Source organism: Paraburkholderia phenoliruptrix (assembly GCF_902859825.1).
Taxonomy (GTDB): Bacteria; Pseudomonadota; Gammaproteobacteria; order Burkholderiales; family Burkholderiaceae; genus Paraburkholderia; species Paraburkholderia phenoliruptrix.
In genome coordinates this window covers 1-51292 of sequence record NZ_CADIKB010000041.1, presented here as the reverse complement: position 1 = coordinate 51292, position 51292 = coordinate 1, and the positions used below count along the sequence as shown (strand labels likewise).

At 60.2% G+C, this 51292-nt stretch carries 49 protein-coding genes; 27 read left to right on the top strand and 22 right to left on the bottom strand.

All coding sequences use genetic code 11. From position 1 onward, the window contains the following. Nucleotides 1-88: 88 nt before the first annotated feature. From HV711_RS27665 to HV711_RS33620, 9 genes are all read right to left on the bottom strand, one after another. The gene (locus tag HV711_RS27665) at nucleotides 89-1426 is read right to left on the bottom strand and encodes a hypothetical protein (protein WP_175145387.1); all 1338 of its coding nucleotides are present in this window, start codon (nucleotides 1424-1426) and stop codon (nucleotides 89-91) included. Then, a complete protein-coding gene (locus HV711_RS33845) occupies nucleotides 1423-1554 on the bottom strand; it encodes a hypothetical protein (RefSeq protein WP_302479492.1) in 132 nt (43 codons plus the stop codon). Before HV711_RS33845 ends, HV711_RS27665 begins: the two co-directional genes overlap by 4 nt. A gap of 152 nt (nucleotides 1555-1706) precedes the next feature. Next, nucleotides 1707-2174 carry a TetR family transcriptional regulator gene (locus HV711_RS27660; protein WP_175145385.1) on the bottom strand — a complete coding sequence of 156 codons (468 nt, stop codon included), beginning with the start codon at nucleotides 2172-2174 and terminating at the stop codon, nucleotides 1707-1709. Beyond that, nucleotides 2128-3918 (bottom strand): tyrosine-type recombinase/integrase, encoded by a 1791-nt coding sequence (locus tag HV711_RS27655; RefSeq protein WP_175145383.1) that lies wholly within the window; start codon nucleotides 3916-3918, stop codon nucleotides 2128-2130. The genes HV711_RS27660 and HV711_RS27655 overlap by 47 nt, the downstream gene beginning before the upstream one ends. Nucleotides 3919-3964: 46 nt before the next feature. Further along, nucleotides 3965-5605 (bottom strand): hypothetical protein, encoded by a 1641-nt coding sequence (locus tag HV711_RS27650; protein WP_051224313.1) that lies wholly within the window; start codon nucleotides 5603-5605, stop codon nucleotides 3965-3967. Next, entirely contained in the window at nucleotides 5602-6762 is a 1161-nt protein-coding gene (locus HV711_RS27645) for a tyrosine-type recombinase/integrase (protein WP_035481689.1), read from the bottom strand. The genes HV711_RS27650 and HV711_RS27645 overlap by 4 nt, the downstream gene beginning before the upstream one ends. Nucleotides 6763-7168: 406 nt before the next feature. Continuing rightward, entirely contained in the window at nucleotides 7169-8032 is an 864-nt protein-coding gene (locus HV711_RS27640) for an AAA family ATPase (protein WP_082201478.1), read from the bottom strand. 4 nt (nucleotides 8033-8036) lie between these two features. Then, nucleotides 8037-10010 (bottom strand): integrase core domain-containing protein, encoded by a 1974-nt coding sequence (locus HV711_RS27635; RefSeq protein ID WP_254604911.1) that lies wholly within the window; start codon nucleotides 10008-10010, stop codon nucleotides 8037-8039. Nucleotides 10011-10015: 5 nt separating this feature from the next. Continuing rightward, complete coding sequence (locus tag HV711_RS33620; RefSeq protein ID WP_035481685.1) at nucleotides 10016-10660, bottom strand: hypothetical protein; 645 nt, start codon at nucleotides 10658-10660, stop codon at nucleotides 10016-10018. A 619-nt stretch (nucleotides 10661-11279) separates the two neighbouring features. Between HV711_RS33620 and HV711_RS27630 the strand changes: the two genes are divergently transcribed. The 3 genes from HV711_RS27630 to HV711_RS27620 are packed head-to-tail and all read left to right on the top strand — an operon-like array spanning nucleotide 11280 to nucleotide 13569. Then, nucleotides 11280-11831 carry a hypothetical protein gene (locus HV711_RS27630; RefSeq protein ID WP_051224310.1) on the top strand — a complete coding sequence of 184 codons (552 nt, stop codon included), beginning with the start codon at nucleotides 11280-11282 and terminating at the stop codon, nucleotides 11829-11831. After that, a complete protein-coding gene (locus HV711_RS27625; RefSeq protein ID WP_035481683.1) occupies nucleotides 11828-12334 on the top strand; it encodes a hypothetical protein in 507 nt (168 codons plus the stop codon). Before HV711_RS27630 ends, HV711_RS27625 begins: the two co-directional genes overlap by 4 nt. Next, nucleotides 12331-13569: a tyrosine-type recombinase/integrase gene (locus HV711_RS27620; RefSeq protein WP_035481681.1), complete on the top strand. Its 1239-nt coding sequence runs from the start codon at nucleotides 12331-12333 to the stop codon at nucleotides 13567-13569. Before HV711_RS27625 ends, HV711_RS27620 begins: the two co-directional genes overlap by 4 nt. Before the next feature lie 723 nt (nucleotides 13570-14292). Here the strand turns inward: HV711_RS27620 and HV711_RS27615 are convergent. Beyond that, complete coding sequence (locus HV711_RS27615; RefSeq protein ID WP_035481678.1) at nucleotides 14293-15267, bottom strand: ParB/RepB/Spo0J family partition protein; 975 nt, start codon at nucleotides 15265-15267, stop codon at nucleotides 14293-14295. Next, entirely contained in the window at nucleotides 15264-16481 is a 1218-nt protein-coding gene (locus HV711_RS27610; protein ID WP_035481676.1) for an AAA family ATPase, read from the bottom strand. Before HV711_RS27610 ends, HV711_RS27615 begins: the two co-directional genes overlap by 4 nt. 1259 nt (nucleotides 16482-17740) lie before the next feature. Between HV711_RS27610 and HV711_RS27605 the strand changes: the two genes are divergently transcribed. The 12 genes from HV711_RS27605 to HV711_RS27550 all read left to right on the top strand — a co-directional run bounded on the left by HV711_RS27605 (nucleotide 17741) and on the right by HV711_RS27550 (nucleotide 31196). Next, a complete protein-coding gene (locus HV711_RS27605) occupies nucleotides 17741-19237 on the top strand; it encodes a replication initiation protein (protein ID WP_035481674.1) in 1497 nt (498 codons plus the stop codon). 454 nt (nucleotides 19238-19691) lie between these two features. Continuing rightward, nucleotides 19692-19973, top strand: coding sequence for a CppA family protein (locus tag HV711_RS27600; protein WP_035481672.1), 282 nt, complete (start codon nucleotides 19692-19694; stop codon nucleotides 19971-19973). Nucleotides 19974-20892: 919 nt separating this feature from the next. Beyond that, nucleotides 20893-22035, top strand: coding sequence for a TcpQ domain-containing protein (locus tag HV711_RS27595; protein ID WP_082201477.1), 1143 nt, complete (start codon nucleotides 20893-20895; stop codon nucleotides 22033-22035). Next, the gene (locus HV711_RS27590; protein WP_035481668.1) at nucleotides 22032-23762 is read left to right on the top strand and encodes a hypothetical protein; all 1731 of its coding nucleotides are present in this window, start codon (nucleotides 22032-22034) and stop codon (nucleotides 23760-23762) included. The genes HV711_RS27595 and HV711_RS27590 overlap by 4 nt, the downstream gene beginning before the upstream one ends. Nucleotides 23763-23770: 8 nt before the next feature. Beyond that, a complete protein-coding gene (locus HV711_RS27585; RefSeq protein WP_175145380.1) occupies nucleotides 23771-24277 on the top strand; it encodes a hypothetical protein in 507 nt (168 codons plus the stop codon). Between the two features lies 1 nt (nucleotide 24278). Further along, nucleotides 24279-25589 carry a type 4b pilus protein PilO2 gene (pilO2, locus tag HV711_RS27580; protein ID WP_035481665.1) on the top strand — a complete coding sequence of 437 codons (1311 nt, stop codon included), beginning with the start codon at nucleotides 24279-24281 and terminating at the stop codon, nucleotides 25587-25589. Beyond that, nucleotides 25576-27399 carry an ATPase, T2SS/T4P/T4SS family gene (locus HV711_RS27575; protein WP_051224302.1) on the top strand — a complete coding sequence of 608 codons (1824 nt, stop codon included), beginning with the start codon at nucleotides 25576-25578 and terminating at the stop codon, nucleotides 27397-27399. The genes pilO2 and HV711_RS27575 overlap by 14 nt, the downstream gene beginning before the upstream one ends. Next, nucleotides 27396-28448, top strand: a complete 1053-nt coding sequence (locus tag HV711_RS27570) for a type II secretion system F family protein (RefSeq protein ID WP_175145378.1) — start codon at nucleotides 27396-27398, stop codon at nucleotides 28446-28448. The genes HV711_RS27575 and HV711_RS27570 overlap by 4 nt, the downstream gene beginning before the upstream one ends. A 37-nt stretch (nucleotides 28449-28485) precedes the next feature. After that, on the top strand, nucleotides 28486-28986 hold the full coding sequence (locus tag HV711_RS27565; RefSeq protein ID WP_035481663.1) for a type 4 pilus major pilin: 501 nt from the start codon (nucleotides 28486-28488) through the stop codon (nucleotides 28984-28986). 30 nt (nucleotides 28987-29016) lie between these two features. After that, nucleotides 29017-29493 (top strand): hypothetical protein, encoded by a 477-nt coding sequence (locus tag HV711_RS27560; protein WP_035481661.1) that lies wholly within the window; start codon nucleotides 29017-29019, stop codon nucleotides 29491-29493. Nucleotides 29494-29504: 11 nt separating this feature from the next. Next, nucleotides 29505-30797 (top strand): shufflon system plasmid conjugative transfer pilus tip adhesin PilV, encoded by a 1293-nt coding sequence (gene pilV, locus HV711_RS27555; protein WP_035481658.1) that lies wholly within the window; start codon nucleotides 29505-29507, stop codon nucleotides 30795-30797. A gap of 18 nt (nucleotides 30798-30815) precedes the next feature. Then, nucleotides 30816-31196, top strand: coding sequence for a hypothetical protein (locus HV711_RS27550; RefSeq protein ID WP_035481655.1), 381 nt, complete (start codon nucleotides 30816-30818; stop codon nucleotides 31194-31196). Nucleotides 31197-32385: 1189 nt separating this feature from the next. Here HV711_RS27550 and HV711_RS27545 read toward each other — a convergent pair. The 5 genes from HV711_RS27545 to HV711_RS27525 all read right to left on the bottom strand — a co-directional run bounded on the left by HV711_RS27545 (nucleotide 32386) and on the right by HV711_RS27525 (nucleotide 36781). Continuing rightward, nucleotides 32386-33483, bottom strand: a complete 1098-nt coding sequence (locus tag HV711_RS27545; RefSeq protein WP_063826559.1) for a CAP domain-containing protein — start codon at nucleotides 33481-33483, stop codon at nucleotides 32386-32388. Nucleotides 33484-33695: 212 nt separating this feature from the next. Beyond that, a complete protein-coding gene (locus tag HV711_RS27540; RefSeq protein ID WP_035481652.1) occupies nucleotides 33696-34916 on the bottom strand; it encodes a TcpQ domain-containing protein in 1221 nt (406 codons plus the stop codon). 148 nt (nucleotides 34917-35064) lie between these two features. Continuing rightward, nucleotides 35065-35637: a DUF6817 domain-containing protein gene (locus tag HV711_RS27535; protein WP_051224291.1), complete on the bottom strand. Its 573-nt coding sequence runs from the start codon at nucleotides 35635-35637 to the stop codon at nucleotides 35065-35067. Next, entirely contained in the window at nucleotides 35634-36212 is a 579-nt protein-coding gene (locus HV711_RS27530) for a 2OG-Fe(II) oxygenase (RefSeq protein ID WP_035481650.1), read from the bottom strand. The genes HV711_RS27535 and HV711_RS27530 overlap by 4 nt, the downstream gene beginning before the upstream one ends. After that, complete coding sequence (locus tag HV711_RS27525; RefSeq protein ID WP_035481648.1) at nucleotides 36209-36781, bottom strand: hypothetical protein; 573 nt, start codon at nucleotides 36779-36781, stop codon at nucleotides 36209-36211. The genes HV711_RS27530 and HV711_RS27525 overlap by 4 nt, the downstream gene beginning before the upstream one ends. Before the next feature lie 165 nt (nucleotides 36782-36946). Between HV711_RS27525 and HV711_RS27520 the strand changes: the two genes are divergently transcribed. The 6 genes from HV711_RS27520 (at nucleotide 36947) to HV711_RS27495 (ending at nucleotide 42149) form a co-directional block, all read left to right on the top strand. Continuing rightward, nucleotides 36947-37639 (top strand): hypothetical protein, encoded by a 693-nt coding sequence (locus HV711_RS27520; protein WP_035481646.1) that lies wholly within the window; start codon nucleotides 36947-36949, stop codon nucleotides 37637-37639. 118 nt (nucleotides 37640-37757) lie between these two features. Continuing rightward, on the top strand, nucleotides 37758-38219 hold the full coding sequence (locus tag HV711_RS27515) for a hypothetical protein (protein ID WP_035481644.1): 462 nt from the start codon (nucleotides 37758-37760) through the stop codon (nucleotides 38217-38219). A gap of 165 nt (nucleotides 38220-38384) precedes the next feature. After that, on the top strand, nucleotides 38385-39335 hold the full coding sequence (locus HV711_RS27510; protein WP_035481642.1) for a hypothetical protein: 951 nt from the start codon (nucleotides 38385-38387) through the stop codon (nucleotides 39333-39335). Between the two features lie 203 nt (nucleotides 39336-39538). Further along, nucleotides 39539-40345 carry a hypothetical protein gene (locus HV711_RS27505; RefSeq protein ID WP_035481640.1) on the top strand — a complete coding sequence of 269 codons (807 nt, stop codon included), beginning with the start codon at nucleotides 39539-39541 and terminating at the stop codon, nucleotides 40343-40345. A 200-nt stretch (nucleotides 40346-40545) separates the two neighbouring features. Further along, the gene (locus tag HV711_RS27500; RefSeq protein ID WP_035481638.1) at nucleotides 40546-40896 is read left to right on the top strand and encodes a hypothetical protein; all 351 of its coding nucleotides are present in this window, start codon (nucleotides 40546-40548) and stop codon (nucleotides 40894-40896) included. Between the two features lie 479 nt (nucleotides 40897-41375). After that, a complete protein-coding gene (locus tag HV711_RS27495) occupies nucleotides 41376-42149 on the top strand; it encodes a hypothetical protein (RefSeq protein ID WP_051224288.1) in 774 nt (257 codons plus the stop codon). 458 nt (nucleotides 42150-42607) lie between these two features. Here HV711_RS27495 and HV711_RS27490 read toward each other — a convergent pair whose 3' ends face one another. The 5 genes from HV711_RS27490 to HV711_RS27470 all read right to left on the bottom strand — a co-directional run bounded on the left by HV711_RS27490 (nucleotide 42608) and on the right by HV711_RS27470 (nucleotide 46819). Beyond that, nucleotides 42608-44356: a VWA domain-containing protein gene (locus tag HV711_RS27490; protein WP_082201475.1), complete on the bottom strand. Its 1749-nt coding sequence runs from the start codon at nucleotides 44354-44356 to the stop codon at nucleotides 42608-42610. A gap of 80 nt (nucleotides 44357-44436) precedes the next feature. After that, a complete protein-coding gene (locus tag HV711_RS27485; protein WP_035481632.1) occupies nucleotides 44437-44691 on the bottom strand; it encodes a hypothetical protein in 255 nt (84 codons plus the stop codon). 82 nt (nucleotides 44692-44773) lie between these two features. Continuing rightward, nucleotides 44774-45205: a hypothetical protein gene (locus HV711_RS27480; protein ID WP_175145376.1), complete on the bottom strand. Its 432-nt coding sequence runs from the start codon at nucleotides 45203-45205 to the stop codon at nucleotides 44774-44776. Between the two features lie 272 nt (nucleotides 45206-45477). Then, nucleotides 45478-45987, bottom strand: a complete 510-nt coding sequence (locus HV711_RS27475) for a hypothetical protein (protein WP_035481629.1) — start codon at nucleotides 45985-45987, stop codon at nucleotides 45478-45480. Between the two features lie 154 nt (nucleotides 45988-46141). After that, on the bottom strand, nucleotides 46142-46819 hold the full coding sequence (locus tag HV711_RS27470) for a class I SAM-dependent methyltransferase (protein ID WP_175145374.1): 678 nt from the start codon (nucleotides 46817-46819) through the stop codon (nucleotides 46142-46144). A 560-nt stretch (nucleotides 46820-47379) separates the two neighbouring features. Here HV711_RS27470 and HV711_RS27465 point away from each other — a divergent pair. The 6 genes from HV711_RS27465 to HV711_RS27440 all read left to right on the top strand — a co-directional run bounded on the left by HV711_RS27465 (nucleotide 47380) and on the right by HV711_RS27440 (nucleotide 50775). Next, a complete protein-coding gene (locus HV711_RS27465; RefSeq protein ID WP_175145372.1) occupies nucleotides 47380-48156 on the top strand; it encodes a hypothetical protein in 777 nt (258 codons plus the stop codon). 60 nt (nucleotides 48157-48216) lie between these two features. Next, entirely contained in the window at nucleotides 48217-48462 is a 246-nt protein-coding gene (locus tag HV711_RS27460) for a hypothetical protein (protein ID WP_035481624.1), read from the top strand. 14 nt (nucleotides 48463-48476) lie between these two features. Then, nucleotides 48477-48875: a hypothetical protein gene (locus HV711_RS27455; RefSeq protein WP_035481622.1), complete on the top strand. Its 399-nt coding sequence runs from the start codon at nucleotides 48477-48479 to the stop codon at nucleotides 48873-48875. Nucleotides 48876-48915: 40 nt separating this feature from the next. Then, complete coding sequence (locus HV711_RS27450) at nucleotides 48916-49485, top strand: hypothetical protein (RefSeq protein ID WP_035481620.1); 570 nt, start codon at nucleotides 48916-48918, stop codon at nucleotides 49483-49485. A 212-nt stretch (nucleotides 49486-49697) separates the two neighbouring features. Next, on the top strand, nucleotides 49698-50471 hold the full coding sequence (locus HV711_RS27445; protein ID WP_175145370.1) for a site-specific integrase: 774 nt from the start codon (nucleotides 49698-49700) through the stop codon (nucleotides 50469-50471). Between the two features lie 70 nt (nucleotides 50472-50541). Next, the gene (locus HV711_RS27440) at nucleotides 50542-50775 is read left to right on the top strand and encodes a helix-turn-helix domain-containing protein (RefSeq protein WP_035481616.1); all 234 of its coding nucleotides are present in this window, start codon (nucleotides 50542-50544) and stop codon (nucleotides 50773-50775) included. A 4-nt stretch (nucleotides 50776-50779) separates the two neighbouring features. On the opposite strand, the gene HV711_RS27435 is transcribed toward HV711_RS27440, so the two are convergent. Then, on the bottom strand, nucleotides 50780-51292 hold a 513-nt coding region (locus HV711_RS27435; RefSeq protein ID WP_217468971.1), incomplete at its 5' end, for a hypothetical protein.

The following is a 51292-nucleotide window of genomic DNA, read 5'->3' as shown; positions in this document are numbered from 1 at the left end:
CGCCGCCCTGAAGCGTTCGCCCTCGAAATCCAACATTGACCATGATCGCAAGGTCGCATAATCTATGCCGCACCCGCCGTCCCAACCTTCAACTGTCTGTGGGACATTGCCCTGGAAACGGCATCCATAAAGGTCCCGATCGCGCGCCTCCTCCGCTGGCCGCCTCAAGGTAGCAGGAAAAACTGTCGAGGCAAGCCAGTGCAAAAACGCGCAGGGTTGTCCAGCGCTCCACCGACGGGGTCCATCCGGGCAAGCCGACTGGTGCGAAGAGCGAAAGCCAGACAAGAACACCAAGCAGCCCATGTTCGCATCGGCCGAAAAGATGCGCCGGTACGCCGACACCCTCCCATTTTGTCCGCCATCGCAGTACCGCTTGAGCAACCGGACAGAACGGTGTCGTTGTACATGCATCGAGCCGCCAGGTGAAATAGCGGCCAGCGGTATAGACACACCTTCGGTGCCTTTGCACGACATGTCGTATGAGATGTCGTCGAATCGACTTATAGCACGCGATGGCGTCAGGCAGCAGGTCATCGGAAGTGGATACCGCCGGCGAACGGGGTAAATCGCCGACGCACTTACGGCGATGGTCAACATCTGCTTTTAGCGAATCGCGAGCAAAGGCCACCGGATGGACCAGGACGTCCGAAACGCCTTCAGTTTGCCCCTGCACGACATGCGCGCAGAAGCCGCCGACCCCATCCGCGCCGCTGCCCCTTGGCGGCGCCGACGCCAGCCAGGCCTCGCAAACGTCCGACTGGCCTAAGTTAGCCAGTAGTTGCCGAAGATTCGATGAGCGGCGGCCGAACCAATCCCGAGCAAGACCGTGCGCGACCTTGCACCGGTACACAAGCGATAACCTGGTCGCCGGATCTTCTGCCGCGCCGGGCGAGCGAACCCAGTTGTGCCCGCAAGTCGGACAACATAGGGGCAGCCGGAAATTGCACGCCTGCAGCCGATAGGTCATCAAGGCCTCGCCGCATTGGATACAACGGTCACGCAGTGGACTGCCGTGGACTGGGCATGTCTTGCACCCGTCAGACTGGAAGACGGCGAGATGAATGCCGCGCGCCGCACACTGCATGCACCACATCACTTGTTGCGGTCTGACACCCCGCGAGACATCGCTAACCGGCAAAAACGCAGCCGCGACGTCGCAAAGCGGAATGCACATCAGATCGGACATCCGGAGGAGATCGAACTGTCGCATGTCGCGCAGGTCGATGCCGTGCTTCACAGGCCAGCGATCCGGTTTTCGTAAGAAAAGTTCCGCCAATGCTGTACACGACAACGCGTTCAATTGCTGGAATCTGGCGAGCAGCATAAACGCGGACTGCCCTGGCAGATTCCAGTCGTCGCGCCAGCACCAGGCACCGGTTTGCCAGGTGTAAGCGCCGGGGAGCAGAATTCCGAAGCGACTTTTCATGGTGCAGCAGCTACGTCGTCAACGAAGATGATGCGCAAATCTTCCAGCGCCGCGACGTAGTTGGATTCGGCTACCGCCTGCGCCCACGATGCAGGGCTGAGCGCAAAATCCGATGCATCGTGGTTCATGTTGTCGTTTAGGGCGATCTCGACAGTACGCGCCACATACTCCATCGGAACAGAAACGTACTAACAGTTAGTTGAGCGTAAGTGCGTGAATTTACTGGATAAGTTTCGGCTAACAATTTTTGCGCACCTTTCAACCCTGCTCACGACAATATTTACTCGTTCTTCCGCCCGAACGGCGCGGTCAACACCTTGCCCTCGACAATCCCTTGGAGTACCTGGACTTCCGCTCTGAGCGCTTCGTTAATCGATGCGAGGTCAACAATCTCCTTATTTTGATCGGCGATCACCTGGTAGAGCCGGGCGGTCGCCGCCCGTTGTAACTGCAATTCCCGATGCTTGTCGTCGCGCTGTGCTCGTGTGGATTTATTGACCAGAGCGCGGACCTGTTCGGCGAAGTCGGGATAGGTGTTATGGATCAGGGCTGGGGTCACTTTGGCTTCGTTGGCGACGGCCGCAATCGACACTTTCTTGCAGGCGCGTTGTAGACGGCTCAGCGCCAGTTGCAACTCGGTCAGCGTTCGCGCGCGATCACGCTGGCGGGGCGGTTTGACCGCTTCGGGCGTGGCTGCGGTGCTAGGCGTTTGCTTCGCTACCACTTGGATCTTCCCCTGGTAGTTCAACGCCCAAGTCCTTGAGCACGCGAGCCGCTTCTTCTAGATCGCGCCTCGCGCGCTTAACGTCGCCAGGACCGAGTTTCTTGGTCTCTTCGAGAAGTTCCCTTTGGTGCCGATAGGTCTCCTGCCAGAAGGGCTTGAAATGGTCATCAATGACACCGTGGTGGCAGGTTCCGCAACGCCCCTTCTCGTAGATGCCGGATCCGCCACAGCCCGCGTCCTGGGCCAAGCACCACGCATGACTCGTGCTGCGAATGGTGATACGGTCGGATGTTTCCTCGATCATCGCCTTCCGATCTGGAAAGTCTTGCGCACGCAAGGCCATGATTTTCTTGCCAGCCCCCCCGGCCAACAATTCCTCGCCCTCCAACCATCCGGTGATGGTCTGGATTTTGTGCTGCCGCGTTTCCTCCAGAATTTCGTCATATAGGGCGGCGTCCTGGCGCGGGTTGGCCGCATATAGCTGAGTCATGTTGATCGACGAGTGCTTGAACTGTTCCTTGAGGAACAGCAGGCCGCCCAGCCGATGCCGCGCGAAGGTGTAGGCATATAGCCGCCGCATCTGGTGCGGCGCCAGAGCCCAGTCCACCCCGGCGTCCTCGGCAAACTTCCGAAGCACACCGCCCCAACCCGTGGCGGACACAGGCACGATGCCGCATTGGCTCTTCCCAAGAAACAGCTTGCTGAGATTGGCGCGGGCGACGGCGATCTGTTGCAGATGCTGGTGCGTCCTTTCCCCTCGATTCGTTTCCCACTCCCGCAACCGCTCGGCCAGCCTCACGCGATGCGGTTCGGACCAACGTTCGAGCACACGCAGAATATCGTGGCCCATGCTTGGCATTAGAAATTCGACGACACCTTTCTTGGTCTTGTGTTCGAACGACTTGACCCAATGAAAGGTATAGTTGTTCGTGATCTCGGTACGACCGGCACCAACTTCGATGCCAGATAGTTCAGAACTTCGCATACCGGTCAGCACCCCGAGAAGGTAAAAGCAGGCATTGCGGATCGCGGTGACCTCCGCATCTTGCCACGCAGAGCGCCTGCCCACGTCACGCTGGTCCAAAATACCGTCGGCGTTCTTCAGAATGTTTTCTGCATGAATGAAGAGGGCTTGTGCCACCGCCGCCGGAATCAAGGGCGTCTTGCTGTCCTTTTCGCCATCCTTCCTTGCCTGCCCGACGCGTCCTGCCATCTCGCCAGCGGACGAATTGGGCCATGGATGGAAACCCAATTCCTCGGGATGTTGGTCGCGGAATGTGTAGAGCCTTTCCAGGGCGCCGAATTTATTGGCTAGAGCACCCCTCACGTTGTCGCTGTTCTTCTGGTCTTGAACGTAGTTGGTAATGTGGATCGGACGAACGTCAGCCAACGAGGTGACACCCACTGTTTCCAGATATCGGAAGAAGATGGCGAGATGACCCTGGAAATGTTTCAACCTCGCCACGCCGGGCGGAGTACTGCCCTCCGTTCCCACCCGCCAGTATCGAAACACGATCGCTTTGCTCGCCTCGCGGAACGGTTCGGGGATGCGTGACCAGTTCACGCGTTTGTTGCTTTCGTGAGCATTCGGTGTAGTCACGAAGGGCCACATTTCCCACACCAAATCGCCGTAGCGGGAAAGCACTCGCTCTTGGCCGCCGTCGCTGACGGCCGAGATGACCACATCGCGGCGGGTCAACTCGTCGAGCCCGGCAACACTTAGGGGCTGCTCAACCAACAGCCCGTAGGCTTTGGTCAGTGCCTGCACGGCAACGCGCTCGAGGTGCGTTTTGGGAACCGCTAGCTTGCTGGCTTTAGCCACGCTCGAGCCCCATCAAGGTTGGCTCGATCGCATACGATTTCCAGAAGATATGTGGGTTGACGCGGGCGCGCTCTTTGGCGGTTTGCACCAGCGCCGAATCAAACTTGTCCGTAGTGAAGGCGTCAATCAGGCGCATCGTGTGATGAAACTGCATGCGCCAGTCGCCGCTTCGGGCGTGATCTTTCTCCCGGTCGAGAAACCAGTAGAAACTGAATAGTCGATGCAGGTCGTCCGGCGCACCGACGATGGCATAGCTGCGACAGGAGAAACAGGCAAAGAAGTCGTCGCAGGGTGTGCCGTCCCGCGGCGCTTTGTCGCCGTAATACGGGTCTTTGCACCCACCCACGCGTGTCGTGGTGATCAGTGCGATGGGGATTACCTTGCCGTTTCCATCGCTCTGCTCGGCGTTGCGGTAGATGTCCGGCAGCGCCTCCCCGACGAAGGTTGCATCCTCGCGCATCGAGTTTGTGCAGGCGAGGTAATGATTGTCCGCAACCTGTGGTGTGTGGCCCATCAACGCTGCGGTGGCGATGATGTCGCCGCCACTGAGTTGCCACAGGCGGTTTTCCATCGTCTTGCGTAGACGCGATGCATTGATCTCTAGGCGCGCGCCATCGTCCGCCTTGAGTTGATGTCGATCGATCAAGGATTGAATGCCGCGACCAAGCGTACAACTGCTCATCCGGGTGAGCAGGCGCGATTTGTCGCTATTCCCTTCACGGACAAACAGGCAAGCGAAATCTTTGAGATCGTCTGGCGCAGAATCGGCGAGAGGCTGGGTCATCGCCAATACTTTCCGCACGAGGGCGACGCCGTCCATCGCAACCGGTAGCGGGCGGTCTTCCTCCTTGGAGAAGCGCAGGCTCTTGAGCTGCGTTGCATTCCCGCGCCGCTTGAAGGTCTCCAGCAGCATCATGTTAGGCATAAACGGGTGCGGTTTTAGGCAATCCCGCTTCATTTCCAGGAGCGGCGTGGTGTTGGCGCCGGTACGGACAGCTAATGCGAGCAGGTACACAACCAACGCCGCCGAGGCTAGTCCGTCGAACTGTTGCTTGTGAATGGCGATGATGTCGTCGCGCAGTGCCATGACCAGTCGGGTGCGTTCTCCGGTCGATAGTGGTGTCGCTCCCCTATATCGCGCATTGCTATGCGGAAATGGATTGGCTGGAAACAGATCCCTGCCCTCTCGCACCACGCGGCGATGCTGAAGACCGATGAGGACGGGTTTGGTCCTGGCATAAAAACTTCTTTGCGAGGTGTAGGCCCAGTCCGCGTGGCCCTTAAGCCATGCGATAAATGCAGAGATATGCTTTCGCTCCAACGTCTCCGGCTGACATGGCACCCCGGCGGCGATCAGGAAGTTACAGAAATGGACAAAACCATTGATCCAGTAGCCGCGCACCGTTGCCGGAGTGGCGCCACCGCCCGCGAGGAATGCCCGCAACTGCGCGGTACACGCCCACACCCAGGCGTCGATGCCGCGGCCAAGGTAGGCAGATAGGTCGAGTGTGCGTTGTGACGTGGCATTGCCTCTGGCCGGCAGCGTGACGGTGGCGCCGCCGTTCTCCACGTCGATGGGGGTGATCGATACCCGGAGAGGAGCCGCGGCGTGGTTTTTGCGGCTTGTTTTCACGGTCCAGCTCCCGCGAATAGTTGATCAATCTCGTCCTCGTGGGCCAGCAAAAGGTGGCCCTCCAGCGAGTTGATGAGATGCAAGTAGATAGCCGTGGTAGTGACATCGGAATGACCCATCCGATCGCGCACGTACAAGAGCGGCTCTCCTTCGAAGGTCTCGCTCTTGCGCAGGCTCCAAAGCAAAAACGTGGCATAGGTGTGGCGCAACATGTGTGCGGTCACATGGAATCCCACTCGCCTGGAAAGCGCCGCGAAGATGGCGGTCAAGGCTGCTTTGGTGTAGGGCGCGCCGTGCTCGGTGAGAAACAGGGTGGGGAATTTCGCCCCATTACGATGATTTCTCTCGCGCATCTTGCGGTGCCGAACGCCGTAGGTATCCAATTTCTCCATCAGATCATAGGGCATATCGATGCTGCGAGGTTTGCTGTTCTTGATTTCCATGTCGCGCGGGTCAAGACTCAGCCGAATCTTTTGGTTTGAGCGGAGATCTCTCCTGCGGCTGGGATCGAATACGTATCCCGGCTTCTCCGGCCAGGTCCGACATTCAATCTGGCGCAAGCCCGTACGAAGCATCAGCGAAAACATGAGTCGATGGGTGACGTTCGGCAGCGCCTCATAGCAGACCGTGACCTGCTCCTTAGTCAGGATTTTGATGGACTGCGCTTGCTGTTTCAGCAGGATGCTTGGCGACTCCACCTTGCCGCTTGTCGCATCGACGTGCGCCAGGAAACCCGGCTGCCGACTGGTCTGGATCGAGACCAGATCAAAGGGCGGTCGGTCAATGAGTCCCTTCTTCACCGACCATTGATAAAAGCGGACAACGACACGCAGCCGATTGTTGATGGTCGTATTCGCCAGCCCCACCGTGCCCTTCGACCAGTCCCGATACGCTTCAAGTGCACTCGGCATGCCGGGCGAGTCGGGCTGCCGCCAGTCCAGACCGTTGGCAAAAACAAAGGCAAAGAAGTCGTACAGCGCCCAGCCATACGACTCCCACGACTTCGGACTGCTCACTCGGCCATTTGATGCAATCAAGTCCCAGAGAAATGACTGCGCGGGTTCCATCGGGTGGCCGCCGGTATTGAGTAGCAGCGGAAAGCCCTTCCAGACCCGCCCAGCAACGACTAACTTCTCGTTTGCCAGGAGGTATCTCATAGCACTTGCCTAAGCTTTGTGACGGCCTGTCTGAAGTTCAGTGCCAATAAGTGCATGGCAAGATCGACACCGCCGCCACCACCCCGCTTGAGTCGTGTGTCGAACCATTTCGGGCCGGTGGTTAGGAGTTCAAATTCTCGATCGCCCACACGTAGGTGCCAACGGTGCGTGTGACTGTCACGTATTGGAATGAAGCTCGCATCCGCTTTGACGTAATCGACCAGAAGGGGAAGCAACACCTCGCAGTCCACAGACCGGTATTTATCCAGTTCAACAGCATCGACTTGCCCCCGCGCCGGAACCATTCTTCCCCTCCCGCTCCCCGAAAACCCAACCCCGCTACTCGTCTGTAAAACAGACTTTGCTACTCAACGGCAACAGCCGTACCGTTCGAAATAAGCATAGATCAAACAAAGCTTTTGTCACTAACATAATTAACTATCCTGATCATCGGAAGTTCCATCGTGAAGTCGAAGCGTGCACGCCGATGCGCCTCGCTGAATGCGTCCCACACCAGCTCATTCTGCCCGCCGAGCCGGAATCCTGCGTCATATGCCCGCTGGAAGAAGAAACGCGTAAAGGTCCAGTCGCTTCCTTCCGGAAAAACCGACTCGTCGTACGCGCTAAGCGGCACCTCCAGGTCTGCGGCCGAACGGAATCCCTCGAAACGCATTTCCTCAATCATGAAGCGCGACACGATCTGTGAGGTATCGATGCTTTGTCTGAACGACGTCTTGCGGTTCAGGATGCCCGGCTGACCGATCAGAAACGTATACATCCGGACGCCGCGACGTTCCAGCTCGTCCTGCACATCGCGCAGCCATTCGTAGTGTTCAATCTCGAGACGCTGTGCTTCATCGACAAATACGATCAGCGATTTGCCAGACACGCGCTCCACCATTTCGGCCAGCCTGTTATACAGACGGAAGCGCCGCTGCAAGGCCGAGCCGCTGTCAGGCCGATCATGCCTCGCGGCTGCCAGCAGCATGCCGAAGAAGAGGCCTTCCGAGCGGGACGGATTTTGCGGCATGCCGACATGAAGGATGGCGGAACGGGGCAGTTCCTCGCGAAGCAGGCGAACGCAATAGCGGATCGCGTATGTCTTGCCCCATCTCGTATGGCCATAGATGATCGCCCCTGATACGCCGTGTCTGACGCACCGGAGAATGCGCATGTACATCGCGCCTATCGAGGGTGTGGGCACCATGTAGCCCTTGTTGAGCAGGGGATGGGCATCGGGCGCCAGCGGTCGCGTCGTCGGGCGGAGCATCGCGTCAGGAAAACGTGAAGATCCGCGTCAGCCGGATCGACGGCCGCGGACTACCGGGTTGCGTCGCGGCCCGGGTCGCGGGTTGTGATTGCGCTTGCGGCGACATCCGCCCGGGTACCGCCGGTGGGCTCTCGTGGGATTTCGCCCGATCCGTCAGCATGCGGGCGAGGTCGTTCGCACTGCGCTGATGTCTCGCCGCTTCGGTCTTCTTGTACGCAAACCATGCCTCGACCGGATCTTCGCCGTCCCGATACGTAATTTTGCGCTGGTGGATCAGTCTGAAGATCTCCTGCCGCACCCGCAATGAGTGCTGCGAAAAACACCACGGCCGTACAGCGGTCAGCACGCCGAGTTCAGAGCCGTCCATGAAGAAGGCATGCACGTGCCGGATGTCCTTGACATTGAAGTAGATGCGCAGCTGCTGGCCAATCAGCGACGCATTGCTCGACAGGATGCTGCCGGTGTAGCGCACGTATTCGAAGTTGACGTGGGGCCGCTCGCCGCGTTTGACGCTGCCGCGTATCGTCACTACCCGCGCGTCCTGCAGCAGGCACAACGTGCCGCGTCGTTCGGCAGGTAACGTGCGGAGGAGGCTTGAGTCGCGCGCAAGGAAAAAGCGCATCGCTTCGAGCGGGGTACGCCCTCCCAGTCCGGTATGCGGTTCGCCGTTGTAGTCGGCGAGGACCACATCAATCACGTCCTCGAGCTCATCAAGGCTCATCAGCAGCGACAGATCTCCGCCCACATCGTTGAGTGCGCGTTCCACGGACTGCGGCGCCGCGCCAGTCGTCCCGGGCAGGCGATGGGCGAAATGCGCCGCGAGCTGACCAAAGAACCGTTCGACGAATGCACGTTCATTCTTTTCACACAACGGTCCGTTATCGCACCAGCAGCCGACGATGCCGGTCAGGCGCTCGAGCGTTGCCTGCGCGAAGTGTGCCTTTGCGGCGTCGAAGCGCAGCGTATTCCAGCACGCCCACGCGGTCTCTGGCATGGCCTCCGACGGAAACCCACCGCCCGAACGCACGCGCAGTCCGGGAATCCGGAAGGCGCGCGTCGCGTGCGGGGTCAGTGTCGCCTGCAATGCTTCGGCGATATCGTCCTTGTTGTATTCCCGGCCCACGGCGAGGCTGTAGCCTAGCACCGCGCGCGTCGCGACATCCAGCAGCACCAGTATCCAGATCCGGTGCAGTGAGAGAAGGGTTTCGAAGCCAAGCGGATCATCGATTCTGAGCGTGAGACGCAGGTCGATCTTGTGACCGTCGAATTCGACGACGTCCAACGGGTCGACGGCCGGCTTGCGCACATGTTCGCCGGCATCTTCCCAAGCATGCGCGATCTGCGTCGCGCCGGCCGCCTGCGCCGCTGCATCAAAGTGCCGGGTTGCAAGACGCCGCACATGCGTCGCCAGCGATCGCTCACCTAGATACTGCTGGTTGAACGGATAGTCGTGCGCCTCGACGCCGGCCCGCCGGCATTGATCGAGGAAGTCGCGATGCAGGCGGCGAAGGCCGCGCAATACCTCGCGTTGTCCGCCGTTTTTTCGCCGCCGTTCGTCGACCTTTCGTTCGATCCAGTGCGCGATCTCCGGGTAGCGGAACAGAAGCTGGGTGAACGCACCGCTTGTTCCACCCTTGCTGCCGTCACGGGAAAGCGTGACGGCAGCGCTACGCTGATAAGCGCGCGTATGCCTGTACGGTATCAGCGCACGCACGCCGAAGATCCGGCCGTCCTCGTGCATCGTGACGCAGCGCTCGAACAGCCTGTACAGATCGTTGAACCGCAGTCCTGTCACGCGACCGATTTCGCGTAAGGACGTGCGGCCATCGGCAAACAGCGCCATTGCCTGAATACGTCGATGCAACACATCGCGCGCCTCGCTCGACAACGCACCGTCATCGGCGCCCGGCCAGCTGGCGACATCGCGCAGTTCGGCCGGGATCGAGTCCCGGTCGAACCTGAGTTCGCCAAAGGTCATCGTCTTCATGCGCACACCAGTTGGGTCTGTCGGCTGAGTGGCTCGCGGGCAAGCGTCGGACACAGGAGGCTGCCATCCAGCACCAGCATGAAGGCGGCAGACCGCACCAGCGTCCCGCCCAGCGGCAATAACCGCTTTTCGAGTTCGCCCACCGTTGCGCCCTCCCCGCATGCGGCGAACGCACGCTGCTTCATTTCGGCGGTTACGAAAGTGTGATCGGTTGCAACGTGATGAAGTATGGTGGCCTGATTCCGCCTCAGGACATCCACTGGCGCACCTTCTTCCGCACCGACCATGCAAATCTGTATCCCGGTTTTCCGTGCCCACGCATCGAATGCCGCGAATCGCAGGGGTTGTGCCGCGAACGACTTCAGTTCTGAACCGCGTAGTACGATCAGGAAGCGTTCGCCGTCATTACCTCGATGCACCCAGAAATCGACCATCCGTGCAGGCCGGATATCGGGAACGCGAAGCGGGCGTTCGCAGTAAGCGACGACATCGGGATTGAACTCGAGCTGCAGCCAGGCGTTCAAAGTCCGATGACCGAACAGGGTGAGTCGGCGGTCGACTTTGGGTCCATAGACATCGTAGCGATGCGTCCCATAAGGGCGCACATCGTCGATCGCACGGACGAACCGCAGGTTGGTCATCGCCGCCCTCAGTCTTCAAACACAATTACCCAGTTGTAGTACAAAAACGGAAGACGCGACGCGGACACTGCCCGGGCGACGGCCGCGCCGGAGCGCCGGCAGAACACGACGGGATGGAGCATCCTCTACGGACCTCCGCTTGATGCCAAAGCCAGCACGCGCCCAACCCGCTTCGTAACGATTGATACGTTTTACGTTCGAATCAATACAAACTATGTGTTGAGCTCGGTAAATGACCCGCTGCAAACGAAAAACGGGCTTAAGAAATGCATCGCGCCGGCGGACCCGCCCATTTTTGTGAAACATTCCCTTTTAAATTGCCGGAAGTCCATACCACACATGGACTTCCGGGCGAGGCCAGTTCAACGCCGGATGTTTCACGGTCGTCTTGCCTCCCTGCGCTAATATCAGCCGTCGCAAAGCTCGAATGCGGGACTCGCAGCATGGCCATCACCGAAGTTTCCAACATTCAGTTCAGTAGTCCGAAGATTCCAACTTTCACTTCTCCGTGGTCGGAAGTGAATCTGGAAGCGGTCGGGCGGCGGAGGCCGAGAATTCAAGGAGTTGCGCTTCCGGCGGTGCTATCACTTTTGCTTCACCCGACGGCGACGCAACGCTCTTGATCGGCGTCGACGCGAAGTCGCCGCGCTGGGACGACTGGGCACGCCTGACGCACGACATTCCGCACGACTTTGCCGCAGGCGACGTCGAGCTGGTCGAAACGGCCAGCGGTGACGAGCTGCGCTGCCTGCGCGCGCAGCACGCCGACACGCCGGCGTACCGGCCCGGCTTCGTGCTCACGTTCGAGCCCGGCATGCGGGTCTTCCTCTACACGGAGCTGCCGCGCATCGAGCGTGTGACCCACCTGACTGCGGCCCTGCGCGCGGCCGTCGAGCCGCACCTGGGCCGGACACTTGAGCCCCACGCGCGTTCCACGGTGCGCCCGCACGAAGCTGCCGCGCTCATGGCGATCGCCTCGCGCTTGCTGCTGCTAGGCAGTGCGCCGGCCGAGGCGATCCGGTACGCGGTGCTGCTGCACGACCACCGGTGGGCGTTTTCCGACGAAGGGGACGATCCGCAATACGGCGAACTCGGGGCCGTGCTGCGCCGGCCCGAGGTGCTCGCACTGCTGGATGAAGCCACCGCGACATCGACCAGCACCCCGGCATGAGGGTTCCCTCCACCCCGCAACCGTCGGCTGGCCTGGTACGAGCGCTGCGTAATGCGCTCGCGGACCAGCTGCACGACGTCCCCGTATACGCGTCGACCACTGCCAGCCAGCTGGCCGGTTGGGAGCCGGTGCCGGCGGACTGCCACGGCAATGCCGATCGATGGGTGGCGGCGCACCCGGGCGACACGGCCGTGCGCGGCTGGCTGCATGAGCCGCTTGCTGACCAGCCGCACCGGTTCGTCGCGCATTCGCTCGTGCGCACGACGACTGGTGCGCTGGTCGATGTGACGCTCCCCGCGGGCCCGCAGCCGTTGCGTTTTCTGACGCATCCGGGGTCAGACTCTTATTTTTTCTCTTTTCTGCGTTGTCCCCTGCCCTTCCCCGTGCTGGCCGCGCCGGTGGCTGACTTCGACGAATTCCTGATCGTCCCGTTCGACGATGCGTCGGCTGAAGACGGCGGCGGAGGGAACCGGACTGCGGGGTTGCCGGAGGACATCCCATGAGCGCCCGTGATACTTCGCCGATTCGGCGCGAGGGCGGCGGCGCCGGTGGGGTCTCGCGGCCCGCGCCGGCTGCACCCGCCAACCGGCAGGAAAGCCCTGTCCTGCCGCCAGGACTCACCGACGAGGAGATCGTCGCTCGGTGGCTGACGGCCAAGGCGACCGGCCGCGGACGGCTCGCCACCACCACGCTTGCGCAGTACCGGATCGAGGCGGAGCGCCTCTTCTGGTACGCCCGACAGACGGACGTGCCAATTTCCGCGTGGACCCTGGACGACTTTGCCGGCTTCATCGCCTTCCTGCAGGCGCCGGCGCCGTGGGCCATGCGCGCGCGCGCCGTGCGGCGCGGTTCGCCGGACTGGCGGCCGTTCCTCGGGCCGCTCACTGACCGCTCGGCCGGCCAGACCCAGAAGATCGTCACGTCGCTGTTCGAGTGGCTGCGCGACGTCGGTTACCTGAAAATCAACCCTGCGGTCGGCCTGCCGACCGTCGGCCGGCGCGCTCAAGGAAAGCAGGGCCGGTTCGTCCCGCCCGACCTGTGTGCTCTGCTGTGCGAGGCGATCGACAGCCGCGCAGACGACACCCGACAGGAGCAATTGCTCAAGGCACGCGACCGGTTCCTGGTGGAACTGTTCTCGCGCACGGGACTGCGCACCACTGAAGCGGTGAAGTGCCGGATGCAGCACATCGAGATTCACCGGGTTTCCGGGGCGTTGCGTCGGGAGTTCCCGGACGCGCCCGAGTTCCAGTGGCTACTTCACGTGGAGAGCGGCAAGGGCGGCAAGGAACGCTGGGTGCCGTGCAACGAAATCGCCCTGTCGCTGCAGGCGTACCGGCTTGCCTTCGGTCTGCCGCCCGTGCCGGCACCGGATGAGGCCCTCCCACTGGTGCTGTCGGCCCGCCGTACCCGCTTTGGCCAGTGGAAGGGCGTCCGGCACCGCCAGGCGATCTGGGACGTGATCACCGGCCTGCGGGATGAAGCCATCGCGTATGCCCGGGCCACCGGGCGCGACGTCGACGAAAAGGAGCTGAAGCAGTTTGCCGGAGCCTCCACCCACTGGCTGCGGCACAGCTACGCGAAAGGGCTCGCAGAGGCGCTCAAACACGGGCTTGACGCCCGGTCGGCGCTCGAGAACATGGGCCACGCCGATCAACGGACCTTCAACCAGTACGTCGACGACGAGCCGCTGAAGCGCGCGCTGGCGACGCACCTGGCACGCGAACGCGCGACTCGCTAACAGTCGAGGGAACAGTCGACACACCGCGACTATCGGGTGCCGCCGCGCCATGAAGGCCCTTGTCAGCGCGATTGGCGTGGCGGACACTGACGGCACGTAGGGCGCTCACGAACGCCGCTCGCCAGTGCTCCGCCGAAACACGGGGCGTAGCGGCGCGCCAGTCACGAACCATCATTGACGCGGAGTCCCTCGCCGATCCCACGTCGACTCTCGACCGGTTGTGCACTCGCTTGTGTATGGGACTCTTCTGGGCTGACTTCACCCACTTGAAGCAACACCTTAAAGGGGGTCGAGGCAGAAGCCCAGCTGGGTAGAGATATTCATGTGCCGAGTCGTTTGCGCAGACGCAGAGATAGCCTAACCACCGCGGCCACGAGCCTTCAGGGTGCCCAGACCCCCAGTGCCAGATCCGATGCCATCGACAAGAATCTGAGCGCGCGGCAAATAGACGCTCTGGGTGTTCATGGTTCGGCCTAAACGGTCGCGGATTTCTCAGCGGAGCAAGATCCCAAAAGCAGCTTGTCGCGTGGCAGTTTTATTGATGCGCCGAGGGTAGTTTGAATGTGTCAGTAATACTGACACAGCCTCCAAACCGGCCGATCCACAGCTTCAGTTCTGTGCTGCTCGCTAGAGTGTCAGTATTACTGACACCGAGCGTAACCTCGACTGAATATAAAAATGCCCGCTCGAGGCGGGCTTTTCTATGCGGGACACGCCTGACGTTCAGCGAGGCTCACCCTTGTACAGCTCACTAATGAGCTGCCGTATTCGAGTCTCCTGCGCCTCGGTCAAGGACCCGGTCTTGATTTTGACCGTGAAATTGTTGACGTCCTTGGTGATGCTTCCAGCTTGGTCCTTGCCGGCGAAAAACTTCTCAATGAGACGCTCCCGAGCCGCCGTCCCGGTCGCGCGACGTGTGACCATGGCGACAATTGCCGGAGCGAATTTGCCTTGAGCCAATTCGCCTTTCACCACGTCTGGCCACAGTTCTCGCGCTGCCAATTCAGCGTCCGCCCCGTGTTTCTTCAGAGCAGAAACAACCTCCTCAGCAGCGTTGCAGCCGAGAAGACCAGGCTGCAAATCGAGGTCGTTCGTGATGAAATCAGGCAAATTTTGAAACGCGAGAAACTGGTATAGGCCAGTGCGTGACAGGCCAAGTGATTCCGCCAACCGCTTGCGGCTCGGAAACTCAGTCTCAGACCGACGGATGGAGATGGCCACCTCATAGTCAGAAAGGTCGTCCCGTCCCAGATTCTCGACAAGCGCCAAGACAATCATGTCCTGGTCGGAGCATTCGATCACTACTGTCTTGATGTTCTCAAGCCCGAGCATCTTATGTGACCGCCAGCGGCGTTCCCCGGCGACGATCTGGTACGCCGACTCGACGCGCCGAACAACGATGGGCTGCATGAGCCCCACTTCTCGAATCGATTCCGCCAGCTCAGACAGTTTGGCTTCATTGAACACTCGCCGTGGCTGCCAGGGATTCGGGACGATGGCGGAAACAGGCAATTGCGACGACGTGCCCGTCGACTCCAGTTCCTGCACCCTTAATTGCGCGGCCGCCAATGCCCCGGCCATACCCGGCGCGGTCTCTGTGCGACTCGCGCGCCGGCCGGCGTCGGGGGTTCTTTCCGCTGTCGACCGAAGACCGGCGGTCTTGGCCAGCATCTGGTCACGAATATTGCCGTTGCTCATTGTGCTGGCCTCCATTGTTGGACGAACATGTCATCAACCCATTGGCAGTAGTCGACGAGCGGCTGTCTTACCCGCGCCAAGGACTTGGCCTGGCTGTGTGAGCTGCTGATGTCAAATACGGTAGTGAACGCGAGCGCGCCCGAACTCATCACGGAACTAGCTGGAACCTCGAACTGCGACAGCCAGTGCCGGTAAGCGCCCTGCGCCCAAGTGCGTACGACAGGAGCCGCGGAAGTGGTGCTGTAATTCACACGAGTCAGCAAGACGGACACGAAGTCATACTTTTTGTTGGATTCGTATTTGATAAAGGACTTGGCAACGTCGGAGAAAAGCCGCCAAAACGAAAGTGAACTGAAAAAGTCGAGATTCTCCGGGACCATTGGCATCACCATCGCGTCCGCGGCTAACAGAGCATTCAGATTCAGGTACGAAAGAGAAGGCGACGTGTCCAGAATGATGTAGTCGTAGTGCTTGCGCAAAGGCGCAAGCCCGTCGCGCAGCACCTGCCAGAATTTGAAGCCGGGAATCTTCATCTGCATTGCTGGAAGGTGATACTCGGCGCCGACCAGCTCAGTATGAGCAGGGATGATGTCTAGCCCATCCCAATAAGTCTTCTGCACTTTCGCCAGCAGGCCGCCCTCTACCTTCTGGTCATAGATATAAGGGAGCACCGTGTCGTCAGCAAAGACTTCCTTCTCGGCATACAAGCCACACAGCTCCGAAAGGGAAGCTTGGGGGTCGAGGTCAACTACCGCAACCTTTCTCCCGCGCAAGCTCAGCCCTTGGGCGAGACACATAGCTGACGTAGTTTTGGCCGAACCGCCCTTGAGCTGCGAGGTAACGACCACTTTGCCCTCAAAGTCACTCGGACCAACTACGAGCGGCGTCTGGTAAATGTTCGATACCTTCTGCACCCAGTTTCGAGCTTCAACCAATGTGAACAGCCGACTACGGCTTCGGCCAGTGCCCGTGGACTGCCCCTCCGGCAAGACACCGTCCCCCTTCGTTGCAAGGTATTGCACTTGCTGGCGCGTCAGCCCACACAGCTCGGCGACTTCTCCCGTAGTGAACACCGGTGCTTCCTTGCGCGGGCGCGGCGCCAGAATCTGGTCTCGCAATTCAGTTGCATAATCGGTGACGACGTCCGCGAAATCGGAGATTTCCTCAAGCGTCACGGTTCGGTCTATCGGCATCGGTTGACTGACATTGGCCATTTCTGAGTTTTCCCTGGAAATTGAAGCTAAACGGAGAATACAGGAAAAACGCAAAAACATGCTTGTTTCATCGCCTGAAATCTGAAGAGTCGCGCCTAAGCCACTGTTTTCTATATGTTCATCGCCCAGCCCCAGCGGCAGACAGCGAATGAGTCACCGCCGCTACCGGTACAAAATCTCTCACCTTTGACAAGCTACACGAGCCGAGGTGAGCGTATTCCGGTCGAGATGTAAGAAACGACGTAATCAGGCTGCTGCCGTAGTTGGGAAAAATCAGACATGTCCAGGCAGGAAAGCGGGCCTGCGCCACGAGAATCGCGGCTCGACACCGTGTACATCTCACATTCGCCTTTCACTAACCACGAACCAGAGCTATAGGTGAGAGATTGTGTACTCGGTTTGTCCGGTTTCCCATGTACCAGCTTATTGGGCACAAAGTCTCTCACCCTACCGATGCACGAAGGCTCCCCACGGAAGCGCACTTCCATTGGCCATCGGCGGTCCACTGAATAGGTGGGAGATTCTGTACCGTACGCTCCTCGCGCAATCTCAAAGCTAGGCCACGCGTACAAAATCTCTCACCTTTCGTAGAGCAACTGCAGCTACGTCCGTGCGGCATCTGTTTTGACTGTTTCGGCCTCACTGCCAGCTTGACGACGCCCACTTTCATCCGCGTCACGCGCTTTCAATCTCTTCGGGGCGGATTCCCCGGTACTTGCGACGTAGGCCGATCGAAGATCGGCAGTTGGGAAAGCCGCAGTTCAAACCGCGCCCCTTGGGGCAGGGAGCTTGATTCGCGCGATGAGCTGCGCACCGGTTTGTAGGTTGTTTTATAAAAAAACCGACCTACAAACTAACAGGGAAAATCAGAATCCTTTAATATCAATAGGTTAAGGCGTGTAGGGTGAGAGTTGATGTGTCACAGGTGAGAGAAAATGTACCTCTCAGGTGAGAAATCTGAAGGGTAAAAGTGAGACTCGTTGGACCGGGAGGTGAGAGAAGGTGCCATAGCCGGTCCTGAGGTGAGAGATTTGGCGGCAGGTCTGTGGATAAACGGGCGGAACCCCGGCCGCACAGAGGTTTGGGCGCCACGTGTCTGAATTGGCGGTGAGACTTGTTGTACGGAAGGTGAGAGATGTTGTACCTGCGGTCGTCAACGGCGCGAAAGGTGAGACGCATCCATTGACATCTCACCTTTATATGCTTAGAGTCTGCTGAAATTTTGGCATAAGAATAGCTGCATTTTTCAGGGAACAGGCATGGCCAGCAGCGTCGAACGGCGAGTGACCCCGCTTCAATATGCGCTTGACCTTTTCGTCGAAATGGCGCCGACACGCGGGTCTATCAATGAGGCCGTCTCTGACAAGGATATCGGCTATCAAAAGAACCGGGTCTTTGCTCGCATTATTGGCCTCGGTCTATCCGCTAGGCGTTTCGTCGACGCCGCCTACTTTATCGTCGCGCAGGACCCTGAAATCCAGGAAGCCTACGATGTCACGCTCAGCTTTTTCAAATGGCTGATGCGCTATGACAGTAAAAACAAGAAGCATTTTTCCAGCGTCATTCGTAGCGTCAAATCTTCCATGCTCGAAGTGACAAGCGCCCCAGTCGTGTCAGTCGATTCGGCTGGACGGATGGTGGAAGAGTCCGTTGAAAGCGGTGGCGAAAAGGGCAGGGCAGCCGATGATGAGGCGGATGACCAAGACTTGGTGGTCGAGAATGAGGATGGCGACTGGCTTGAGCTGATAGGCCGCGTCAGTGTCAGAAATGGTCGGATTCGATTCAGGGTGCCGGTTGAGCTGCAACGCCTCATCAAGGACCCCGAGAACTCTTACTGGACTAGCCTGTTAATCACCTCGAGATTTACGCTCATCTATGCGCGCGCAATCTACGACCATGTCCTGCCATTTGTTCCGAATGCGGTAACGGAGTGGCTGCCGCTGGACCTCGTTAGAAACCTGCCCGGAAAGTCATGGGCAAACAACGCTGAATTCAAATACTTCAAGCGCGATTACCTAGAGCCAGCCGTGAGCCAAATCAACGAGCTGTCTGACATCGAGCTGTCGTATGAAACCCGGGCAGGGACACCGGGTTCGCGAAAGAAAGACCAGATTCGCTTTAGGCTCAAGCGCAAGGAGGCAGCTGTGGCCTCCAAGGCGGATATGCTCAATTCAGTAGCGCTTTTCATGACGCTGCAGAAGGAATTCGCTCTGTCCGAAAAACAGTTTGAGACAATCGCGCAGAACCGGGCAGTGTGGACCGATGAGCGCATTCAACAGGCCATCGAATACACCCGGTGGAGAATCCGACAGGGCGACAAGATTAAAACGGCTGCGGGGTACATGATGAAAGCCCTTTCGGACAACTACCGAGTGTCCGAAGCCGATAAGCAGGTTGAGTTGATTCAGGCTCAACTGGTTGACGCGGCGTCGGTTCAACAGGAGTCCAAGTCCGACATTCAAAAAGCTGTAGCGGCCAACTTGGCGGCAGCTAACGCCGCAGCCGAACAGCGTCGACACGAAGAGATTCGCCTCGCGCGCGAATACTTTGACACGGCAGACAAGAAGAAACGGGAGGACCTTGTCCGCAAGTTTGTCGCATCGAGCACGATGGGACTCCGGGCAATTGAACGTCAGAAGCTTAAACCTGCCCAGGTAACAGAGGCGAACATCCTGACCTTTCCGGATATCGCCAATACGTTTGGCTCCTTTGTCGCCGGCGAACTTAGAAAAGCCGGACGTGTGCAACGCAAGTAGACGTAAAGGCGCACTACCCGCTCCTCCCACTGTGAGTCATCGACGACGAGTAGCTTGCCACATTTCCTGAAAGGCCCGTCAGTCCGGGACATAGACGCCCCCTCATCCCGGTGTACATGCCGGACACGACGGTCCTTCATCCGAAGCTCACGTATTTGCCGGGCACAGAACGACCATCTGGTGGTGTCGAGCGCAAATCTGACGCTCGCCGGCCAGGGTAAGAACCTCGAGATGCCTGACGTCGTCGGCTCATGCCGCTAGGCCGGCGTGTTCGCCGGTTTCGTCGAGGCGCTCACACGCGAGCAAAAATTTTCTTCGACAACCTCTACAGTTCTGCAAGGTTCCTGGCGCGGGTCTCGGGACGCCAGTGAAGACGCTTCGACCGCTGCTTGAAAAGTGTGCAACTACTGTATATATTAACAGTATGTTCATTCATACAGCAACGAGGACCAGCATGGAACATCTGGTGCGTGTGCAGAACGAATATGACCGACAGACCCTGGCGTGGCTGCGTGAACGGGTAGGTGATAGCGCAATTGCGAAAGCGGCGCAGGACTGGACCGGACCGGGCAAGCCTTGGCTGTCCGTGATCTGCCGTCAGCTTGGCGTGACTCCGCCACCGGCCGCGGTCTGGCGGGCGCCTGGCGCCCCAGGCCGAGGCGAGGTGGGCGAGCAACATCTCGCGGCCATCCGGCAGATTCTGGCGCAACCCCGTCAGCACACGATCCGTCCGTAATCGCCCCGCATCTTTGGTGGCCAGACGGCGAATCCCAGTCGTTGTTGGCCATGGCTGGCGACCGATGATCGCGCAAGGCGCACGGACCCGTCCAGGTGTGACGACACCGCCTAAGTGGCAGGCGCCGGGCAGGCTGTCCGCGCCCCCGCGTTTCTGTCACCGGGTTTTCGGGTTGTGTGTTAACGAAAAACCGTTCGCACGTCAGCAATCGTTAGCGGAAAAGCGCTCGCACATCAGGGATTGAGGAGCAGCTCCTGTATTCCCGGTTGCGGTGTTAACGGCTGTCGGGCCGGAGCTCAGGAGTTTCCCAAAGGGACGTCTCCTATCCGAGGCTGGCCCTTGCGCCGTCGGCGTCCGAGCGCGCGCAGCGTGACAGCAACCCGGCGAACCCATTCCGATAGCAGTCCTGCAACTGCCCTGTGTCGCGAACCTGCTCACGCACATATTGCCAGCCGCTGTAACGGCAAGTTATCGCGGCAGGGCTCGCAACTTCCAGGCGCGTGCGTAAGGCGAAGGCCAGCACCACACCGCATCGTTTCAATATCGCGGATCACACGGCTGACTGATCAAAGTCCAGCGGCGATTGCACCGGCCCGGATCACACGACGCCGTCATTGATCGGAACCACTCAAACCGATCGCGGCCGTAGTGGCGCTCCTCTGGTCTCCAACGACCGTCTCGTCCCACGCGCGCAGGGGTTTGGCACAGACCACCCGGGCGGTGCACACATGATCGCCATCAAAGTTCTCCATCGACAACCTGCTGCCGGTCATTCCCAATCGCGTGTAAAAACCTCGTGATGAAATAATTTACCTTTTGGCGATTCCACTATGATCGACGCGAACACCTGATCTGCCCACGTGAGCTCGCGTCGTGCGAGCACTTCAGGGCGAAACCCGTTCTCGTTCCGGAGTCATCGATGGGCAACAAAGCGGCCATCTCACGCAGGTCCTGGAGGCATCCGCTCGCGGCCTGCACATGCGTCGCGATTTTCATCGCTCCCGCAGCGGCTGAATCTGCAGGGGCGATGCCGCTCATTGCGTCAACGCAGACCGGATCGTCATCGGCAACCCGCGCAGTGAACGCCACGCTCTCGGCCGACGCGATGTTCCGTTTCGGTTCGTCCACGCTGTCGGCAACCGGTACCTCGAGCCTGGCGACACTGTTCGATTCTCTCGGTGGCACAAGCCGCATTACCCATCTAAGCGTCGTGGGTCACACAGACGCGATCGGAACCGCAGCGTATAACGAGCGGCTTTCCGTGGCGCGCGCGAATTCCGTTCGTACATTTTTTATCCGGCAGGGTGTTCCAGCAGACTCGATCGACACAAGCGGAGTAGGGGACACGTCGCCCGTCACGACGAACTGTCCTCGCGCCCAAACGGCCGAGGCGATCAGGTGCCATGCTCCGGATCGCAGGGTCGAGCTCCGGGCGATTGTGCGAGGGGACTCCCCCGCAGTCTCGTCAGATGCAGGCTTCATCGATCTGCATGCCGGCACCCCGATACCTGCAGGCGCAGCATCTGGCGCAATCCAGATCGCTGCACTTCATCCGACATCGCCAAACGTCGAACCATCAACACCCGCTGTTGCCCACGCTCCATCTGTGCAGATATCGCCGGCACCAGCCGCCGAAAAACCGCAACCCATCTCGCAACGTCTACCGGATACAGCTGCGATGGATCACGTCGACCACCCTGCAGACCTTGGGTCCAGCGTGCATGAAACCAATCCCCAACCCATACAGATCGCTCCAGCCATGCCGGTCGCGACGCCTGCTGTCGTCCCGGAGAACGTTCAGCCGTTTGAGCTGAAAGCCGGGTTGCCGCTCGAGGACCAGATCCTGGAATGGGCACGGCGCTCGCACTGGGCGGTGCTGTGGAACATTCCCGGTAACTGGACAGCCCCAAACAACGCCTCCTTCGGCGGGAGCTTCGAACAGGCCGCCATCCAGGTATTCGAACAGATGGGAGACAACGGCGCTGATATCTGGGTGGACGTATGGGAGGGGAACAACACCATCATCGTCACGCCGACGGGCTCACAAGGAGCGCAGCAATGAGACTTTCCTCAGCCCACTTGATGGCAACGAGTGCGATCGCACTCGCGTGTTCGCAGTTTGCTGGCTGTGCCATCCGTGACGTACACGATCAGCAAGCGTCGATCGCCGCGACCACGCAAGCCAAAATCGATGCACCGCAGAACGGGCGCCCCGTTGTCGTGATTCACAAGGGCTCCTGGCTGCTTGGCGAGCAGGTCCCTGCAAGCAAGCCGCAACCGTCGATCTACAACAAGACCGTCTCCTACAACAGCAGTAGTGACGCAGGTGATCCAACGTTGTCGGATATCGCCAACTGGATCGCGAAAAAGGTCGGTGTTCGCGTCGAGATCGATGAGTCGGTCAGCGCCGGTGTGCCGGGTAACTCGGTGTCTCAGGGCGCTAGCGCCCGCCTGATCGGAGCGATTCCTGCTCCAGGCATGCAGGGCAGAGGGGTTCCGGATCTGACAGCTGCGCTGCCCGGTTCAACGCCGAGTCCGCATGAAGCCGTCAGTTCCGGCCCCTGGAAATTCACCGGCGAATTCGGAGATTTTCTGAATGTCGTCGACACCCGCTATAAGGTCTGGTCGCGATACAAGGACGCCACACTCACGTTTTTCCGGCGCGAAACGCGAACGTTCACCATCGCGAGCCTGCCCAAGGCCAGCAGCATGACCGGGTCGATCTCGACCGGCGACTCGAGCAATTCGGGAGGCGCGCCGACGATCATGGGGGGCAGCGGATCCTCGTCATCGACGACCGGCAGCTCGGGTTCCAGTGTGCCTGCTCAATCGGGCAGCGGTGGTCAAACTTCGGCGGAAACGCTCATCATCGATCCGTGGCAAACCTTTCAGGAGTCCGCACAGGCTGTTGCAGGACCTGGGGCAGTGGTACATGCCGACCGGAATTTGAGCCTCCTCACAGTAACCGGAAGCCCACCCCAATGTGATCGTCTTGCCGCTTGGGTGAAGAACGACATCAACGCGACGTTCGGCAAGAATATCGCGATCGAAGTGCGCCTCTATCAGGTACAACGCACGAGAGAGGATAACTACGGTTGGAGCCTCTCGCTTGCGTACAAGAGCGGAAGCGGCCACACCGGCGTCACCGTCACTGGCGCTCCGGCCCCGACGGTTCTCGGGACAACTTCACCGATGACCTTTGGCGCAAGCATTATCGGAGGCTCGCTGAGCGGTACCCAGGGCGCCGTACAGGCGCTGTCCACGCTCGGCAACGTTGCGGCTGTCTTTGGAACTGGTGGCGTCACGCAGAATGGCCGTTCAATCGCCTTGCAGGACGCAGAGCAGCAGGATCACGTCACGTCGAATCAGTCCACGCTCGTTGCTTCGGTCGGTGCGACCAACAGCACGCAGGTAAGCACGATGGTCTCGGGCTTCACGGGCACGTTTACCCCGAAGATCATCGACGGCCGGATCGTGATCTCATTCCAGCTGACCCTCACGGACAAGCCAACCTTCACGGTGTTTCCGCCGCAATCGGCATCCAGCAGCAGTTCCAGCGGCACGACTACTTCGTCGGTTCAGCTGGCAGACCGCCACATCGACACCCTCCATCAGGACGTCAACCTGAAGCCCGGCGAATCCCTGGTGCTGACCGGTCTTCGCCAGCAGACCCTAACGTCGACGAATAACGGCGTTGGCTCCCCCTCGTTGCCCTTTCTCGGTGGGGGCGTCGATGCGCAAAACAACGACACGATGCTCGCCGTTGTCATTACGGCGCGTCTGATGTGAGGCAAACGATGATGAAACTGTCACGCGCGCTGTTTGTGATCCTCATGGCATGCCTGCCACTTGTGACCTTCGCCGCACCGGACTCCGGAGCTTCGGAGTCCGGTGTTTCCGAATCTGATGAGTCGACAAATCTGCAGAAAGAGGCAGTCCGCTGGAAAAAGCTGGCAGAAATCGCGAGGTACAAGGCTGACGTTGCCGCCGCCGATGAGCGCGCGCGCAAGGCCCTGACTGACGAACCGGCGCAGGGATCGAGCGCGGCGCCGACGCCGGCTCCTGCGCAGGCGACGCCGCCGGTCCAGTCAATCTTCCACCGTGATGGATTCGAATTGCACTTTACGGGTGCCTTCAATGGTCACTGGGAGGCCGATATGACCGTTGACGGCCGTCGGCTCCCGAATGTCGAGGTTGGCGACGTCGTGGGAAACGGCTGGAAGGTGAGCGCCATTACCGATAGCAACGTAGAGCTCGCGAAGGGGTCCGGCGTTGGCAGACAAACGCGGGTCGTGGGGTTCTAGGATGGCCCAGACGCTTGCGATACCTGGCATCAAGGGCGAGTTTGCGGCCGGACTTTCATGGCGCACGGAGACACGTTGGCCGAAGCCCGACGCGCTTCGCGCCTGGTCAGTGCGGGGTGGACGGTGGGGACTGGTCTACAAGACGGGGGAAGGTCGTACCCAGGTGGGACTCTGCGCACCGATCGCCGGCTTCGACAGGCCAGGCAAACTGCGCTCGCTCGCCGCTTCTGTCGCAAGTCAACGTGTAGCGCCGTGGCGCGCCGTCTATGACCTGGGCGATGGTCGCTTCTGGTACATCGCGGTACGCGACCGCAAGGCGATCATCCCCGATGGCGATCAGATCGGCACGAAAAGCGATATCGATCGTGTCTGGAATTCTCACAGCAAGCTTGGCAACTGGAATGAGGTTTCGGAGGGGACGGTTGAGGACATCGTGGACATGGTCCTGGCAGCGTCAACCATGCCCAGTCTTCGTGATCTCCAGTCCAGGCCATGGTTCTCCGCGGTCAAGCTTGCTGTTGTAGGGGCAGCTGCCGCGTTGCTGGCAACCGCCGCCGTGTGGGGAGTGCGCAAGGGACTGGCGTACATACGCCACACTGGTCAGGCTGCAACGCACGGCGTCGCGCTAAGCGTCCCGCGACGTCCGGCGGTTTCCGAAGCGCTCGCGCATCCATGGGCCCACGAGCCGGCACCATCAGCAGCGTTTGATGCATGCCATCGTGCGTGGAGCACACAGGCGCTCTCTGACCCCGGGTGGCCACTGACATCATGGAGCTGCTCGGTCACGCACGACGGCATATCGGTAGCAGCCGGTTGGCTACGGGAGGATGGTCTCGCTACCGATGCCCCGGGTGTCCTCGCCCAGGATGGCCAGTCCGCGAGCGCGTCGACGGTCATTGCGGTCCGTTTTGAGGGAGCCTCGGCCCCGCCCGACGCGACGCGCCTCGCGAGCCGCAAGATGGCGGCGTTTGCCCAATCGCGCGGGTTCCCCATCACGTTCGATGGCACTGGCCAACCAGCGCTTCCGGGCGCTGCACCGTCCGCATCGACCAGCTCTGCATGGACGTCATCGAATGTCACTCTCGAAGTTCCGTGGGCACCGTGGCTCGATCTGAAACAAGCCTTCGATAACGTCGACGGCTTGCGGATCAGATCCATCTCCTGGCAATCCGCGACGGAAACATGGACGGTCGCCGGCACGCTCTACGGACTGAACCGCACGCCTTCATCTGCCCATGGCGATATCCGTCCAGTAGCAGAGCGCTCGCAGCAGCTGACCATTCAGGCACAGGCACACCATGGCAATCCTTGAAGCTCTTCGGATGCGCATCACGCGCGGGATTACGTTCGTATCCGATGGCCACGCGCCGTCGGACGCAGAGTCCGCGACGGGTGCGGCGAACCGCGTTACCTTGCCGGCACCGCCGGATGTGGTGGAAAAGCATGTGATCTATCCGTCGACGATCGGGCGGCCGTTCGGTGAAATCGCCGTAGGTCTTGGGCTGCTAACCCAGGCTCAGGTCAATGAGCTGCTGAGAACGCAGGAAAAGTATCTGGTTCGCGGCGAGCAGAAGCACATTGGGGACGTGGCCGTCGAGTCGACGATGCTTCGCAGGGAAGACGTGGAGCGGGTGCTGGCCGAGCAGGCTGCGGTGATCTACGTTGACGTCCGATCAGAAGGCTCTCCGGACTTTCTCACCTGGATGAGCGATGTGCGTGCCCAGATTCCGTCCGCGAAGGTTGTTCCACTTCCCGCACAGCAACTGCAGGAAATGCGGCAGGAGCGCAGCCAGTTTGTTCGCAAGGACGCGACAGACCAGCCGAACCTCAACATCGCGCACAACCTGTATGAGAATTGCGCGAAGGCACGGGGTACCGATCTCCATCTGCTGATTCACGAGAACCACGCCGAGGTCCAGCTTCGCATCAACGGGGATCTGTGGAAGATCCAGAACCTTAGTATGACGAACGAGGATGGCGTGGCACTTGCTCGCGCCATGTACATCGGCGCGGCAAAAACCAATGAAGGCAGTTTCATCCCTCACGAGTTTCAGGACGCGCAGATCAAAGGGGACTGGCTGCCCGGTACCGGTGTGACGAGTATCCGTATCATTCGCGGCCCGGCCTACCCGGTCGACGCCGACGCGGGCTTTCTGGTGGCGCGGCTGCAGTATTCAGATCTGCAGCCAACCGGAAAGGCGCCCGAACACAATCTGATCCTGACTGTGCCCGCACGTCCAGAGGAAGAAGTCAGATTTAGCGGTTTCACGGACAGGCAGGTTGAGCTGCTGAATCGCATCGTCAGACTGCCCGGCGGCATTTTCATCAGTACGGGTCCTGTCAACACCGGCAAGAGCACGACGCAGTATCTCCTGATGATGCTTCATGCGCAGCTCTTTCCTCACAAGCGGCAGGTCACCTTCGAGAATCCGCCCGAGTATCCGAAACCGTGGGCACTGGTTCTTGACGCCAAGGGACACCCATTTTCCTATCTGCTTGAAGAGTCCCTCCGTATGGACCCGGACCTGCTTCTCATCGGCGAGTGGCGCAACGCTGACGAATGCATGATGACGATCCAGGCCTCCCTGGCTGGACGCTTGTGCCTGACGACAGCACACGTTGAAGACCCGTACGAAACGTTTCTGCGGATGGAAACGCTGGATCACGAGCGACTGAACAAGGCAGTTATCTGCAATCACAACATTGTGCGGGCGCTTATGGCCCAGCGTCTCGTGCAGCAGCTCTGCCCTGATTGCAGACAGCCAATGGACCGATCTGATCGCGATGTTCCGAGGTATATCCGGGACGCGATTGGATCGTGGCAGAACCATTCGAAGGGGCGGTTGAGCGAAGTGTGCGTTCGAGGCAAGGGCTGCCCGACATGCAATAGCACAGGCATCGTAGGACGTTTGCCGGTCGCGGAGATCGTGATGACGTCAGAGGAACTGATGACGGACCTTAAGGACCGTGGAACGGGGACCGCACGCCGTAATCACCGCCTCAAACCGGATTCCGACCGTTCGATGCTCGCACATGCAATGGAGCGCGTGCTGGCCGGCGAGGTCGATCCGATAGACGCTCATGTAGCCGTCGGAATGCAAGAATGGGCGGAGGGCGCATGAAGAAAGCGATGGACTGGCCGCTGCGCAAGCAACTCTACGAGCAGGCAGCGAACGACCTCGAAAACAAGCGGGGCATTGCCGAGAGTCTGTTCGATTTTCATTCGCGACTGGTACAGAAAAAGAAGGTGGGGGAGGCGGATGTTGTAGAGAAGGTCTACAGGATGGTCGACGACGGCACCATGCTGGCCAACGCGTTCGACCAATCCGGCACCGCACTGACAGACATCGAGCGCGGACTACTCGCCGGTGGGGAGAAAGCGGGGCGACTGGCTGTCGCCATGCGACTCATCCTTGATGTGCGGGGTGTGACGTCCAACCTGCAGCTCAAGCTGCTTGCTGCGATGTTTACGCCGGCAGTCTATGTCGTCGGCCTCTACTTGACGCTGTTTATCGTCGGCTTCTGGGTCACCCCTGCTTTCGAGGGATCCCTGCCCGGGTCCAGGTGGACTGGATGGGCCTACGTGCTCTATTTGATGGGCGAGTTGGCCGTCGGCCCGATCGCTCCAGTATTTGCTGTCTTGTCAGCCATCACAGCGACGATCACGGCCAAGGCGTTGCCTCGATGGACTGGAAGTCGGCGGGAGTTTTTCGACCGGCACATTTTTCCCTTCAATGTGTACCGGCAGGTTGAGGGGCTCGCATGGGTTCTAGCGTTCGCTGCGATGAGAACGGCTGACATCGGGGAGAGGGAAGCGCTCTCGAACCAGATCCAGTATGCGTCGCCGTGGCTGGCATCACGTCTTCGCCCTATCCGGGCGGGTCTCACCGGACATGGCGTGGATCTGGCGAAGGCCATGAGCCGCAGTGGCCATCAGTTCCCGTCTATCGACATGATCGGGGAAATCGCCGCATATGTCCGCTATGCAAATTTCGCCGAAGTGATCGACAAGACCGCACGCGCATACATCAAGAGGCTCGAGCGCACCTTGATCGTCAAGGCGGTCGTCTACGGCGTTTTGTTTCAACTTCTGACGTTCGCCATCGGCGTGGTCATCCAGCTCGGCAGCACTTCCGTTACCGCGCAGCTTGCCACCGGCCTGCACCTTTAAAACACGATTTACCTTCCAATAGAAAGAGGATATCTCCATGGATTCAATTCTCGGATTTTTCGCTGGTCGCGGTATGCAACTGGCCGCAATGGCCGGCGTCGCGTTGCTGATCGCTGCCGTGGTCGTCATCATGGGAAGCGGCAACATGGTGTCTGATCTGACGTTCATCATGACGCAGTCGCGCGCGCAATTGGCGCAGGGTAACAATGGCTACGCAAACTTCACCAACGCAAACGCATCCGGGCTGATCGGTGCCGGCGTGTTCCCGAGCACATGGAACAAAAGCGGAACGCTCTATGACCGCTGGGGTAACGCGGTTACGTTGGCCAGCACCGCCAATGGCGTTCAGGGGCAGGTGACCTTCGGCGGAGGGGGCACCGAAACCACGAGCTCGTGCTCGTCTGTGGCCTCGAACCTTAACGGCTATTCGAGCCTTCAGATCGGCGGGAAGACGTTTACGCCTTCGAGCATGCCTGACGCCGCGACCGCCGGCACCGCATGCGCTGGCCAGCCGACGCTGACCTTGACCTTCCAGTAACGCCACTACCGCGCAACAGGAGAGCGCCGCATGGGGTCGATCCTGCCGGTCCTTCTTGCCGTGGTATTCGCGGGGTTGATTGCACAGGGAATGCAGCTTGCTCAGGCGCTTCCCGGCGGTAGCTCACAGTCCGGGCAATCACAGAACGCCGCGGCGGCCGCGGCGGTGCAGGCTGAACTCTTTGGCGCTGCCTGTATCAACGCGGCCCTCGCGTCACCCGCGATCAGTTCGAGCATCAGCGTGACCATGCCCGCGGGGGTCCCGGTGCCGGCGCAAGCGTTGTGCGAGACAGTCGCGGACCCCGTTGCCGGGCGTGACGTTTACAGCTATACGCCCGGCGTTCCTGGCGAGGCAACCAGCATTGAGTCCGATACGGAGGGTAATGCCAGCTGGTTTCGGTCCATCGCGTCAGGGCAAGCCGCGTCGCTTTCCAGCGAGGAGATCTTGCAGATACCGGCAACGATCCCGGTTGGCGTGATGCTTGAGGTCGTACAGGTCAATCCTTGAGGGTATAGCGGATGGATGCAGTTCTCGGCGTCATGGCCGCCACAGTGATCTCGCTTCTGAACGTGGCGGCGCTGACGATATGGGCGATGATCGGTGCGGCTAACGTGCAGACCGCCGTTACGGCAGCGCATATGCGCGTTTGGGACGCTGGCGCCCTCCAGTACGTGAAGGACTTTGCCTCGACGATCGCGGCCACGGCCACAGCGACGACGCCTGTTACGGTCACGACGGCGATGATGGGGGCGGCCGGCAACTATCTGCCGCTGGGCTATTCCGGCGTCAATCCGTTTGGGCAAACACTCGAACTCCAGGTACTGCAACCGACTGCCGGTCAGTTGCAGGCCATCGTGACGAGCCAGGGCGGCCGCGCGATTAGCGATCCAAAGCAACTGGTGCAGATCGCCGCGCAGGCGCAGGCGGGCTTCGTGCCGTACAACAACCAGAACGGTGACCCTACGATGAACGCCGGCAACGCGTACGGCGCGTTTGGCGCGTGGGGGCCCGTTGTGCTGTCGCACTACACCAATCCGGGTAGTGGCCATCTTGCAGCCTTGCTGGCGTTCTCTGGTTCCAGCACGCAGGCAAACAGTACCTATCTCTATCGGGTGTCCGTGCCGAATCAGCCGCAGCTCAATCACATGCAGACTGATCTCGGTTTGACGGATGCAGGCGGAACTGCGCACAACATCACCGGGGTGAACACCATCACGGCGACGACCTTCCAGAACTCAGGCGGTGGCCAGTTCAACAGTGATCAAGGTGGTTCGCTCGAACTCGGTGGAAACAATGGCCAGGCCGGGACCGGACAGCCGTATATCGATTTTCATCAGGGCGGACAAGGTGTCCAGGACTTCAACGCGAGGATCCAGAACGACTCCAACAACCACGTCGAGATCAGCGCTGCCAATGGGCAGGCCACCCTCGGCGTCCAGGGGGCGCTCGAACTGGGCAATATCGCGACGCCCAACGGAGCATGTTCGCGTAACGGCGCTATCGCCGGCGATAGCGATGGTTCAGGCCTGACTTTTAACTGTCTGTACGGCAGGTGGGTACCTATTGGCGGACACGGGTTGCGCTTTGCGTACTACGTGGTGTCCAACGGGTCGACCGTGCCCGCTCCGACCTGTCCAGGCGGGGGGACGCCGGAGATTGTTCTGGCCGTACAGAACTTCTATGTCGATCCGACTGCCACGGTGAACCTCAGTCCGATCAGCGGGACGGGCCCATGGACCGTCAACATCACGGATGGCAGTGGCTCGGGGATCCCCGGCGAAGCGATTGCCGAAACGTACTGCACCTATTGAACGAGGTACTGAAATGCGATGCGCAAGCCTGTCGCCGAAGGGGTTGTTGCTGCTAGGTCTGGCACTGGCGGCCGCGACCGGGGGAGCGGCTCCCGTGCGATGTTCATGGGGTTATCAGGACTCGACCTGTACGGCCGGGCTTGCGAGAGCTCCGACGCCGGCGCCAACCTGTTCAACCGATCCGGGATGGACAACCGTTGCGTCGGCACGCTGGATCGGGTCGCAGTACTCGGCGCCACAGTGCAACTATCAGGCGCCACCATCGTGTCCCACCGGATACAGCCAGACCGCAGCGCCAAGCTGGAACGGATCGAGCTGGGTCGGCCTTGGATGCGCAGCACCGCCGCCGGTCTCAGCGACGCCAACGGATCCGGCGACGGACCCGGCAACGTCGTGTAACACGTATGCGGCAGGCCTGGGTTTCTCTCCTTACCCCTATGCCCATAGTTCAACCGGAGACTCGTCCCCGATCTTTCTCGCGAGCGATAAAACAGGAGGCGGAACGTATGTCAGTAACGCACTCGGGCCGGGTATCACGAACACTGCAATGTACCAGGGATCGTCGATATACACGGTTCAATGCAACGTTACGTCGAGCGGAACAGTGACGCAATTTCTCTATAACGCCCTGTCAGGCTACGACGGCGGTTAAAGCCGAATGCGGCTCCAAAAAGACGAAGAGATCAGCGCTGCCAATCAGCGGGACAGGCTCATGGACCGTCAACATCACGGATGGCAGTGGCTCGGGGATCCCCGACGAAGCGATTGCCGAAACGTATTGCACTTATTGAGCGAGGTACTGAAATGCGATGCGCAAACCTGCCGCCGAAGGGGTTGTTGCTGCTAGGTCTGGCACTGGCGGCCGCGACCGGAGGAGCGGCTCCCGTGCGATGTTCATGGGGCTATCAGGACTCGACCTGTACGGCCGGGCTTGCGAGAGCTCCGGCGCCGGCGCCGACCTGTTCAACCGATCCGGGATGGACAACCGTTGCGTCGGCACGCTGGATCGGATCGCAGTACTCGGCGCCACAATGCAACTATCAGGCGCCGCCATCGTGTCCCACCGGGTACAGCCAGACCGCAGCGCCGAGCTGGACCGGATCGAGCTGGGTCGGACTCGGATGCGCTGTGCCGCCGCCTGCCGGCGGCATCCCGGTGGGCACGCCGGAGTCCCAGGTATGCCTCGGCGCGGTGGCAACTGTTGACCCGTGGGGTACACCGGACAATGGGTTTATGCACTGGTCGAGTGATCTTGCGGCTGGACAGGCCATTTTTGGGTCGTTGGGCGGTCCGACGTATGGGTCCGTTAGCGACACCTATGCGACGTGGTTCGCTTCATTCCCTTGGGCGAACATTGCACAAATCAACTACCAGGCGGGAGGGGAACCGGACCCTGCGGCGATGGCCGACATGTGGGTTGGAGGCGACGGGTATGGTGGAACGGCGGCATGCTGGGTGACTCCGGGCACGACGAATGTATTGGGTGTCGAATACTACAACTTTCAATACGAGACCAACGGAGGCTGATCAGAGGGCGAAAAAAAAGAGGGGACCGAAGTCCCCTCTGTCGTTTAGTAGCCTGTGATGCCTAGCTACCCGTTGTGAATGTCCACGTCGTGCTGATGGGCGTTCCGTCACGCTGTCCGCTGAACGCCACGGTGTACGTGGTGTTCGCAGCTAACGCAGCTTGCGGCAGCAGGAATGCCACACCAACTGCCATCGCGCTATTCACATCGGCCGTCGCGCTCGAGGTGGAACCCGTGAGCGCGGCTGACGGCACAATGATCCGAGCCGGCACAACCGTACCACCTGACGACGTCAACGTGAAACTGGTCACCGTGAGAACATCCCCCGCGTTGGCGGCGGTAACCCGGACCATGATCGGCCGACCGGGAGAAGCGAGATCCGGTGCCGGATTCGGGCTTTCCGCAGTCATTGCGCGCGCCACACCGGTTTCGTTGGCGAGCGGCGAGTGTGCGATCGCCGTCGTTGCCATCTGCTGACCAGCGGACGTGAGGTAACCATTCGCGGTTGGGGTACCGCTGACCCCCGTTGTCTGGCCGAAGTCCAATACGCACGAATAAGTCCCTTGCGTGGTGTTCTGCTGGAAACCGATACCGATCGTTTCCTGAACTTCGGTTGCGTCCTGCAAGTGGTAGACCGTGTTCAAAAACTGGCCGACGCAATCCGATGCAAATGCGGAACTGCTTGCCTGGCTCAAACCGACTGCGGCGTTCTCACTGATCCATTCCGTTGCAGGAGCGCCCGCCTTTTGGGCGCGACTGAGCGGCGTTGCTGCGTAGTAGTCCGCGTTCGTCGATACCTCGTTGTGCGTCACGGCGGTGATGCTGCCGTTGGCGAAGTTTGCGTTGAGGTACAGGGCATGCGCCTGACCCGACGTGTCCAGGACAGTGTCCTGAGACAGCTCGCCGACACCCATGGCCAGACGGTATGCGTTCAGCATCGAAAAGGCCGAGGCCTGCATCGTGGAGCTCGCATACGTCGGTGTCGGGACGCTGGTCTTTGGCGACGTTGAACTTTGCGGGGGCGTTGTGCTGCCGTTCGACGTGGTGCTCGAGCTGCCACCACTGCTGCTTCCGCCTCCACCACCGCATGCGGCAAGGATGGTGGAAGCTGCGATCACACCGTACACGGCAAATTTTTTAATTTCAAAGTTCTTTTTCATGGTGTTGTATTCCTTGGTGTACTCCAATGTGCAAAGCGATGACGTGGCGCAACCTGCGCTCCACGCACCCACTTTGGTTATCGGACTGGAAGGGGAATTTCTTGAAAGATCGGGTAATGTGAATTGCCCGGATCCGTGAATTGAGGCGGAAAACTGCCTCAGGGGCCTAGCGAAGAGACATGGCGGGGCAAAAATTATGTCTCGGTGGTCTGCTAACCAGCATCGGTCACAAGGATCTCGCGGGTCTGGGGATTGACCTTGATGGCGAGATGCGGCACAAGGCTTTCGACGGTGCGTAGCGCGTCGAGAAAGCCACCCGTAAGCGGGCCGCCCTGAGTAATGTTGTAAGGATCTGAAGCCTTCCATTCAGGAACCTTCCAGCCCGCTGAGCGTGCCCACTCAGTAATGCTGTCCCTGAGCGTGTGGTTGGCGTTCAAGATCCAGACCTTCTGCACGGGCGCACTGGGCGCTCCCACCGGCGGCACCACCATCTGTTGTATGGCTGGTCCCGGGGCTGCCACGGCAACAGAGACTGCTGGCTGCTGCGATGAGGTGTAATCGCGCGGGGAGCCGTACGGCATCGGCTCGGGCCGGTACACGGCCGGGATCAGGTAATTCGGTGCTGTCGCCGCGGGTGCTTCGGCACCGGTGGTTCCGCGCGCGGCTGGTTTTACGTCCTGTCCGCGTGTGGACGCTGGCGCCGACGTTGCGCCCGTGGTGTCCTCCTTCATCAGCAGCGACAGCAGCTCGGCCGCGTCCTCGGGCGGAATCTGGTGTCGTGACACGAGGTCCATGATGTCGCGTACGAGAGTCGTGCGTTTCACGTCGCCCTCACGAGCGGCCATTTCAGTTCCTGCTCCGCCCGCAACGGCATTCACTCGGCTGCCCGTCGTGACCCACTGCGCCACCGCCGGCGCCGCCGCGGCAGCATCGACTGGCAGGGGATGCGCTCCAGTGTCGGACTCGGCTGGGTAACCTCGTGTCTGCGCAGCCGTGTAGGGCGGTACCGTTGCGGAGATGGAATGGCTGGGTGCCGAGCTCGTCACGATGACCGCGCAGTCAAACAGCCGTCCACGCCGGAGCACGCTGGAATCAGTATCGGTTGCAATCGCAACGGTTTGCCCATCGACGCCGTTGTTCACGAGCCATGAGCGGATCTGCGTCGCGCGCTGGTAGGGAATCGAGGTCCGCGATGCGCCCGGATCGCCGCAGCCGGCGATCGTGATTGCTCGCGCGGCCGAAGTGCGCTCGAGTACCGGGTCGAGCGCAGACGTGGCCTGCTTCGACAGGCGACTCTTGCGGGCGGTGAACGGTACGCGGTAAACAGACTCGACCAACGCGGGTTGCTTTCCGTCTGCCGGGCTTTGCTGTGCATGGACATAAGCTGCGGGCAGCAGGGCAATGCCCGCCATCAACGCAAGGCTCGAACGCATGGTTTTCTCCGGGGATAGGTGTTGATCGACCGATGAGGTCGGCCCGCCTGATATCGCAAATCGCCTAAAGGTAATTATAAGCGCGCGGCGATTGATGAAAATATCGGCTTAACCTGTTCCTGGAGCCGGTATATGAGGCGGCCCAACGCTAACGGACGGCAGGATCGTCCAGCAGCAGTTCCGCCTCGGTTCTGGTGGCAAGGAGCCGAAATCCGTGTGGCCCGATCATGCCCCAGTCCCGGGCGCAGCGCGCGAGGACAGGCGCGTTGGCCAGTGCGTTCTGCTCGAGCAGGTTCGCGGTTTCGATCCAGGCGAGCCCAACTACCTCTTCCGGAGCGAGGGTCAACTGTTCGCGCGTAATACGGTCGATCGCCGCCGGCCGACATCCGCTGATCAGCTCGCTGATCGTGGCGACCCGACGATCCAGCCGGCAAAATAGCCACGCGATCCTGGCCGTCTGCGGACCAACCAGCTCCGCGATCATTGAGGCTTCGTTCCACGGGCAGATGGCGTGCTCGAATGCGGCCGTCCCATGCACCGAATGGACAAGGCCGGCGAGCGCTATCGGCGCAGGCGCGCCCGCCTGCGCGAGGATGTCGTACGTGCCGATAAGGTGACGTAGAAGATTCGCGCCGCTGTGTTGCAGCCCGTCGGCGCCCCGTGCCCGCAGAAAAGCGATCGCCCGGGTAACCGGTGCCGCGAGTTCGGAGTCGATCGTCATCGTGGGGCTCGGGTCTTCAGCACAATGCAGACCCGCAATTGATGGCAGTCGCGATCCACCGCACGTGCCGCGTGCATCACGTTTGCCGGGAACACGATCGCGCGGTTCGGACGGGGCAGGCATGACCAGGCGATGTCGCCGGCATGGTCCAGAAAAACAGTTTCGCCACACCATTGCGCCCGCCACTCTGGCACCGCGTAGTACACGAGAGACCAATAGCCATCGTCGCGCCGGTCCATATGCGCATTGCCACCAATGCCGTAAGTGTGGGCGTTGGCGTAGGCGCGGACGAGTGTGTGTCCGTGCATCGGCCCAGCCACGGCTGCGGCCCAGAGCGTGCGGGCGAGCTCATGCGTGAGCAGCGTCGCCACTTCGCCGTCATTGTCGGTGCGGGTGCCACCGTCGAGGTCGACATGCCAGTGGCCACCTGCCATGTTCGCATTTGATTTCCAGCCGAATTGCCAGGGCAGGGTTCGCGCTGCGTTGGCTAGCGCCTCGGCCTGCGGGCCCGGCAGAAAATCGTCGAAGCGCATCAGCTGGTAGCTTTGCGCCCGCGGTTCGCGTGTGACTGTCATTTCGATGTATCCGCCCTGGCAAGCTCGATGTCGGTCTCGGCTCGCGAGATCTGGTCATAGATCACCTCGACCTCTTCGAGGATCTGGGTCGCGGCCACCACCACCGGGATGCCACGTACGCGCGCGCGGGCGGTGATGATCGGGTGAATCGACGGATCCTCGCCACGCAATGCGGCTTGCGCCTGCGCGCAACGCAGGTGCGCCGCGATCGCGCCGTACCCCGGTGTCGTGCGCGTATGCAGTGGCGCCCGCCAGTCCTCTGCCCCGGCCTCGGGCACATGCGGGGCCCGGATCGGGACCGGCAGCACGAAGCTGGGAGTTGCCGGCGCGCTGTCATCGACGTCCGTCCTCGTCAAACGTTCGCTATATCGGTATTGCGCACAGTTGAGAGCGTGCATCTCGGCGGGTACGTCGCCATCGGGAACGTCGACGACGCGAAGCTCTGAAGGGACAAGACCGCGTTTGCCGTCTTCGGAAACGACGAGTTGCTCGGTGGGTACCGGACCGGATCCGGAGCGGTGGAAGTACACGATCCGGGACGACAGGGGATCAAGGAAGAGGGTGGCCATCGGCCCAGCATAGCAGCTCGAGCCTGCTTCAAATTATCAACGTTGGTAGTGCTCAGGCATGGCCTGCGACGACGGCAAGCGAGCTATTTTTCTGTGGGACCTTTCCTTGGCTCAGCTCTTCTCCCGCACATCGCGGGCTTACACGCAAACAAGGAGATTCGCATCATGAATGGGAAAATGCCGTGGAACACTGACAGCAAGTCAATCGAAGACCTGCTGGCCAGCACCGGTTGTCTGCCGGTCGAGTATGGCGGTCTGACAGCGCTTGGACGGTCCGATGACCGAGGCGGAAATTCGGTGGCGCACTTCATTGCCGATCAGGCTGAGTCGCAGGTAGAGACTTTGGCCGGGTTAGGAGTCAACGCATCGGTTCGCCCCACGGCTCTGCCTGGAAAATATGTCGTCGTTTTCGATCCGAATCAGCGAAAGATCCATGAGAACGGCGTTGTCCACCGTATCGAAGCCGTAGGGCAGAGGGTTGACGGACTCACACGGGCGCTCATGCAGGTGCTTGAACTGATCGCGGCGGGCAACGCGACGGACGCAAAGACCCTCGCTGCGGCCACGCTTCACAAAGCAGGACTCAGGCGGCCGCCTGCAGCGAAAGCCGGGGCAGTGGCAGTCGACGTTGTTCAGGTCCCCTCGGGGGTGCTGGCCGTGCTAATCGAGATGGCGAATGCGCATATCGAAGATATCGAAACCGGTCTCGAGGATGGGACGTATGTTCGATCCGAAAACGGCAATCTCCCCGACAAGCAGGCCGCCGTCAAAGAAGCAGAAAAGCTGTATCGCTCTGCGCACCCGCAAACCCGAAGCCCGCAGGATGACGCAAGTCCGGAGCCAATGACGAGCACGTAACTTTCTCAACACACGGCCCGCCAGTCCTTTACGGATGGCGGGTTTTTTTCGTCATGACATCCCCTGTGCTCAGTCCATCGCCCGCCCGCTTCGGGCTTACTTCCCAGGAGATTTGAACATGGAACGGAACACTGCGCAGATCACCGCATTTGACCACCGCGGCGATGTCGATCATGTGTTTGAGACGCGGTTACAACCCTTCACCGAACTTCAGAGTCGTACGCGTACGGTGCGTTTGTACGGGGACATCGAAGCGCCTCTACGCGTCGAGCTCTTTGACACGAACGATGGCGTGTCTCCTCCGATGGCAGCCTTTGTGCCGAACGATCAAGGCAATTACGTGCGGGATAAGGAAGATGAAGAGTCAGATCATGAATACGCATTTGACATCAGGCTGACGTGTTCGCTGCGATTCAAGGCAAAAAGCGTGACGCACGCGGAACGCTCCATGCGAGAGACATTGCGGTGCTCAGACGCCAATCTGGGTGAGATCCTTGGCCAGACGATCGTAAGCGAAGTCTCGCTCGATCCGGACCTTCCGCCGTACCTCTACGAGGTCGATGGCCAGCCCCAGAACTAGAACCACGATCGCAGCCCGCGCAATCCGTCATCCGGATGCGCGGGCGAGCTCCGTCCAACACACGCCCGCACCTTTCGAGATGCGGGCTTTTTTTTGCGGCGTCATCTCTTGTGCTTAGTCATCGTCCGTCTCAGCAGCGGGCTTACTTACATAGGACATTTCGTTATGGAAAGCAAAATCGAGTCGACGTTATCCGATGAGCAAACTCTCGCCGGTGCGCTACACGCGGTGGTGACTGCTGTCCGGCGATTGGGTCGCTACAGCGTGGATGAACCGGCGGAGGCCTGGACTCCCATCGTCCTGAACGCGATGTCACGCCACGACCTCGACAACCGCGATCGCGACCGCCCCACCCGAACGGATGCGAGCATCCTTGCGATGGCGCTGAAAGACATTCGGAACGCCGCCGATAGCCAGTCTCGGTATTCACTCGGTGAGTTGACGGGCGAGTCATTCAGGACGGCATTTGACGTCGCCAGGCGTTACTGCCTCGAACCCAAGCATGGGATGAGGCCCGAGCCGCGTTTTCGTATCGAGCATTGTCCAAACTCCACCGGTCTGAACTGGTTCCTGGACCACTGGATCGAAGACGACGTGGGTGCCGGATGGAAGAACCTCAATAGCTATCGAAACGAAGATGAGGCTGTGACGGCGCGCGACGGCACGAAAAGGCCGTTGAAGCCGGAAGAGAAGCAGATTGCACCGACATTGCTCTACCCTTTGTCACGCGAGCAGCACGCGACCATGCTGGCCGCTTTGCGGTTCTACGAGGAGAAAGGTCAGGGCAATCCCGCGAACCGAAGCGATGCCATTCACGACATTGCCACGAACGGAGACGATGTCGTTTCACTCGATGATGGCGGGATTGACGAACTCATTGAGCACCTGCAGTTTTCCGGGCAGCCGCCCGTGCGGGTACTCGTGACGGTGTCAGGAGGTATTGCAGACTATGTTTCAGACGCCGGGGCCGACGTGATCGTTTTCGATCACGACGACTACCGGGATGATCCTGAGGGGACCGGCGGGGTACCCGATCGTTTTCTCGATCTGGCCGCCCCGATCGAGGTTCCCGTTGGTGATGACACGGGACTCGAGAGTTCCTTGTCCCGCAGGTGATCGACTCGCAATCCACGGCCCGCTAATCCTTACGGATGGCGGGCTTTTTCTCGCCCATTCATTGCGTGATTTTCACTGGCCCGACCGCGAAAGTGGGAACTGGCGGTCCGCGTTCAGGGCGATTATTTTTCGGCGGGACATCCAATGTGCTTAGTTCATCGCCCGGTGGCACGGGCTGATACGACACGATGGAGATCTGAAACATGGACAACTTTCATAGCCAGCAACCACGGCAAGAGCAGGAGACGGTCTTGACGCTGGTGGAAATTTACACTCAGCGAACGCGCGATGCGCAGGACAGGCTGGCGCGACGTCTCCAGGGTTCGACCTCAATCGGAGCATCGGACGCCGCGCTGCGTGACCATCGCTTCGCGATCGCACGTATCGACACACAGTATGCGGCTGACCTTGCCGACGCTGAACAAGCGAAAGGGAAGGAGGGTCCGCCTGATAGCCTGGATAGGTCGCAGATTGACCACTTGTACGTAGTGTCTGGGCGAGTGCCGGGTGACGATGATGATTTGGTGGAGCTGATCGCTGCGGGGAATCTCGAGGAGGCCGTTGCGAGCTTTCGCGAATGCGTGACGGCGGACCTTGCTCCGGATCGGCGGGCGGCACTAATTGCCCGGCATGATAGCGACTGTTTTGTGGTGTCGACGACGTTGATCGGTGAATATACTGGCGCAGGTCGTTTGCACCTCGTCGAGGAGTTCAAACTTGACGACCCGAAACGCGTCGGTACCGAACCTGCTGTGGAGTTTATGCAGGAGTTGCTGGACGCGGTCGAAGCGCTGTCGGATATCGTGGAGACACATGGTGCACGCACGTTGGCTGACTTGATGTACCTGCAGAACGCCATCATGAACGAGACCTTCATCGACCACTATCCAGATGAGTCGGCTGTCGTGGATCTTGTGAAGGCACTGCCGTCCAGCGATCGCTGGCTGGCATTTGTGAACGTCGCGCCGGATGACTTGCGGCGTCCGAGCCCGCCCCAGGAATGTAACTAAACCTGCAACCCACAGCCCGCCACTCCTCACGGATGACGGGCTTTTTTTCGTGTGCTTCACATGTTCTTGACCTCTCGGCGCGAACCCGAAAATCCGTCGCCCGCAATCTCCTCGAAGATACGGTTTTTTTTGCCGCGCCATTCCCTGTGCTTAGTTCACTACCCGCCCATGGCGGACATACTCACACAGGAGCTTTGAAGATGGAACAAACAACGCATGAAAAGGTGCCGGAGAATGTGCGCAGTGCCGTCTCGTTCGCGTTGAACCGCCTGGCGGAGATACGAGAGGGCATAAACAGAGCTGCGGACCTCGAGAGGCGTGTCGGGCAGGCGGGGCGCTATCAGGCGGACGCATTTCTCAATCGCCGCCGGGAGATTGAGAGTGCGCGCGCGACGCTAGCGGAGTTCCGGAAGGTTGCACCTGCGAATGGGGTGGACCCGGACGCCTTGATCCGCTTTCTGGGCGGAGAGCCGGACATGACGCCGTCCCCAGAGGCCCAGGCGTGGTTGGAAGATTCTCGTGGCCCGGTGATTGGAAAGATGGCTACATGAGCGCTACCGCATAGTAACGTTCGACAACTTCCTTCTTTATATGCCCAACATTCTCGTGATACTAATTGTCGCGCTAGCCGGCTCCTCTTTGTGCGCATGTTCCGCATCCTCGCAAGCGCGCAGTCCGGACTTTCGGCCGAAGATAGTTGTTAAAGAACCGCCAGGCGAACGGGGCGATTTCGTTCTTTGCGGGGACGGTCGGATCCTGGTTTTCCCCGTTTCGCATCCGATGACGTGTTCCTGACCGAACATTCTGAAACCCACAAGCCCGCGCTCTTTCGAGACGCGGGCTTTTCCTTTGCTGCCACTCTTCCCGTTTCTCCGAGGTTTGATGGTTGACGTGCAGCGGCCGGTGCCGTCGCGACGATGTGAGCTCACGCCTGCGTTTCGCACGACGGGATATTTTCCGCCGGGACATTCCCAGTGCTCAGTTCATCGCCCGCGTCAGCTGCGGGCTTACTTACACAGGAGATCTCGTTATGGAAGGGAAAAGGCCGGTAGCTGCAAGGGTTACGTCGGAAGTTGATATTGCTGCAGCGAAAGAAGCGGGATACCGCGTCACTTTGTATGCTGTTGTTCGAGTCACGGTCGACGTCGCTTCGGCGTCGTCGCAGCTTGACGCGATTGCAAAGGCAGAATCCTCGACTGATCTGCATGATGCCATCCGGGGTGGTGAGTATGCCGAAGAAGTCGTCGGTATTCTGGTGGACGAAAACGGTGACGATGAATACCGTAAATCGACCACCTATCTCCCGAGCCAGGACGTGGAGTCGGGTTGGGCGCCTGATACTCCACGGAAACCGCGGCAGAACGACTTGCCGGCCGCCACCCTGTCAAGGAGTGGTCGACAGCAGGCACTGGTCGCCATGCTGGCCGAAGTTGCCGTGCCGGGCGGCATCGGTGAGCATGAATTCAGCCGTCCGGGCGGCTGGCTGGAGCGTGCGCAGAAGGTCTTGAAGGGGAGTCCGGTCGAAATGGACCTTTTGAGGCAGCTAGGCGAGGCGCGCCACGCAAACCGCCGACTCTTGGGCAACGTGGGACAACTCCTTTCCGCGTATGCCGAAGTCGACGAACTGCTGGATCAGGTGGTAGCCTCGATGCCTGAAGGCCTGACGGACGCCGAAACCGCAACTCAGCATGCCTCGAATGAGACGCGCGATCGAGTACAGCAGGAGTACCTGCAGGCTGACGATGACCGGTCTTCCGAAGCACGAGCGGAGTCTGAAGTCGCGCGCCCTTGCTCGTGCACGTAACTCGTTTTTGAACGCGTAACCCACAGCCCGCCATTCCTTTCGGATGGCGGGCCGTTTTTTCGCCTGTACGTTCTCGCGACTCTTCAAGCAAATCAGTGTTTGACCTTGTGCCACGTTCGAAAAAGAGCCTGCGCGGCTTGCGGAATATATAAGGGCGGCGAAGACCGAAGGCGCTTCGGAGGAACGAATCGAGCGCGGTCGTACCAGCTATTACCCCTGCCATGTTGATGGAGAGGTCCCTCTGCTAGCCAATAGAGGAAGTGAGACGTTCTATGCATAAACCGCGAGCATCGTCAAAGCGCCAGCGCTCCCAAAGCTGGTTCCTGCGGTTCCCGTTTGGCTCTGTGAGGAAAATTACGGAGTCCTGTCCGCTGCGAGGCAGGAGGGAAGCGGCGCCTTGATGCACGGTATAGGTAAGGGGGAAAGAACTGATTGGGCCGTGAGATTCCACGCACGACTCAGATCAGGGAACGTACCTCGTCAATGATGGTCTTCGCGAGCGTATCCATCGAATCTGTCAGGGACGGCTGCCGACCGAACTTGCGTAGCATCTCGGCATATGGCGCGACATAGCGATCCCCAGTCTTTGCGATCAGCACGGTTGCTATTTCAATACCCATCTCTTGCGCATCGGAGTACAAGGCCGCCACCTGCTCCATATCTGGAGTCCGGCCGTCCAGCACCACCACGACGAGGCGTCGCGCCTCATCGCGATCGGCTATCCCCGTCAGCACCGATTGTAATGCCGGGGCGAGTGCGGTGGTGCCGCCGAGGACGGGGATCGACTGCGCGCAATGGGACACTCGTTTCCAGCTTTCGCCGAACTGCTTGATCGTACAGACGCGAGCGTTGAAGACAGCAGCGGCAAAGGGAATCTCGTGCAGTTCGAGCAACTCGGCCAGCGCAACGAGCGTCCCGCCAGCTGCTTCGAGCGGAACGAAACCGGCCGGGGATTTGACTCCCATGCTGCCCGAAACGTCGATTAGCAGACTGACGCACGCATTGATTTCGTCCTCGACGCGCCGGCGTCGGAATACCCGGCCGTCTAGCACCACAAGGCGATGAATGCGGTTCGATTGCAGACGACGTCCAACGAAGCCGACATGGCGATTCGCGTCCTTGCGCGACTCGAGGAGCGCCTCGAAGTCCCGCCCGAGCCGCCCCCGGATCCGGCCAGCCGTGGCGATCCAGGTCGGAGGCAGTGGCAATTTGCGCGTGCCGGCAGCCTTCGTAGCCATACGGGTGTCCGCCGGCAGCGCGCTTACGGCGCCCCCGAGGGCTTCGCCCACCATATCGCCCATATCCGCCTGCCGTACGTCTTGCTGCACCAGTACCGAGAGTGCGAAGCGCTGTTCCTGTGTCGTCACCGCCACATCGCTGGGCGACTGGGTGGCAGCTTCACCGGGCGCCTCTGTGGCGGCTGCGGCGTCCTCTTCCCCGCGAATCGCAGACGCAGGGCCGCCTTGCCCGTCACGTTTACAGTCCGTGTCGTCTGCGCCGCCGCTCGAGGAGTCGGGACAAGAGGAGGGCGTCGCATCGCGCGCTATGGTGTCGCCAGTGGCGAGGTCTCCGAGCAACTGCATGGCCTCGTCGACGAGCGTGACGACTTCGCCGGTCGACGAGGCACTCCACGCCCGTCGAATGATGTCCATCATGTGCAGCCACAGCGTGGGGCACTGCGCCCGGATCCACACTTCATATGCACGGGCCAGGTCCCTCAGCGGAGCGTCCTGGCCACGCAGGAGCGTCGCCCGTCCCACGCAGAGCATGGCCTCGACAAGCCCTTGGGCAGGCCGTGCATGGCCTATGTCGCGGATCTGGCCGAAGAAGCCCATGGGAACCAGCAGCTCCACTGTCCTCGCGAGATTCCTTGCGATGCCTGGGTAGACTTCCGCCGCCAGCCTCTCCACGCGCAGGTCTTCAAAAATACCCAGGATCGAGCTTTTCAGTGGTCCAGCGTGCGCCATACAGGCGTCGTAGGCATCGAAATCCGTGTGTCGGGCGTGTCCCGCAGCCAGGTGATCGATGACACCCTCGAGCAGCTCGGTAATCTGCGGATAGCCGGTGGGCAAAACCGCGTCGACCCAGATTCCGGGCAGTGTGAGCTTTTTCCGGGTCGTGCTTGCATTGTCCGCCTTGGGATTAACCTCAACCTCGAGGTTGTGCCTGTTCGCAAGCATCCGGGCGAGAAGCATAAGGTTACGCATCGAAGTGGCGTTTCCAAAGAAATAATCCCGCCTGCACAGGGTGCGGGACGGGATCAGTGTATTGGGAGCGAAGGAAGTATTCAGACATCGCCATCGATGCCGCAGCGAAGGCAATAACAGCGACCTTCGCCGAAGTAACTTGTATCGTCACCGCCATAGGCCGTTCCTGTATACGCCCACTGGTGTGCACAGGTGTATTGCTCCATGTCGACCGATGGACCTGGGTCACGGACATAGCCGAGCGCGTCGATTGCGCGGTAATGCAGGTTCCCACGTGCCTCGCGATAGGCCACGTTCGTCACTGCAAAGTCGAGCAGTTGATGGGTGGTACGCATGATTTTTCTCCGTCGTGAAGATTGGGAAGGAAGGGGCTTGGCCCACAACATGTCCCGGAGAAAAAAAGCATTTTGCCGATGGCTACCTCGCGGCCGCGAGGTGCTTTTGCATTGCCCCTACCAGCATTCCCGCGGCGCCGGTAACGACCCACGTTGCACCGATGAGACCATAGTTTTTCTTGCGGGCGAGGGGATACCACAGTATGGCAACACCGCCTGCGCTGCCAGCATTGAATGCTGCCTGCGCGAGGTGACTCGTCGGCGTCGCCCCGACATCGCGCCCGAATGCGAGTGTTGTGGGGCCAAAGAACTTGTGGGTTAGCGTCACGGCCCGTACCGACTTGATCTCGATAACAAACCTGATTTTGCCGGTCGACACGATGGCGTCGCAGTCACCCGATGGGGTCATCACGTTGGTTGTGATTGTCCAGCCGGCAGGCAGTCGCGCGCGAAGCGCGTCGAGTGCTTTCCCCTCGGTGTGTTTTCCATGCCAGCGGTAGTAGCCGCGTCGCACGCCAGTACCCGAAGACAGTCAGAAGCACCGCGAACGGACCGTAGCGCAGGGGGCTGGCTATCCCGGTATGGATGAGAATGGCGAGTGTGCCGACGCCAATGATTATCATTGCGCCACCAAAGTGAAGATCGCGACGCCACGGAGTAAATGGTTTGCTTGCCATCAGTGAACTCTCAAAATTCAGCCAGAAGCTGTAAATCGCTCTCGCAAGAAAAAAGCCACACCGGGGAGGTGTGGCTGTGGATTACCGTTGCTGGAACGGAAAGCCGTTTTTAGAACGGGACTTCGTCATCTTCGGGCGCGCCTGCAGCGACCGGGGTTCCAGGTGCGCCGCCTTCTGCACCCTCAGCACCTTCTGCGCCTGCAACTGCCGGATCACCGTCCTTCGGCTGGAATTCCGATACGCTGACCGACAGATAGCGGCCGGCGCGATCGCTGGTCTTGAGCCACGCTGCAAGACGCAGACGCTCATTGCCGTCGCGATCAAGATCGACCGAGCCGGTGTAGTCCGGCTGCTTTTCGCCATCCTTCTTCTCGTTCAGAAAGAGGGCCGCGTTGTGATACTCGTTGTCGAGACCATTGCGATCGATGAAGACCAGGCGGATGTACTGCTTGCCGCCTTGCGAGAGTGCCTTGATGCCGATGATCTGGATCTTCTCGGCGCCGTCGCGTTCGCTGCCGTTGCCGTTGTAGTCCGCGCGGACCTTTTCGTCTTTCGCCTTGTTGAAAGTGAGGCTATCCACGGTGTTCTTGAAAAGCGAGAAATTGAAGGCTTTTTTCATGATTGGTTCTCCGGAGAATCAGCACTAGGGGAGCTGAACGGGTTGGTTTGACCTAGTGCCCGATATGGTTTTCCAAAAAATATTCGTGGCCGTGGTTGCGCCACCCTGCTGCCTGCTCACTGCGTTCTGCATAAATCTGCGGATTCGGTGCCGGTTAGCACTCGAATATCCATCCGTCCCACAACATCGTTGGCATGTCGAGGCGCAGTGAGTAGCCCAGCCCCCGGATGGCCTCCACTGCGCTGCGTATGCTTTGTTCCCCTTCGAGATCCGGGCGCAGCCGCGCGATCAGCGTGCGCGGGCGGTCATGCCGGACATTCGCGATCGCCATGGCGATTTCGCAAGCCATCCCGGACGTTTCGACGAACACAGCGTCCGGGCGTATCCGACGCACGAGCCGCTCGGCGGACTCGAGCCAGGGAACGGGCATGACATCGGGGTCGCCAGCGCGCGTGTAACGTTCGACACAGGCCGCGTCATAACCGTGCCCAGGCAATACCAGATTGACGGGTCCGCCCTGGTGGCTGGGCACCACGGCCCAACGCGAATGAAACTCAACGGGAAGGCACCGGTTCGCATCCAGATTGGCCTGCGCGACAGGACAGAGGAGGGGGGAAGGCTCGAACGTTTCGACGCGTGCGCCAAGACTTGCGACCCACAGGGACCACGCGGCCGAACCGGCGCCAATATCGACCACCGTTTGTCCTGGCCGGATGATCTGCGCAGCAAGTCCAAATTCGGTTTGCTCGAGCGGCCGAATGCCAAGCAGGGTCTCCACCGTGTGTCTGTCCATGTGTGGTGACACCCTCAGTTCGAGATGTTCCAGCTTCACGACCTGATCAGTCAGGGCATGCTGGCTAACCGGTCGTGGTGCGTTGTCTCGCGTGGGGGATGCGCTCATGAATGCCATTGTCGACGTTTCTGAGTGAAATTCAGCGTAAGATTATTATTCATACTATCTGATTTCATAAGCGGGAAATTATCGGCCGAGATGACATCAGGTGATGTGGGGCCGAGTTACCGGGCGACGCGAGCCTTGCAGACGAAAAGCTTGGTGTTGTTGCCGATAATTTAGTCAGAAGAATCGGTGCTATAAACGGTTGACCGCTCACTCCTTCCTGAATATTTCTAATGCATGAGGTCCGAAAGGGTTTTGAAATATTCGATGATTCTCACAGGATGTGATCGGATGGAAATCGGCTCAAGAATTCAGTCGTCCTGATTCGGGTATCGGGAGGCTAAATTTCTGCGGGAATGTGCCGATATAAACGGTGGCGAGTATTGCATTCTCAGCTTGCTCAAGTCAGATCGGACTCCTCGGGTCAGGTCGCGGCTCGCGTACGCTGTGGCCGCCGACGCTGATAAATGCCAAAGAAAAGAACAGTAGTGACCATGACCATCAGAGCACTCCTCCCAGTTGTCGCTACACGCGGTATCAAACGTGATACACCGTCCGTCCAGGCAACCCTCATCTTCACGCATGTGCAGCCAGACAGTCGCGCAAAGATGCGCCCCGTCCACCTCTATTCATCCGCTGGAGCAGAAGTGATTTATGCACTGGTGGATGGAGTCGCCGGCGCGCTCCGTGCGCTCGATGCGCAGCGGCTGGGCACCGCGCGTGCGGCGATCGATATCCGCGATCTTTTCTGTACGGCAGCGCGAGCACACACTCACGTCGATGATGCGTCGATCCTTGCGTCGTCGCTTTCCGATCCTCTCGATTCGATGCTGGATCTTTATGGATCCGTCGGGCAGGGGGTGTACGTTTTCAGTGGTGGTGGAATGCTGATCGCACGACGCTCAAGTCTGAGCCCCTTCGACAATGCACCTCTTGGCGACACAGACCTTCTCGGAATCAGCGCACATCCTGGTCTTACTGACCGTTTTCTCGACGTCCGGCAGAATGCGTGCCGAACGACAATCGAGATACTCACGGCTCGGCGCAGGATGTCTGCCGCGACAAAAGAGAAACTGATGTCCCTGCTGATTGATGCCACCGCCCTCGCGCCGCTGAACCCGTCATTCCCGAGCTCGCAATCCCTGACCCGGTTGAACGCCTGCGCGGGAGTGCGGCTGGACCAGAACGTTCGTCGACTTCCGAAGGGAGCGCAGACCAGTGGCGGGCGGACGGGCCGGACCAATGTCAGCGCGGTGTCGATGGACTGGTAGGTCGAGATAGGACCCATTCCACCGCCGTGTGGCGGTTGGAAAACAGGATGAAGTCTGGCTATGGATGAAGAAAAGAACGTCGAGCTGTTGGAACTCGGACACGCTGCGATGCGGGAGGTTGTGCAGCAACTCGGAACAGTCCGACGCCCCGACGCGCGAGCGCTCCTGCAGGCCATCGCCATCTCGTCAATCACAGCGCTACGGCTGAATTTCGGGGACGCCTACGCGAGCGAGTTTTTGCGCCAGGCTATCGCGGCGATTGAGACGGAAAGCCTCGCGCAACGGCACGCAACGCATTCCCACTAGAGTGCAGAACGCCCATGCGTCGCGACATCACGCGCAGGCGTCGCTATCGACCCTTTAGCCTGGCGGCTTTGTACGAGCGTGCATCGGCTCGCGAACTGTCGCTCGAGCCTGAAGAAATCAACCGGCTGGTTGAAGACGAGCTCAGCTTCCTCGCGGACACTCACGCCAGTGTCACCTATTCGCTATTTGAACGAGCGCGGCGTCAGGCCTTTTGTGCCCAAATACAGGGAAAATTATCGGTGCCGCAAGACGCGCCCGTCGGCCAGCTCACCGGGCTGACAAACGCCGAGGCAGGCTTCGTCGTTGGCCTGAAGGCGGAGGCTGAACGCCGCGCCGACATACGGGCGAATGGTCATTCCGGTGCAGCCGCACGCGGCGACTCGCACGAGGAATTAAATGACGGCGGTGTTTGAATGCAAAATCGCCGTACCATCCAGAGTTTGATCGCACACCATGCCGAAAGTCGCACTACTGTCGTCCGTCTCGGGCGACATTCAGCATCAGAAGCTGCTACTGGTACCTGATGGATGCATGGACCCAGAAGCAGAAGTTGACCGGGTACTCGTCGCGCTGGCAACAGAAGCGCCGTACTTTAGCTGGCAGCAGGCGCGCGAGGCACTGCGCGCTGCCGGCTATACACCGCTTGAGGACATCGTTGAGGTCACACGGCCGTGGGACGAATCCCGTTGCAGTCATGCGATGACCTTCGCTGTCGCCTTTCCTCCCGACGCCGAGCACGAGCATGCGGGCAAAACCCTGCGGGCGAGTACATGGCTAGCGGCGGAAGGCGGGGCGATCACCCTGGTCGACGAACACGGTCAATGCCTGATGGCAGATGATCAGCTCTGGAAGCGGGGAGCAGAAGGCTCGGAGCAGGTACCCCTCGGCGTCATCCTCGTGCCCCGCGCGCAGTTCGGTTCCGCGGAACAACTTTCAACGGCAATCGCATTGCTGAGCGAATCCGGATTTCGCGTCCAACCGGGCGACCCAGATACCACCGGCAACGTTCAATCCTCGCAATGACACGGCAAGGTGGCTTCCGCCGTGTTCCTCGTGCGTTGGCGCGCGGCCGAGGGGGCGCTGTACCGGGTGTCGACGAAGCGGCCGCTGTGTCGGCGTGGCTGGGTCGCTATCGTGGACACACGCATACCGCATATAAGCGGGAAAGCTCGCGATTCCTCGACTTTGTTTGCTCGTCCGGCATCGCCGGTGGCCTGGTAGGTGCCACGCCGGCCGTGTTCGAGGAATATGCGCGTACGCGTCCGAGCGAAGACGTGGCGCGATACGGGCTGCAAGTTCTGCGTTCCCTGTATGCGACGCTTTGCGAACGCGGCGTTATCAAAGTCAATCCGGTCCCGGTGGTAAAGGGCAGTAGTCGCGCGAAACCCTCCGTTCATGATAAACACTTCACGCAGGCCGAGCTCGTTACGATCGGTGGGGTGATTGACGCGCTGGCACATGAGCCGGGCGGTCATCGTCGCTCGTACTCCACGCGGCGCTGGATCTTCTGGCTACTCGCCTATACCGGAGCTCAGCGCGAGGAAATCGCGGCCAGCTCGCGACGTCCCGCGCTCACGATGGGCAACCTTCACTGCTTTCGGCAGGTGGAGCACGCAACCGCGACCTGTTGCTGGGTCCTGGACGTTCGCGACAGCGCCGGCCTGCTTCGCCGCATCCGTCTGGGTGACGCTCTTGTCGCCGAGCTCGTGCGATACCGACAATCACTGATGCTGAACTGGCACCCGAGGCCAGACGACGAGACCCCACTCATTGTTGGCAATGGTTGGCGCCCGATGGGCGCGCAAGGCATCTACACCAACGTGCAGGCGATGTTCGCTGCAGTTGCGTCGCATCTCCAGGGTCAGGGCCTCGAATCGCGTCTAGTGGCGCGGCTCGAAGAGGCGACGCCGTACTGGCTGACGCGCTCTTTCTACGCACTTGACAGGTCGGGAGACAATCGCGAGGAGCGTCACACGTCGAAGGAAATGACGCACGCGGTGTTGGACTGAACTGAACGTGATCGTGGAGCAGCTCGAATCGGCCCGGATTGCCGTTATCGTTTTCACGTGAGTCGATGCCATGACCGTCGCCGGGATACTCAAAGCGAGACGCGAAGAACTTGGCCTGACGTTGCGGGGGGGCGCGTCCGCCGCAGGCAGTTCGAAAGGACATCTCCAGGGCAGTGAGTCGGGGCGCTATCCGAACATCCGTTTTGCGACGGCCGTGCGACTAGCCAGCGTGCTGCAACTCGGTCTCCTGATGATGGCGGGGGCCGTGCTGGCCGAGTGCGACAAACAGGAGGACGTCCCGTGATCAGTTACGCGTGTTCGCATGACCCGCGCGCCGCGATCGCTTGATGCTCCCGTGGCAGGGCGTCATCGGATAGCAGGGTCACCACGGGGCCGGTCGCCCGTGCAGCCTTCAGTGCAACAATCCGCTCGACAGGGATACTCGCCGCGGCGAGGCGGGCGCCCAGCCACTGCCAGAACGCGGGATCGTCCAGGCATGCCGTCAGATCCTCACTCTCCGCAGCCCTGGGATATTCACGCACGGCGTTGAACTCCTCGCGCAGGATCACATCCGTCTCCGAAGCGCGGTAGTCCACCTTGAAGATCACCACCGCCGGATCCAGCGAGGCGGCTCGCGCGATGGCGTTGGCGCGGCGCGATGCAACCCGTTGCTCCCTGCGGGTAGGGGGCATGTTGGCGACGCGCCAGGCTGTTACGTCCCGGTCTATTTGAGGATCGGCATCCCGCGCTATTCGAGATGAAACGAAACGGGTTGTCTCGCGCTGCGATAGAAGTGCACATGATGAAGCAAGGCGCGGGAC

Excerpts from the sequence above, each read along its gene's own strand:
- HV711_RS27560 (WP_035481661.1), top strand. The coding sequence starts at position 29,017 with ATGGGGTCGATCCTGCCGGTCCTTCTTGCCGTGGTATTCGCGGGGTTG.
- HV711_RS27530 (WP_035481650.1), bottom strand. The coding sequence starts at position 36,212 with ATGACAGTCACACGCGAACCGCGGGCGCAAAGCTACCAGCTGATGCGC.
- HV711_RS27460 (WP_035481624.1), top strand. The coding sequence starts at position 48,217 with ATGGATGAAGAAAAGAACGTCGAGCTGTTGGAACTCGGACACGCTGCG.
- HV711_RS27645 (WP_035481689.1), bottom strand. The coding sequence starts at position 6,762 with ATGAGATACCTCCTGGCAAACGAGAAGTTAGTCGTTGCTGGGCGGGTC.
- HV711_RS27515 (WP_035481644.1), top strand. The coding sequence starts at position 37,758 with ATGGAACGGAACACTGCGCAGATCACCGCATTTGACCACCGCGGCGAT.
- pilV (WP_035481658.1), top strand. The coding sequence starts at position 29,505 with ATGGATGCAGTTCTCGGCGTCATGGCCGCCACAGTGATCTCGCTTCTG.
- HV711_RS27635 (WP_254604911.1), bottom strand. The coding sequence starts at position 10,010 with ATGACCTTTGGCGAACTCAGGTTCGACCGGGACTCGATCCCGGCCGAA.
- HV711_RS33620 (WP_035481685.1), bottom strand. The coding sequence starts at position 10,660 with ATGACCAACCTGCGGTTCGTCCGTGCGATCGACGATGTGCGCCCTTAT.
- HV711_RS27475 (WP_035481629.1), bottom strand. The coding sequence starts at position 45,987 with ATGAAAAAAGCCTTCAATTTCTCGCTTTTCAAGAACACCGTGGATAGC.
- HV711_RS27465 (WP_175145372.1), top strand. The coding sequence starts at position 47,380 with ATGACCATCAGAGCACTCCTCCCAGTTGTCGCTACACGCGGTATCAAA.
- HV711_RS27510 (WP_035481642.1), top strand. The coding sequence starts at position 38,385 with ATGGAAAGCAAAATCGAGTCGACGTTATCCGATGAGCAAACTCTCGCC.
- HV711_RS27575 (WP_051224302.1), top strand. The coding sequence starts at position 25,576 with ATGGCAATCCTTGAAGCTCTTCGGATGCGCATCACGCGCGGGATTACG.
- HV711_RS27440 (WP_035481616.1), top strand. The coding sequence starts at position 50,542 with ATGACCGTCGCCGGGATACTCAAAGCGAGACGCGAAGAACTTGGCCTG.
- HV711_RS27500 (WP_035481638.1), top strand. The coding sequence starts at position 40,546 with ATGGAACAAACAACGCATGAAAAGGTGCCGGAGAATGTGCGCAGTGCC.
- HV711_RS27540 (WP_035481652.1), bottom strand. The coding sequence starts at position 34,916 with ATGCGTTCGAGCCTTGCGTTGATGGCGGGCATTGCCCTGCTGCCCGCA.
- HV711_RS27605 (WP_035481674.1), top strand. The coding sequence starts at position 17,741 with ATGGCCAGCAGCGTCGAACGGCGAGTGACCCCGCTTCAATATGCGCTT.
- HV711_RS27600 (WP_035481672.1), top strand. The coding sequence starts at position 19,692 with ATGGAACATCTGGTGCGTGTGCAGAACGAATATGACCGACAGACCCTG.
- HV711_RS27535 (WP_051224291.1), bottom strand. The coding sequence starts at position 35,637 with ATGACGATCGACTCCGAACTCGCGGCACCGGTTACCCGGGCGATCGCT.
- HV711_RS27595 (WP_082201477.1), top strand. The coding sequence starts at position 20,893 with ATGGGCAACAAAGCGGCCATCTCACGCAGGTCCTGGAGGCATCCGCTC.
- HV711_RS27610 (WP_035481676.1), bottom strand. The coding sequence starts at position 16,481 with ATGGCCAATGTCAGTCAACCGATGCCGATAGACCGAACCGTGACGCTT.
- HV711_RS27505 (WP_035481640.1), top strand. The coding sequence starts at position 39,539 with ATGGACAACTTTCATAGCCAGCAACCACGGCAAGAGCAGGAGACGGTC.
- HV711_RS27450 (WP_035481620.1), top strand. The coding sequence starts at position 48,916 with ATGCCGAAAGTCGCACTACTGTCGTCCGTCTCGGGCGACATTCAGCAT.
- HV711_RS27550 (WP_035481655.1), top strand. The coding sequence starts at position 30,816 with ATGCGCAAGCCTGTCGCCGAAGGGGTTGTTGCTGCTAGGTCTGGCACT.
- HV711_RS27455 (WP_035481622.1), top strand. The coding sequence starts at position 48,477 with ATGCGTCGCGACATCACGCGCAGGCGTCGCTATCGACCCTTTAGCCTG.
- HV711_RS27615 (WP_035481678.1), bottom strand. The coding sequence starts at position 15,267 with ATGAGCAACGGCAATATTCGTGACCAGATGCTGGCCAAGACCGCCGGT.
- HV711_RS27545 (WP_063826559.1), bottom strand. The coding sequence starts at position 33,483 with ATGAAAAAGAACTTTGAAATTAAAAAATTTGCCGTGTACGGTGTGATC.
- HV711_RS27640 (WP_082201478.1), bottom strand. The coding sequence starts at position 8,032 with ATGCTCCGCCCGACGACGCGACCGCTGGCGCCCGATGCCCATCCCCTG.
- HV711_RS27520 (WP_035481646.1), top strand. The coding sequence starts at position 36,947 with ATGAATGGGAAAATGCCGTGGAACACTGACAGCAAGTCAATCGAAGAC.
- HV711_RS27490 (WP_082201475.1), bottom strand. The coding sequence starts at position 44,356 with ATGCGTAACCTTATGCTTCTCGCCCGGATGCTTGCGAACAGGCACAAC.
- pilO2 (WP_035481665.1), top strand. The coding sequence starts at position 24,279 with ATGGCCCAGACGCTTGCGATACCTGGCATCAAGGGCGAGTTTGCGGCC.
- HV711_RS27565 (WP_035481663.1), top strand. The coding sequence starts at position 28,486 with ATGGATTCAATTCTCGGATTTTTCGCTGGTCGCGGTATGCAACTGGCC.
- HV711_RS33845 (WP_302479492.1), bottom strand. The coding sequence starts at position 1,554 with ATGAACCACGATGCATCGGATTTTGCGCTCAGCCCTGCATCGTGGGCG.
- HV711_RS27525 (WP_035481648.1), bottom strand. The coding sequence starts at position 36,781 with ATGGCCACCCTCTTCCTTGATCCCCTGTCGTCCCGGATCGTGTACTTC.
- HV711_RS27495 (WP_051224288.1), top strand. The coding sequence starts at position 41,376 with ATGGAAGGGAAAAGGCCGGTAGCTGCAAGGGTTACGTCGGAAGTTGAT.
- HV711_RS27625 (WP_035481683.1), top strand. The coding sequence starts at position 11,828 with ATGAGGGTTCCCTCCACCCCGCAACCGTCGGCTGGCCTGGTACGAGCG.
- HV711_RS27485 (WP_035481632.1), bottom strand. The coding sequence starts at position 44,691 with ATGCGTACCACCCATCAACTGCTCGACTTTGCAGTGACGAACGTGGCC.
- HV711_RS27590 (WP_035481668.1), top strand. The coding sequence starts at position 22,032 with ATGAGACTTTCCTCAGCCCACTTGATGGCAACGAGTGCGATCGCACTC.
- HV711_RS27665 (WP_175145387.1), bottom strand. The coding sequence starts at position 1,426 with ATGAAAAGTCGCTTCGGAATTCTGCTCCCCGGCGCTTACACCTGGCAA.
- HV711_RS27620 (WP_035481681.1), top strand. The coding sequence starts at position 12,331 with ATGAGCGCCCGTGATACTTCGCCGATTCGGCGCGAGGGCGGCGGCGCC.
- HV711_RS27570 (WP_175145378.1), top strand. The coding sequence starts at position 27,396 with ATGAAGAAAGCGATGGACTGGCCGCTGCGCAAGCAACTCTACGAGCAG.
- HV711_RS27585 (WP_175145380.1), top strand. The coding sequence starts at position 23,771 with ATGATGAAACTGTCACGCGCGCTGTTTGTGATCCTCATGGCATGCCTG.